Annotated in this window: 54 protein-coding genes, 1 tRNA gene and 2 pseudogenes (2 of these 57 cut by a window edge); 36 read left to right on the top strand and 21 right to left on the bottom strand. The window is 53.9% G+C overall.

Annotation, left to right across the window (positions count from 1 at the left end; genetic code table 11):
* Positions 1-484 carry the 5' portion of a molecular chaperone DnaK gene (dnaK, locus tag ACXLHR_RS14205; protein ID WP_458792045.1) on the bottom strand. Its footprint begins 1,427 nt before the window's first position, so only the first 484 of its 1,911 coding nucleotides appear in the window; its start codon is at positions 482-484; its stop codon lies off the left edge, out of view.
* A 235-nt stretch (positions 485-719) separates the two neighbouring features.
* Positions 720-1,541 (bottom strand): ABC transporter permease, encoded by an 822-nt coding sequence (locus ACXLHR_RS14200; RefSeq protein WP_458792044.1) that lies wholly within the window; start codon positions 1,539-1,541, stop codon positions 720-722.
* Between the two features lie 138 nt (positions 1,542-1,679).
* Here ACXLHR_RS14200 and cysQ point away from each other — a divergent pair, with 138 nt between their 5' ends.
* From cysQ to ACXLHR_RS14155, 9 genes are all read left to right on the top strand, one after another.
* Entirely contained in the window at positions 1,680-2,477 is a 798-nt protein-coding gene (gene cysQ, locus ACXLHR_RS14195; protein ID WP_458792043.1) for a 3'(2'),5'-bisphosphate nucleotidase CysQ, read from the top strand.
* Complete coding sequence (locus ACXLHR_RS14190; RefSeq protein ID WP_458792042.1) at positions 2,477-3,277, top strand: 3-deoxy-manno-octulosonate cytidylyltransferase; 801 nt, start codon at positions 2,477-2,479, stop codon at positions 3,275-3,277. The genes cysQ and ACXLHR_RS14190 overlap by 1 nt, the downstream gene beginning before the upstream one ends.
* On the top strand, positions 3,274-4,470 hold the full coding sequence (locus ACXLHR_RS14185; protein WP_458792041.1) for a glycosyltransferase family 2 protein: 1,197 nt from the start codon (positions 3,274-3,276) through the stop codon (positions 4,468-4,470). Before ACXLHR_RS14190 ends, ACXLHR_RS14185 begins: the two co-directional genes overlap by 4 nt.
* 120 nt (positions 4,471-4,590) lie before the next feature.
* Positions 4,591-5,484: a UTP--glucose-1-phosphate uridylyltransferase GalU gene (gene galU / locus ACXLHR_RS14180; RefSeq protein ID WP_458792040.1), complete on the top strand. Its 894-nt coding sequence runs from the start codon at positions 4,591-4,593 to the stop codon at positions 5,482-5,484.
* A gap of 9 nt (positions 5,485-5,493) precedes the next feature.
* Positions 5,494-5,955 carry a hypothetical protein gene (locus ACXLHR_RS14175; RefSeq protein WP_458792039.1) on the top strand — a complete coding sequence of 154 codons (462 nt, stop codon included), beginning with the start codon at positions 5,494-5,496 and terminating at the stop codon, positions 5,953-5,955.
* Positions 5,924-6,676: a glycosyltransferase gene (locus ACXLHR_RS14170; RefSeq protein WP_458792038.1), complete on the top strand. Its 753-nt coding sequence runs from the start codon at positions 5,924-5,926 to the stop codon at positions 6,674-6,676. The genes ACXLHR_RS14175 and ACXLHR_RS14170 overlap by 32 nt, the downstream gene beginning before the upstream one ends.
* Positions 6,677-6,724: 48 nt before the next feature.
* Positions 6,725-7,735 (top strand): glycosyltransferase family 2 protein, encoded by a 1,011-nt coding sequence (locus ACXLHR_RS14165; RefSeq protein ID WP_458792037.1) that lies wholly within the window; start codon positions 6,725-6,727, stop codon positions 7,733-7,735.
* A complete protein-coding gene (locus tag ACXLHR_RS14160) occupies positions 7,732-9,429 on the top strand; it encodes a DUF5927 domain-containing protein (protein ID WP_458792036.1) in 1,698 nt (565 codons plus the stop codon). The genes ACXLHR_RS14165 and ACXLHR_RS14160 overlap by 4 nt, the downstream gene beginning before the upstream one ends.
* Positions 9,430-9,431: 2 nt before the next feature.
* A complete protein-coding gene (locus ACXLHR_RS14155; protein ID WP_458792035.1) occupies positions 9,432-10,871 on the top strand; it encodes a nodulation protein NodH in 1,440 nt (479 codons plus the stop codon).
* On the opposite strand, the gene ACXLHR_RS14150 is transcribed toward ACXLHR_RS14155, so the two are convergent.
* From ACXLHR_RS14150 to ACXLHR_RS14115, 8 genes and pseudogenes are all read right to left on the bottom strand, one after another.
* Complete coding sequence (locus ACXLHR_RS14150) at positions 10,868-11,332, bottom strand: PTS sugar transporter subunit IIA (protein ID WP_458792034.1); 465 nt, start codon at positions 11,330-11,332, stop codon at positions 10,868-10,870. The two genes, ACXLHR_RS14155 and ACXLHR_RS14150, sit on opposite strands and share 4 nt — an antisense overlap.
* Before the next feature lie 30 nt (positions 11,333-11,362).
* Positions 11,363-11,938, bottom strand: coding sequence for a ribosome hibernation-promoting factor, HPF/YfiA family (hpf, locus tag ACXLHR_RS14145; RefSeq protein WP_458792033.1), 576 nt, complete (start codon positions 11,936-11,938; stop codon positions 11,363-11,365).
* A gap of 233 nt (positions 11,939-12,171) precedes the next feature.
* The gene (gene lptB, locus ACXLHR_RS14140) at positions 12,172-12,924 is read right to left on the bottom strand and encodes an LPS export ABC transporter ATP-binding protein (RefSeq protein WP_458792032.1); all 753 of its coding nucleotides are present in this window, start codon (positions 12,922-12,924) and stop codon (positions 12,172-12,174) included.
* Complete coding sequence (gene lptA, locus ACXLHR_RS14135; protein ID WP_458792031.1) at positions 12,924-13,403, bottom strand: lipopolysaccharide transport periplasmic protein LptA; 480 nt, start codon at positions 13,401-13,403, stop codon at positions 12,924-12,926. Before lptA ends, lptB begins: the two co-directional genes overlap by 1 nt.
* Complete coding sequence (gene lptC / locus ACXLHR_RS14130) at positions 13,400-14,023, bottom strand: LPS export ABC transporter periplasmic protein LptC (RefSeq protein WP_458792030.1); 624 nt, start codon at positions 14,021-14,023, stop codon at positions 13,400-13,402. Before lptC ends, lptA begins: the two co-directional genes overlap by 4 nt.
* 4 nt (positions 14,024-14,027) lie before the next feature.
* Positions 14,028-14,987 (bottom strand): KpsF/GutQ family sugar-phosphate isomerase, encoded by a 960-nt coding sequence (locus ACXLHR_RS14125; protein WP_458792029.1) that lies wholly within the window; start codon positions 14,985-14,987, stop codon positions 14,028-14,030.
* Complete coding sequence (locus ACXLHR_RS14120) at positions 14,984-15,598, bottom strand: ribonuclease D (RefSeq protein ID WP_458792028.1); 615 nt, start codon at positions 15,596-15,598, stop codon at positions 14,984-14,986. Before ACXLHR_RS14120 ends, ACXLHR_RS14125 begins: the two co-directional genes overlap by 4 nt.
* A 262-nt stretch (positions 15,599-15,860) precedes the next feature.
* Positions 15,861-16,898: pseudogene (locus ACXLHR_RS14115) on the bottom strand (IS3 family transposase).
* 511 nt (positions 16,899-17,409) lie between these two features.
* On the opposite strand from ACXLHR_RS14115, the pseudogene ACXLHR_RS14110 reads away from it, so the two are divergent.
* Positions 17,410-17,923: pseudogene (locus ACXLHR_RS14110) on the top strand (IS6 family transposase); the annotation flags it as partial.
* A gap of 74 nt (positions 17,924-17,997) precedes the next feature.
* On the opposite strand, the gene ACXLHR_RS14105 reads toward ACXLHR_RS14110, so the two are convergent.
* Positions 17,998-19,340 (bottom strand): IS3 family transposase gene (locus tag ACXLHR_RS14105; RefSeq protein WP_458790740.1). Its coding sequence is split into 2 segments (ribosomal slippage): positions 17,998-19,013 and positions 19,013-19,340, totalling 1,344 coding nucleotides; the frame shifts between segments, so codons are not numbered across the junction.
* A 170-nt stretch (positions 19,341-19,510) separates the two neighbouring features.
* Positions 19,511-19,596, bottom strand: a tRNA-Leu gene (locus tag ACXLHR_RS14100).
* Between the two features lie 178 nt (positions 19,597-19,774).
* Here ACXLHR_RS14100 and ACXLHR_RS14095 point away from each other — a divergent pair.
* From ACXLHR_RS14095 to ACXLHR_RS14050, 10 genes are all read left to right on the top strand, one after another.
* The gene (locus tag ACXLHR_RS14095) at positions 19,775-20,749 is read left to right on the top strand and encodes a complex I NDUFA9 subunit family protein (RefSeq protein WP_458792027.1); all 975 of its coding nucleotides are present in this window, start codon (positions 19,775-19,777) and stop codon (positions 20,747-20,749) included.
* Positions 20,750-20,752: 3 nt separating this feature from the next.
* Complete coding sequence (locus ACXLHR_RS14090; protein WP_458792026.1) at positions 20,753-21,553, top strand: undecaprenyl-diphosphate phosphatase; 801 nt, start codon at positions 20,753-20,755, stop codon at positions 21,551-21,553.
* Between the two features lie 157 nt (positions 21,554-21,710).
* On the top strand, positions 21,711-23,138 hold the full coding sequence (locus tag ACXLHR_RS14085; protein ID WP_458792025.1) for an NAD(P)-dependent oxidoreductase: 1,428 nt from the start codon (positions 21,711-21,713) through the stop codon (positions 23,136-23,138).
* Positions 23,139-23,236: 98 nt separating this feature from the next.
* The gene (locus ACXLHR_RS14080) at positions 23,237-23,905 is read left to right on the top strand and encodes a hypothetical protein (protein ID WP_458792024.1); all 669 of its coding nucleotides are present in this window, start codon (positions 23,237-23,239) and stop codon (positions 23,903-23,905) included.
* Positions 23,902-24,606 (top strand): hypothetical protein, encoded by a 705-nt coding sequence (locus ACXLHR_RS14075; protein ID WP_458792023.1) that lies wholly within the window; start codon positions 23,902-23,904, stop codon positions 24,604-24,606. The genes ACXLHR_RS14080 and ACXLHR_RS14075 overlap by 4 nt, the downstream gene beginning before the upstream one ends.
* Positions 24,593-29,116, top strand: a complete 4,524-nt coding sequence (gene gltB / locus ACXLHR_RS14070) for a glutamate synthase large subunit (RefSeq protein WP_458792022.1) — start codon at positions 24,593-24,595, stop codon at positions 29,114-29,116. Before ACXLHR_RS14075 ends, gltB begins: the two co-directional genes overlap by 14 nt.
* A gap of 45 nt (positions 29,117-29,161) precedes the next feature.
* Positions 29,162-29,896: a monofunctional biosynthetic peptidoglycan transglycosylase gene (mtgA, locus tag ACXLHR_RS14065; RefSeq protein ID WP_458792021.1), complete on the top strand. Its 735-nt coding sequence runs from the start codon at positions 29,162-29,164 to the stop codon at positions 29,894-29,896.
* A gap of 72 nt (positions 29,897-29,968) precedes the next feature.
* Positions 29,969-30,634: an FtsZ-binding protein FzlA gene (gene fzlA, locus ACXLHR_RS14060; RefSeq protein WP_458792020.1), complete on the top strand. Its 666-nt coding sequence runs from the start codon at positions 29,969-29,971 to the stop codon at positions 30,632-30,634.
* 6 nt (positions 30,635-30,640) lie between these two features.
* On the top strand, positions 30,641-31,672 hold the full coding sequence (gene queG, locus ACXLHR_RS14055; protein WP_458792019.1) for a tRNA epoxyqueuosine(34) reductase QueG: 1,032 nt from the start codon (positions 30,641-30,643) through the stop codon (positions 31,670-31,672).
* Positions 31,672-32,595, top strand: coding sequence for a DMT family transporter (locus ACXLHR_RS14050; protein WP_458792018.1), 924 nt, complete (start codon positions 31,672-31,674; stop codon positions 32,593-32,595). Before queG ends, ACXLHR_RS14050 begins: the two co-directional genes overlap by 1 nt.
* 52 nt (positions 32,596-32,647) lie before the next feature.
* On the opposite strand, the gene ACXLHR_RS14045 is transcribed toward ACXLHR_RS14050, so the two are convergent.
* Together ACXLHR_RS14045 and ACXLHR_RS14040 are read right to left on the bottom strand one after the other, a co-directional pair.
* Positions 32,648-32,950: a hypothetical protein gene (locus tag ACXLHR_RS14045; RefSeq protein ID WP_458792017.1), complete on the bottom strand. Its 303-nt coding sequence runs from the start codon at positions 32,948-32,950 to the stop codon at positions 32,648-32,650.
* Between the two features lie 65 nt (positions 32,951-33,015).
* Positions 33,016-33,885 (bottom strand): branched-chain amino acid aminotransferase, encoded by an 870-nt coding sequence (locus ACXLHR_RS14040; RefSeq protein ID WP_458792016.1) that lies wholly within the window; start codon positions 33,883-33,885, stop codon positions 33,016-33,018.
* A gap of 167 nt (positions 33,886-34,052) precedes the next feature.
* Between ACXLHR_RS14040 and ACXLHR_RS14035 the strand changes: the two genes are divergently transcribed.
* The 6 genes from ACXLHR_RS14035 to dxs are packed head-to-tail and all read left to right on the top strand — an operon-like array spanning position 34,053 to position 39,187.
* Positions 34,053-34,538, top strand: a complete 486-nt coding sequence (locus ACXLHR_RS14035) for a MarR family winged helix-turn-helix transcriptional regulator (protein ID WP_458792015.1) — start codon at positions 34,053-34,055, stop codon at positions 34,536-34,538.
* Entirely contained in the window at positions 34,535-35,239 is a 705-nt protein-coding gene (locus ACXLHR_RS14030; protein ID WP_458792014.1) for a response regulator, read from the top strand. Before ACXLHR_RS14035 ends, ACXLHR_RS14030 begins: the two co-directional genes overlap by 4 nt.
* A 9-nt stretch (positions 35,240-35,248) precedes the next feature.
* A complete protein-coding gene (locus ACXLHR_RS14025; protein WP_458792013.1) occupies positions 35,249-36,172 on the top strand; it encodes a histone deacetylase family protein in 924 nt (307 codons plus the stop codon).
* The gene (locus tag ACXLHR_RS14020; RefSeq protein WP_458792012.1) at positions 36,169-36,405 is read left to right on the top strand and encodes an exodeoxyribonuclease VII small subunit; all 237 of its coding nucleotides are present in this window, start codon (positions 36,169-36,171) and stop codon (positions 36,403-36,405) included. The genes ACXLHR_RS14025 and ACXLHR_RS14020 overlap by 4 nt, the downstream gene beginning before the upstream one ends.
* Positions 36,368-37,267 carry a polyprenyl synthetase family protein gene (locus tag ACXLHR_RS14015; protein ID WP_458792558.1) on the top strand — a complete coding sequence of 300 codons (900 nt, stop codon included), beginning with the start codon at positions 36,368-36,370 and terminating at the stop codon, positions 37,265-37,267. Before ACXLHR_RS14020 ends, ACXLHR_RS14015 begins: the two co-directional genes overlap by 38 nt.
* Before the next feature lie 9 nt (positions 37,268-37,276).
* Entirely contained in the window at positions 37,277-39,187 is a 1,911-nt protein-coding gene (gene dxs, locus ACXLHR_RS14010; protein ID WP_458792011.1) for a 1-deoxy-D-xylulose-5-phosphate synthase, read from the top strand.
* Here the strand turns inward: dxs and ACXLHR_RS14005 are convergent.
* The 6 genes from ACXLHR_RS14005 to ACXLHR_RS13980 all read right to left on the bottom strand — a co-directional run bounded on the left by ACXLHR_RS14005 (position 39,184) and on the right by ACXLHR_RS13980 (position 45,590).
* On the bottom strand, positions 39,184-39,954 hold the full coding sequence (locus ACXLHR_RS14005; RefSeq protein ID WP_458792010.1) for an ion transporter: 771 nt from the start codon (positions 39,952-39,954) through the stop codon (positions 39,184-39,186). The genes dxs and ACXLHR_RS14005 overlap by 4 nt on opposite strands.
* Before the next feature lie 71 nt (positions 39,955-40,025).
* On the bottom strand, positions 40,026-40,886 hold the full coding sequence (locus ACXLHR_RS14000) for an SDR family oxidoreductase (protein ID WP_458792009.1): 861 nt from the start codon (positions 40,884-40,886) through the stop codon (positions 40,026-40,028).
* Between the two features lie 8 nt (positions 40,887-40,894).
* Positions 40,895-41,677, bottom strand: coding sequence for a carnitinyl-CoA dehydratase (locus tag ACXLHR_RS13995; protein ID WP_458792008.1), 783 nt, complete (start codon positions 41,675-41,677; stop codon positions 40,895-40,897).
* Positions 41,674-43,689, bottom strand: a complete 2,016-nt coding sequence (locus ACXLHR_RS13990; protein ID WP_458792007.1) for an acetate--CoA ligase family protein — start codon at positions 43,687-43,689, stop codon at positions 41,674-41,676. Before ACXLHR_RS13990 ends, ACXLHR_RS13995 begins: the two co-directional genes overlap by 4 nt.
* On the bottom strand, positions 43,686-44,846 hold the full coding sequence (locus ACXLHR_RS13985; protein ID WP_458792006.1) for an acyl-CoA dehydrogenase family protein: 1,161 nt from the start codon (positions 44,844-44,846) through the stop codon (positions 43,686-43,688). The genes ACXLHR_RS13990 and ACXLHR_RS13985 overlap by 4 nt, the downstream gene beginning before the upstream one ends.
* Positions 44,847-44,849: 3 nt before the next feature.
* On the bottom strand, positions 44,850-45,590 hold the full coding sequence (locus ACXLHR_RS13980) for a class II aldolase and adducin N-terminal domain-containing protein (RefSeq protein ID WP_458792005.1): 741 nt from the start codon (positions 45,588-45,590) through the stop codon (positions 44,850-44,852).
* Here ACXLHR_RS13980 and ACXLHR_RS13975 point away from each other — a divergent pair.
* The 3 genes from ACXLHR_RS13975 (at position 45,583) to preA (ending at position 48,614) form a co-directional block, all read left to right on the top strand.
* Entirely contained in the window at positions 45,583-45,822 is a 240-nt protein-coding gene (locus ACXLHR_RS13975) for a hypothetical protein (RefSeq protein WP_458792004.1), read from the top strand. The two genes, ACXLHR_RS13980 and ACXLHR_RS13975, sit on opposite strands and share 8 nt — an antisense overlap.
* A 199-nt stretch (positions 45,823-46,021) precedes the next feature.
* Positions 46,022-47,308 carry an NAD(P)-dependent oxidoreductase gene (locus tag ACXLHR_RS13970; RefSeq protein WP_458792003.1) on the top strand — a complete coding sequence of 429 codons (1,287 nt, stop codon included), beginning with the start codon at positions 46,022-46,024 and terminating at the stop codon, positions 47,306-47,308.
* Position 47,309: 1 nt separating this feature from the next.
* A complete protein-coding gene (preA, locus tag ACXLHR_RS13965) occupies positions 47,310-48,614 on the top strand; it encodes an NAD-dependent dihydropyrimidine dehydrogenase subunit PreA (RefSeq protein ID WP_458792002.1) in 1,305 nt (434 codons plus the stop codon).
* Here the strand turns inward: preA and ACXLHR_RS13960 are convergent, their stop codons facing one another.
* Positions 48,615-49,214, bottom strand: coding sequence for a TetR family transcriptional regulator C-terminal domain-containing protein (locus ACXLHR_RS13960; protein ID WP_458792001.1), 600 nt, complete (start codon positions 49,212-49,214; stop codon positions 48,615-48,617).
* 216 nt (positions 49,215-49,430) lie between these two features.
* On the opposite strand from ACXLHR_RS13960, the gene ACXLHR_RS13955 reads away from it, so the two are divergent.
* From ACXLHR_RS13955 to ACXLHR_RS13925, 7 genes are all read left to right on the top strand, one after another.
* Complete coding sequence (locus ACXLHR_RS13955; RefSeq protein ID WP_458792000.1) at positions 49,431-50,681, top strand: Zn-dependent hydrolase; 1,251 nt, start codon at positions 49,431-49,433, stop codon at positions 50,679-50,681.
* A gap of 107 nt (positions 50,682-50,788) precedes the next feature.
* Positions 50,789-52,243, top strand: coding sequence for a dihydropyrimidinase (gene hydA, locus ACXLHR_RS13950; protein WP_458791999.1), 1,455 nt, complete (start codon positions 50,789-50,791; stop codon positions 52,241-52,243).
* The gene (locus ACXLHR_RS13945; protein ID WP_458791998.1) at positions 52,209-53,018 is read left to right on the top strand and encodes an ABC transporter ATP-binding protein; all 810 of its coding nucleotides are present in this window, start codon (positions 52,209-52,211) and stop codon (positions 53,016-53,018) included. Before hydA ends, ACXLHR_RS13945 begins: the two co-directional genes overlap by 35 nt.
* On the top strand, positions 53,011-53,880 hold the full coding sequence (locus ACXLHR_RS13940; RefSeq protein WP_458791997.1) for an ABC transporter permease: 870 nt from the start codon (positions 53,011-53,013) through the stop codon (positions 53,878-53,880). Before ACXLHR_RS13945 ends, ACXLHR_RS13940 begins: the two co-directional genes overlap by 8 nt.
* Positions 53,877-54,722, top strand: a complete 846-nt coding sequence (locus tag ACXLHR_RS13935) for an ABC transporter permease (RefSeq protein ID WP_458791996.1) — start codon at positions 53,877-53,879, stop codon at positions 54,720-54,722. Before ACXLHR_RS13940 ends, ACXLHR_RS13935 begins: the two co-directional genes overlap by 4 nt.
* A gap of 50 nt (positions 54,723-54,772) precedes the next feature.
* Positions 54,773-55,759, top strand: a complete 987-nt coding sequence (locus ACXLHR_RS13930; protein ID WP_458791995.1) for an ABC transporter substrate-binding protein — start codon at positions 54,773-54,775, stop codon at positions 55,757-55,759.
* A gap of 168 nt (positions 55,760-55,927) precedes the next feature.
* A protein-coding gene (locus ACXLHR_RS13925; RefSeq protein WP_458791994.1) for a hydantoinase/oxoprolinase N-terminal domain-containing protein crosses the window boundary here: on the top strand, positions 55,928-57,117 show its 5' portion. The gene runs 817 nt beyond the window's last position; the window shows 1,190 of its 2,007 coding nt (coding positions 1-1,190); it begins with the start codon at positions 55,928-55,930; its stop codon lies beyond the right edge, outside the window.

The raw sequence follows: 57,117 nt of genomic DNA, 5'->3' as shown, positions 1-57,117 counted from the left end.
GGCCAGCGATTTTGCCGGCGTCTTTTGTTGCCTGACGCTGGGCGTCGTTGAAGTATGCAGGCACGGTGATAACCGCCTGTGTTACTTCTTCGCCGAGGTAGGATTCTGCAGTTTCTTTCATCTTGCCGAGGATCACGGCAGAGATTTGCGACGGCGAGTATTTTTCGCCACGGGATTCGACCCATGCGTCGCCATTGCCACCGTCAACGATGTTGAACGGCATGTTTTTCTTTTCCTTCGCGAGGAATTTATCGTCAAAACGACGGCCGATCAGGCGCTTTACTGCGAAGATTGTATTTTCCGGGTTTGTGACCGCTTGCCGTTTAGCAGGCTGGCCAACAAGACGCTCGTCTTCTGTGAAGGCAACGATGGACGGCGTTGTACGCGCGCCTTCGCTGTTCTCGATCACGCGTGGCTTAGAGCCGTCCATGATAGAGATACAAGAGTTAGTGGTCCCGAGGTCGATACCAATAATTTTAGACATATTTCAAATCCCTTACGCTAGGCGAGTTGAGCGGCGCGAACCCGTTTCGGCACCCGCGCCTGTTGCTAGTTGGAACGACAGGTTTTCGCCTGATCGTTCGATCGTTGCGTATATAGGGGTGCAGTTTCGGTGCTGCAAGCGGGGTAAGGGGGTCGTTTGAGCAAAAATGCGACTCTTTGTGACTTAAAAGCAAAAAACAGACGAAATCGGCCCATTCAACAGCGGAAAGACGAGATTAGTTGCCTGCGGACCAACTGATTGATGCACTTTTGCGCGTATAGAACTCACCCATCATGCCCACAAGCAAGAGCCCGATAGCGACATAAAAAGGATAGCTGGATGAACTGAAGTGCGGATTGTAATGCAAAAAGATATATCCGCGTGCTTGGTCGATTGTGTGAAAAAGCGGATTCCACTCGAACATGACCAGCATCGATGACGGAAGCGAATTAGCGACGAACATTTTGCCAGAGGCAATCATGCTAACCCGGCTATAGATGCTGACCCCAAGCTTCACGGCCTCTGGTGCCCAAGGTTTAAGCGCGAGGAACACCATGCCGATGCCGACGCCAGTCAGCCATGCGCCTAAAATCATAGCCATTGCGCCGATAGGTCTATCGATCACAACCGGCACAAAGACCACATGGTAGATAAACAGAACAAAGAATAACGAAAGCAGCTGCAGGTATAACGACGATACGGCCGCCGCGCAGATCGATATAAATGTATTCATCGGCGCGTGCTGCATCATTGCAGATGCCGGTCCTTCAGAGGCGACAACCGCAGCGACGGTTTTTGTGTGGCACATGAACAGGAAGATGCCTGACATGATATACAGCAAGAAGTCGCCCCGAATGGCATTACCCTTCATTCCCAATAGCTGGAACATAGCGAAAAACGTGATCACTAGCACGACCGTTTGCATCATGTTCATTAGCAATCCGACGATCGCATTGCGGTGCGATTTACGCACGTCGCGCACAATAGAGTGATAAATCAGCTCTAGCATTCCGAAAACGGTGCGAGTCGTGGTCTTTCGCGATTGCGGTTGGAACATGTGTTACCTGCGTAATTGTCGGGGTATCCCCCACTCACGAATTTCTTGCCGTTCGTGTTGCCTGCTATCATAAAGAGACAGACCTGTTTTTTCAATCATTAGAACAGGGTGCATAACAAAACGTGAAGGATGTCGGTAATGGATTTTGAGAAGTTGACCCAAGTGATGCGCCGTTTGGCGTTGGAAGCTGGCGACAAAATCATGGAGATCTATGCTGATCCTGATTTTGAGGTCCGCTCGAAATCTGACGAAAGCCCCGTGACCGAGGCCGATGAAGCGGCTGATGCGATTATTAGCGCAGGTCTGCGCGCCGCGTTTCCTGATGTAGCTTTGGTCACAGAAGAGCAGGCGGATAGTCACGGTCAGAAAGTGAGCACGTTTTTGATTGTTGATCCGTTGGATGGCACCAAAGAATTCATTAAGCGTCGCGGCGATTTCACTGTGAATATTGCCTATGTTGTTGATGGTGTTCCCGTGCGTGGCATCGTTTATGCCCCTGCCAAGGACCGTCTGTTTTATACCGATGCGGCGGGTATATCTGTTGAGGAAAGCGGTGATTTTGCCAAGGATGCTGTTGGTCCTTTGGTGCAGATGAACGTGTCGACACCTGACAATGATGCGCTGTTGGTCGTCGCGTCAAAATCGCACCGCGATCAGGCGACGGATGATTACATCAACAAGTACAGTGTAAAGGACAGCAAGAGCGCCGGATCGTCGTTGAAGTTCTGTTTGGTTGCTACGGGCGAGGCGGATATTTACCCGCGTGTTGGCCGCACGATGGAGTGGGACACCGCGGCGGGTCATGCGGTTTTGACCGGTGCTGGTGGTGCTGTGGTGCGGTTTGATGATCATACAACTTTGCAATACGGCAAGGCCGATTTCGCCAATCCGTTCTTTATAGCCTATGCGCCAGGCGTTGAGTTGAAGTTGCCATAATGTCAGTTCTGATTGTCATTCCTGCGCGATTTGCGTCGACCCGTTATCCGGGGAAACCTTTGGTGGAATTGCGTGGCGCAGGCGGCGAGGCAAAAAGCCTGATTCGTCGTAGCTGGGACGCGGCCATGTCCGTAAAAGGTGTGGACCGCGTTGTTGTTGCCACCGATGACGACCGGATTCGAGACCATGCCGAACGCTTTGGCGCCGAGGTCGTGATGACGTCCGAGGATTGTCAGAATGGCACCGAGCGGTGCGCCGAGGCGTTTGATAATTTGGGTGGCGGGTTTGATGTTGTGGTCAATCTGCAAGGCGATGCGCCGCTGACGCCCGCGTGGTTCGTCGAGGATTTGGTTGCTGGTCTATTAGCCAACCCTGTTGCCGAAGTGGCGACACCTGTTCTACGCACCGAAGGCGCCGCATTGAACGGATTTTTGGAGGATCGTCGTGCGGGCCGTGTCGGCGGCACAACTGCTGTGTTTGGCGCGAATTATAACGCGTTGTATTTCAGCAAAGAGGTTATTCCGTACACGGGAAAAACCTATGGCGATCAAGATGATACGCCTGTGTTCCACCATGTCGGCGTTTACGCGTATCGCCCTGCGGCGCTGGCCGCTTATCCGCGCTGGACGATGGGCCCATTAGAGCAGCTGGAGGGCCTTGAGCAGTTGCGGTTTTTGGAACGTGGTGCGCATGTTTTATGTGTCGAGGTCGACGCCAAAGGCCGCCAATTTTGGGAATTGAATAACCCCGAAGACGTGCCGCGCATCGAGGCGATGATGGCGCAAATGGGCGTCGCGTGACGCCTGTAAGTGTTGTCATTGTCAGCCATGGCCGCCCTGAATTATTGCGGCTGTGTCTGACGGCCGTTGCGCAGCTAGAGTATCCGAATTTCGAGATGATTGTTGTTGCGGATGCCGCTGGCATTGATGCGGTGCGTTCGCATCCAATGGTCAAGCTAATACCGTTTGATACGCCCAATATCGCGGCGGCACGCAATGCGGGCATTGCTGTGGCTGCGGGTGACGTGATCGCGTTTATTGATGATGATGCGGTGCCCGAGCCCACGTGGTTGACCCATCTGGTCGCGCCGTTTCGCGATGATCTAATTGCTGCGGCGGGCGGCTATGTGATTGGCCGCAATGGCATCAGCTTTCAGTGGAAAGGCCGCGTTGTTGATTTCAATGCACAGACCGAGGAATTGCCGCTGACAGGTGATCAGCCGCAGGCTTTTGATGGAACGCGCGCGCGTGCGATCAAAACCGAAGGCACCAACATGGCGGTTCGGCGTGACGTATTGATGGCGCTTGGCGGATTTGATTCTGCGTTTCAATTTTATCTGGACGAGACCGATTTGAATATGAGGTTGGCGCAGGTGGGGCATAAAACGGCAATCGTGCCTTTGGCGCTGGTGCATCATGGCTATGCCGAAAGCACGCGGCGCACATCGGATCGTGTTCCGCGCGATTTGCATCAGATTGGTGCGAGCTTGGCAGTGTTTCTGCGCAAGCATGGTGGTGATTTAGAGCGGGGCAAATTTGAACGCGAGGCGCAGCGCGTGCGATTGCAACGTCATGTGGATGCGGGGCGATTGACTGCGGCAAAGTTGGCGCGGATTTTGGTGACGTTTGACGCGGGATGGGATGAGGGCTTGGCGCGCCCGTTTGGTGCTGACGCTGTGCTGGGACCGCCATCCGAGTTTCAAAAGTTTGCCGGATCAATGACAGCAGAGCGTGTTGTGATCGCGGGACGGTTCTGGCAGCGGCGTCGTAAGTTTGCGCAGGCGAGAGCGGCTGTTGCACAAGGGCGGCGCGTTACAGTTATTTTGCTGTCGCTGACCGCAAGGTTTCACCGCGTATCGTTTGTGCAGGATGGTTTTTGGCTGCAAACGGGCGGGCAATTCGGTAAATCTGATCGGCGTGACCCCGCTTGGCGATTTTGGCGCGCTAGACGCCGCGTAGCGCGTGAGATAGATCGTGTTTCAAGTATCAGATGACCCGCATTTATTGGCTATGGTTGCAATACAACTATAGTCTAACGAATTGAGACATCTTCTATTTGTTACGCGCTAACTGCATGTTAGGGCTCGTTTGAGTTGTATTACCGGATTGTTATTATGAAAAGAAAAGTCACAAAAGCTATTTTCCCCGTTGCGGGCATGGGAACGCGGTTTTTACCAGCGACCAAGTCGGTGCCAAAGGAAATTATGACGTTGGTTGATCGCCCGTTGATTCAATATGCTATTGATGAAGCTCGTGCGGCCGGCATCAAGGAATTCATCTTTGTGACGTCGCGAGGCAAATCTGCGCTCGAGGATTATTTTGACGATGCACCTGATTTGGAAGCATCGCTGCGCAAGTCGGGCAAAACCGAGCTGTTGGAAATTCTGAAGTCGACAAGCATGGACAGTGGCGCGATTGCCTATATGCGTCAGCATCGTCCGCTTGGTTTGGGCCATGCTGTTTGGTGTGCGCGTCGTTTGGTTGGCAATGAGCCTTTTGCCGTGATCCTGCCTGACGATGTGATCGCCGCTGAAAAACCGTGCTTGCAGCAGATGATTGAGGCTTATGCCGAAACGGGTGGCAGCATGGTTGCGACGATGGAAGTCGCGCCAGAAAAGACGTCGGCGTATGGCGTTTTGGATATTTCGGGCCAGAATGGTCCTGTGGTGAATGTGCGCGGTATGGTTGAAAAGCCACCGCTAGGTGAAGCGCCGTCAAATCTTGCGGTGATTGGCCGTTATATTTTGTCACCAAAGATCATGCAAAACCTGAACCAGATCGACAAAGGTGCGGGTGGTGAATTGCAGTTGACTGATGCGATTGCAAAAGAGTTGACCGAAGGACGCGATGTTTTCGGGTATCGCTTTGAGGGCAAGCGCTTTGATTGCGGGTCTAAAGCAGGGTATTTGCAGGCAATGGTATCTTTTGCATTGGCTCGTGAGGATTTGCGTGACGAGTTTTCTGCTTATCTGAAAGAGATCGTCGGAAACGACTTACCGGCTGGATAGAACCAGATCGTGGTAGGTCATACTGCACCAACCGCGTATCTGCTGGATATTACCAGACTAATTAACCGTGCCGGGCTTCACGCAACGGGTGTGGACCGTGTCGAACGTGCCTATCTGTCACATTTCGCAGCGCTTGACGTGCCTTTTTACGCGATCGCCCGCACGGCGCTGGGTTATGTTCTGATAGATGGTAATGGTGCGCGCCGCGTGATTGAAGCAATTGCGACAGGCGACTGGGGTCGCGTTGATTTGGTCAGCCGTTTGAACCCGCGTTTGGATGCAGCGCGCAAGCGTGGTCAGTCATTCATCCGACGTGTGGCTGTTGCGAGGGCGCGCCGCAGTCAGTTGGCGCAGTTGATCAGGATGCATATTCCCGTTGGATTTACCTATCTGAATGTGGGTCACAGCAATCTGAATGATCGCATGATGGGCGGGTTAGATGGCGCCAGAAAAAGCCGTATTGATTCATGATACGATCCCGCTGGATCACCCTGATACGCAGCGTAAAGGTGCGGTGGCGGAATTTGAGCAAAAATTGTCGCTTGTCTCGCGGTGTGCCGATGTCGTGATTTGTACGTCTGCGCAGTGTCAGGCAGATGTCACCCGCCACATGATTGCAATGGGGCCGGTACCAAAGATCGTGATGGCGCATCTGGGTGTTGAAATCCCTGTATTAGACACTGATTTCACAATGCCCCAAGGCCCGTATTTTGTCACGGTTGGCACGATTGAGGCACGTAAAAATCATGCGCTATTGCTGGATATTTGGGATGACTGGGGCGCTGACGCGCCGCCATTGTTTATTTGCGGCAAACGCGGTTGGCGAAATGACGCGATTTTTACACGTTTGGATGCGGGTGTTAACGGTGTTGTTGAAGAAAATAACCTGACAGACGGTCAGATTGCGACACTCCTGTCGGGGGCGACCGCGATGTTGTTCCCATCCTGCGCGGAAGGTTTTGGTTTGCCGCCCGCCGAAGCCCTTGCACTCGAATGTCGTGTTGTTTGTGCCGATTTAGCAGTTTATGGAGAAGTTCTAGGCGAAAGTGCCGTTTACGTAAGCCTTTCGGATCGCTATCTATGGCAAAAGACGATTAAAAAACTGGCAGCTTCAGATCGCTCAGACTTTCAAAGGAAGTTTGTAGCGCCTACTTGGGCTGACCATTTCAAGATTGTTTTAACAATGGTTTGATACCAATTTAGAAACAATATGTATTTGACCATGTGAAAAGGGACCTCCTTGGGTGTTTGGCAGTCATACCGGCTAAGAGTTCAGCGCAAGCGCTGGCTGATACGTGCGTTTCGAAAACGCCACGAGCTTAAGGACGTTGCTAAACGCACCTCTGCGATCAAGCAGAGCGATATCTTGCTGTTTTCAACCTTCCGAAACGAAGGACCGCGGCTTCCTTATTTTTTAAAGTATTACCGTGATCTGGGCGTAAACCATTTTCTTATGGTCGATAACGACAGTGATGATGGTGGGGCCGAATTGCTGCGCGACCAACCTGATGTGTCGCTGTGGAAGGCCGAGAGCAGCTATAGACGCGCTCGTTTTGGCGTTGATTGGCTCAACCATTTGCAACGAAAGTATGCGCATGGGCACTGGACGCTCGTGGTCGATCCTGATGAATTGCTGGTTTATCCGTTCTGCGATACGCGACCGTTGCGCGCGCTGACCGACTGGCTGGATGCATCGTCAATCAAATCCTTTGGCGCGATGCTGGTCGATATGTATCCAAAAGGGCCGATTGATAATATTCCCTATAAACCCGGTGATGACCCGCTAGAGACGGCGCATTGGTTTGATAGTGGGAATTATGTGATTAACCGGAACCGGAATTTCGGAAATTTGTGGATTCAAGGAGGCCCTCGCGCGCGCACATTCTTTGCCGACGCGCCAGAGCGGGCGCCAGCGTTGAATAAAATCCCATTGGTCAAATGGGACCGGAATTACGCCTATGTCAGCTCAACGCATATGTTGCTGCCGCGCGGCCTAAACCTTGTTTATGACGAGTGGGGCGGCGAGAAAGCCTCGGGTGCGTTGCTCCATACCAAGTTCCTATCGACCTTTACCGACAAGGCCCGAGAAGAAATTGTGCGCGGTCAACACTATGCCAATAGCCATGAGTATAAGGCTTATGCGGCAGGATCAGAGCAAAACCCTGATCTTTGGTGCAAGTGGAGTGAAAAATATATCAACTGGCGGCAATTAGAGATTCTAGGCATCATGTCTAAGGGAAACTGGGCATGACCGTTGGTGTCGTTATTCTGGTTCATAACGCCTTTGATCGCGCTGAACAGGTGATCCGTCATTGGGTCAAGGGCGGCTGCCCTGTTGCGGTGCATGTTGATAAAAATGTCGAGAAAACCGTCCATGACGCCTTTGTTGGGAAGCTTGCAGATTTGAAGCAAGTCAAGTTTTCCAAGCGCCATTCGTGCGAGTGGGGGACATGGGGTATTGTCGCCGGGACGAAATCGGCGGCGACGCTTTTGCTGACCAGTTACCCCGATGTACGCCATGTTTACCTTGCATCCGGGTCGTGTATGCCTTTGCGGCCCGTGCGCGAGTTGGCCCAATATCTGGATAGCCGCCCGCGTACTGATTTCATCGAAAGTGCTACAACATCGGAGGTGCCTTGGACGGTAGGCGGATTGGACGCCGAGCGGTTTACCCTGCGGTTTCCGTTTTCTTGGAAAACCAACCGCCGCATGTTTGATGGCTATGTGAAATTGCAACGTGCATTGCGGTTTCGGCGTCGGGTCCCCGCTGGCTTGGAGCCGCATATGGGATCGCAGTGGTGGTGCCTGACCCGCCAAACCTTAACAGCAATCTTACAAGATCCAGAACGCGAAACCTATGATCGCTATTTCAAAAAAGTCTGGATCCCTGACGAGAGCTATTTCCAGACACTTGCGCGGCTGTATTCCGTCAATATTGAAAGCCGCTCGCTCACCCTCTCCAAATTTGATTTTCAGGGCAAACCGCATATTTTTTATGACGATCACTTGCAGCTTTTGCGCCGCTCTGACTGTTTTGTCGCGCGAAAAATCTGGCCGAATGCGACACGGCTATATGACACGTTTCTGGCCGAAGATGGCAATGCGATGAAGGGGGCCGAACCCAACCCCAGCAAGATTGATCGCATATTTTCAAAAGCGGTCGACCGGCGCACGAAGGGCCGTCCCGGCCTTTATATGCAAAGCCGTTACCCCAATCGCGACTGGGAAAATGGTGTAACCTCTGCGCCCTATTCGGTTTTTCAAGGGTTTAGCGAACTGTTCGATAATTTTGAACATTGGTTGGCAAAAGTTACAGGCACACGCGTACACGGTCATTTGTATGGCAAAGATCGCGTCGAGTTTGACGGCCGGCAAGAATCGTTTAGCGGCGCATTAATCGATAACCCGACCCTGCGCGATCATAACAGCCAGATGTTTTTGACTAATCTGATCTGGAACACACGGGGCGAGCGACAGTGTTTTCAATTCGGCCCCCGGGATTCGCAATCTATCAGCTGGATGTTGGCGACTGATCCGAATGCGAATGTCTCGGTGATTTCTGGCGCTTGGGCGATTAAGCTGTTTCAGTCGAACTGGAATTTCGCTGATATCCGCCATGAAGCAGCGCGCTTGCAGCACATTGAAAACGAACATTTGAACGTGCTGCGATCACCTTGGGCCAAAGCGCGCGTGCGGATCTGGACGATGTCGGAATTTGTGCAGGCGCCGATGGAACCGTTGCAGTTGATTGTGGATGGAATGACCGCTAAAACCATGCTCCGGTTGAACGAAGCACCGCGTATGGTTGACTTAAAGGGCTTTCCTCAATTCCTACAGAACCTTAAAAATCAGGGTATGCACCCTTATTTGATGGGGGATTTCCCAGTGGATCACGGTCAGGCCAGTCAGCCGCCCAAGCCACGCAAACCTTATTTGGTTCGGTAAATATGAGCACATTTGATTATTTTGTTGTGTTTGCAGAGATGCGCACAGGGTCCAATTTTCTAGAAGCCAATATCAATTCTTTTGATGGATTAACCTGTTTGGGCGAGGCATTTAACCCGCATTTTATCGGATATCCGCAAGCCGGAAATGTGTTGGGTGTAACGCAAGATGAACGCGATAAGGACCCGAACGTTTTAATTGAAAAAGTGAAGGCCGCTGACGGTTTAAACGGTTTTCGGTTCTTTAATGATCACGACCAGCGCGTGCTTGATATTTGCATGTCTGATCGGCGTTGCGCCAAGATTATCCTGACACGCAATCCCGTTGAAAGTTTTGTCAGCTGGAAGATTGCCGCCGCCACAGGTCAGTGGAAATTAACGAATGTGAGCCACGCTAAGACTGAGAAAGTCGCGTTTATACCTCAAGAGTTCGAGGCCCACCTAGAGGCGCTTCAGACGTTCCAAGTAAAGCTACTTAATACGTTGCAACGTATGGGTCAGGCCGCGTTTTATGTGGCCTACGAAGACCTGCAAGATGTTGATGTGATGAACGGTCTGGCCGAATATTTGGGGTGTTATAACCGCATTGCCGGCCTCGATAAGACGCTGAAAAAGCAAAATCCGATGCCGATGTCCGAGAAGGTTGTCGATTTTCCTGCGATGGAAACGTCGCTGGCGCGGCTGGATCGGTTTAACCTGTCACGCACCCCTAATTTTGAACCGCGCCGTGGCCCGATGATTCCGACGTATGTGGCTGCGTCTAAAACTGGCCTGCTATATTTGCCAATTAAATCAGGCCCCGAAGAAGCCGTCCGAGATTGGCTGGGCCGGTTAGACGGCGGCACCGCGGATGATTTACAGACCGATTTCACCCAAAAAGCAATCCGCCAATGGAAACGCACCCATGTTGGCCACCGCAGTTTTTCGGTCGTTCGGCATCCGCTAGCGCGCGCTCATTATGCATTTTGCCACCATATTTTGCAGACAGGCATGGGCTCTTTTCGCGAAATTCGTGCGACCTTGCGAAAGGTGCATAACCTGCCGATCCCCGCGAAAGAAGCTGCGCCAGAGACTGATCCATCCTACACAATGGCCGCACATCGTACTGCGTTTCTGGCGTGGTTGTCGTTCTTGAAAAGCAATCTGAATGCTCAAACCGCGATCCGCGTTGATGGCGCTTGGGCCAGTCAGTTGACGTGGCTGCAAGGCGTTTCCAACTTCGGCTTGCCCGATCTAATTCTGCGCGAGGACCGGATGCGTGGCGACTTTGCGGTTCTAGCAAGTCAGTTGGGCCTAGAGAGCATGCCAGAACCGATGACCGTCACTGATCCCTATGCTGCGCGCCTTAGCGCCATTTATGATGCGGAGGTCGAGGCCGCAGGCCGTGACGCATGCCAGCGCGACTATCTCGCGTTTGGCTTTGGCGATTGGCGTCCGCGTTAAGCGGCTTGGTTTGCCTGCGCCTCTGTCAGAATAGCGTGTAACGTGTTCGAATCGCTATTTGCGCGTAGTTTTGCGCATACATTTGGGTCTCTCATGGTGCGCGACACAAGGGCCAGTGCCTTTAGATGTTCCACACCGTGGGTCGCGGGCGCCAGCAGCGCAAAAACCAGATCAACAGGCTGACGATCAACCGAATCAAAGTTTAACGGCTTTTCGAGCCGCAGAAAAATGCCACGGACTTCTGTCACGGACTCGAGCCGCGCATGTGGCAATGCAATGCCGTGGCCAACGCCTGTCGGACCTAGCCCTTCGCGTTCTACTAAAGCTTCAATCACTTGCGTCGGATGAAGCTTATAGCACCCCTCGGCGAGTTCGCCCAATTCGTGAAAAAGCCGTTTCTTGCTGGTGCAAGAGTTGATGGTTTTTACCGCGTTCGGATTCAAAATATCGCCAAGGAGCATTCTTACACTTTCCGGCCGAAGCCAGTCAGATCATCCCATTGTGCGCGGATCGACCCAACCAATATTTCCATCGTCACGCCGAAACACGACGTTTACGCCATTGTGCTTCTCATTGCGGAAAACGAGCATCTGTTTATCGGCGAGCTCCATTTGCATCACCGCTTCACCAACTGACAAAGATTGGATTTTCATTTCCATCTCAGCCACAATCATGCCGCTTACCGCGTCACCTTGCGCGTCATCCATTTCATCTCTCGAAGCGAGGATATACGAGCCGGCGTCTGAAAGTTCAACAGGTTGTGACCGTTCTTTATGGTGGTCTTTCAACCGGCGCTTGTAGCGGCGCAACTGCTTGTCCATTTTTTCGGCACAGCCGTCAAAAGCGGCGTAAATCTCGGTCGCATGGTTCTTTGCCTGCGCCGTCAGACCGGTTGATAGGGTGACAATAGCTTCGCAGACAAACTCATGACCAGACTTGGAAAACACGATATTGGCACCCGTTGGGCGGCCTGCATACTTATCAAGGATCGCGCCAAGGTCCGTCTCAACATGCGTTTGTAGGGCTTGTCCGATATCAATCTGTTTACCGCTAATTTGATAATGCATCGTTTCTCCAGTTCTTTGTTTTTGGCGCCTGACAAATGATAGGTATTCAGCCTTCCAAGGGGCCGCGGCGCTTTTGTGAAAGGTGATGAAGTTGAGGATCCATTAAGTCTATCCCTTTGACCAAGTTAGATAACCCGACGATGGGTGAAATGAAAACCTTGCCTAACATCCCCTTCATTTGGCGCTACCTTGAGGGTGTTTGTCAATGACTCAGTTGTTAACAAGACCTTAACTCACGTGACCCGAAAACTGTTCCCAAGATAAACGCGCCGCACATTTTCGTCGCGGATAACTTCATCTGTGGTGCCGCTCATCAACACTTTGCCGTCGTGCAGGATATAGGCACGGTCGACGATCTGTAGGGTTTCCTGCACGTTGTGATCGGTGATCAACACGCCAATTCCCCGATTTTTCAGGTCGGCCACGAGATGTCTGATTTCGCCCACTGCAATCGGGTCGACGCCGGCAAATGGTTCATCAAGTAGCACGTATTTTGGCCCCGCAGCGAGGCACCGCGCGATTTCGACCCGCCTGCGTTCGCCCCCTGATAGCGCAAGCGCAGAAGCGCGCCGCAGGTGTTCGATCGAGAATTCCGACAGTAGTTCTTCTAACCGTTTGCGCCGCTTGCGTTTATCGGACAAGGCGATTTCCAAAATCGACATGATGTTGTCTTCGACAGTCATGCCCCTAAAGATCGACATTTCTTGCGGTAGGTAACCGATGCCAAGCCGCGCGCGGCGATACATCGGCAAGGTGGTTACGTCGCGTCCGTCAATGATGACTTTGCCGCCCTCGGGCGTCACAAGACCTGCGATTGAATAAAAGCAGGTGGTTTTGCCAGAACCGTTTGGCCCCAGTAGTGCCACAACTTCACCGCGTCCCAAATCGAGACTAACATCGCGAATAACGAGCTTTTTACGATAACTTTTACGCAGGTTGACGATGCGCAGCCCAACGTCGCCATCTTGAACGGTAAGATCGGCCATTAGTTGCCGCCTTGCTGGAAAACCGTGCGCACGCGCCCCGACATTTGTGCGTTTCCAGAGACAAGGTCGATCGTCATTTTGTCGGCTGAAATGGCGCTTGCCCCTTGGGTCAATAGTACGTCACCTGACAAGATTAGCTGTCCAGTGGTCAGGTTATAGTCGGCTGTGCTGGCTTCGGCGGCTTCGGTATCGGTGACAAACGTGACGCCCCCCGCCGCCTCTAGCTGCGAGATTTCTCCCGATGCGTCTGCGTAGATTACGCGCACTGTGCCTGCGGACAATCGCAATTCGCCTTGTCCGATGACCACGTTACCTGTGAACACTGCGACGCCTGTGTCTTGATCAACGGACAGACTATCGGCCGTAACTTCCACGCCTGCGGTTGGGTCCGCGCTAATGCCGCCCAGGTTGATGTTCGTCTGCGCAAATGCGGGTGCGGCAAGGGTGAATGCCATCAAGATGCCGATAAAGAGTTTCATTCAATCGCTTCCTCTGCGCTACCGCTGTTGGGCGTGTATACCAGCTTGACCCCTTGTGTGAAAAGCATCTGCTGTCCTGTATCGTCTTTTGAGGTTTGAAACGTGACCTGACCCGCCGTGATCCGACCAAATGGCGCACGAATCTCTAACGCTCCATCAGATTGAATAATGCCGCTGTCCAAATCGGCTGTCAGTCCGTTGGTTTCCATCAAATAGCCGCTTGATGTCTCCAAGCGCGCGAGCCCCAGTAATTTGACCGTCTTGCTGGCGCCGTCAATTTCACCCTCGATCGCTGTTATTTTGATCTCGCTGCCATCGGCTGCGTTAACGTCTAAAGATAGCGCTGTGATATTGATTGTATCAGGTTTGCCAACAGCAGGTTGCGCACTTTGCGCCCCGATTGCAATCACCGACCCGTTCTGGGTGACGCCCGAAAATTGCGGGCCGGATATACGTTGTTCGCGGGCTAATTCTTGAATTTCGGCAAAAGGAATGTTGGTGGAATCTGTACTGGAACGGGCAAACAGGAACAGCGTTGATAGCAGTCCAAGGGCAACCAATGGCAAGATGATCTTTGACCAGCTTACCAGTTGCGAGTGAAAGTTATCCGCGCCCAACACGGCGTTAGACCACGCCAGCGCGCAGGCAGTCGTGAATGTGCAAAATACCTTGCGGACGCATATCAGCATCCATCACAAACAGGCAGGTGATCTTGCCCTCCATCACCCCGATTGCCTCGGCAGCAAGGGTATTGGGCGCGACGCTGCGCGGGTCTTTGGTCATCACTTCGCCTGCCGTCATGTCCAAAAGCCCCGTCATATGGCGGCGCAAATCGCCGTCGGTGATAATGCCTTTCAGGTAGCCGTCTGCATCCGTCACACCAACCACACCGAACCCTTTTTGGCTGATCGTCAGCAGGGTGTCGCTCATCGGGGTCGTAATGTTGACCAGAGGCATGCTGTCGCCCGCATGCATCAGGTCGCGGACCCGCGCCAGTTTTGCGCCAAGTTTGCCACCGGGATGGAAGTCGCGAAAATTCTCGGGAGTGAATTGGCGATACTCCATCAGCGCGATTGCCATAGCGTCGCCCAGCGCCAATGTCATGGTGGTTGATATGGTCGGCACAATGCCCGTACCACAAGCCTCTCCCAGTTGCGGCAACAAGATTGCGACATCCGATTGCGTAAGCAGGGTGCTTTCTGCACGGCTCGCAACCCCGATCATCGGGATATCAAAACGGCGGGTATAGGCGACCAGATCGGCCAATTCAGGGGTCTCGCCCGAGTTTGACAGCACGATCACGACGTCCCCACCAGTCATCATGCCCAGATCGCCGTGGCTGGCCTCGGCAGGGTGAACAAAATGCGCAGGCGTGCCCGTACTGGCAAAAGTCGCAGCCATTTTGCGCGCGATATGGCCTGATTTCCCCATGCCTGACACGATCACACGTCCCTTAGCCGCAAGCAAAAGCTTAACCGCCGCGCCAAAACTGTCATCCAATGATGCACTAAGGGTTTGCAGGGCCACAGCCTCGGCATCAATGACGCGTTTGGCGGTGGCGCGGAATTTATCAAAATCTGTCATGTGTGTGCAAATATATCCGTGCCTGACCATCCGGCCAGATCAAGTTGGGCCCGCATGGGCAGAAAATCAAAACAACCTTGTGCCATTTGCGAACGCCCCTCGCGGGCAAGCATGACATCAAGTGCAACGCGTAACTTGTGCAAATGAAGCACATCGGATGCCGCGTAATCCAATTGCGCAGGCGTGAGCTTGGCTGCACCCCAATCGCTTTGCTGTTGGTATTTGGAAATATCAACGCCGATCATTTCGTGCAAAAGCACGCGTAATCCGTGCCGGTCTGTATAGGTGCGCACCAACTTTGATGCGATCTTGGTGCAGTAAACAGGTGCCGCCAGCGCCCCAAATGTGTTCAGCATCGCTGCAATATCGAACCGTCCAAAATGGAACAGTTTTAGCACATCAGGATCAGTCAGCATTTTGCACAGGTTCGGCGCCAAACTTTGCCCCACCGCAACCTGCAAAAGGTGGCAGTTTCCATCACCACCCGACATCTGGATCAGGCACAATCTATCGCGCAGTGGGTTTAGCCCCATTGTTTCACAATCAATCGCCACAACCGACCCAAGGTCCAGTCCGTCAGGCAGATCATTTTGATAAAGAAAGTTCGCCATGCTGTGCCTTATATCTGCTGCTATCTACGCAGATAAGCCGTGGCGCGCGAAATCGCAACTGACCTGCGGTAGCCCATCCACTGGCTCCATCAACATTATAGGTCCGCGAGGCAATGTAATCTACATCCGACGAGGCCAGAATTACCGCCATGTCTGTCAGGTGCCGACAACCCCTGTGATCAATACAAACTTTCCAATTGTCGACCATATGCAAAATCCACCCCTGGACCTCTCACGTTTTTGTGTTGCTCCAAGTGCTCGGTTAAGTTACCATCCTTTCGAAAGCGACGGGCCTTTTCCAGCACAATGCTGAATGGCGTCGGCGCGGGTTGTCGAACCCGCTTATGTATTCGAAGATGGCCGTGTCGGCATGCCTACGGGTGTCCCATGTGTCTCGCCAGATCAGTTCCGCTTTGATGGTTTTGAAGAACGTTTCGACGGCGGCATTGTCGTAACCATTATATTTGCCACTCATCGATACTTTGAAGCCATGCTGGCGCAGGATCTTCGGGTAATCATGCGAACAATATTGGCTAGCCGCGATCTGTATGATGACTGCAGCCTTTGGGTGGTGCCCGGAACGCAATGGCCATTTTTAACGCTCGGATTGCCAGATCTCGTTTCATTCGATTACTCACAGCCCGGCCGGCCACACGCCGAGAATGTAAATCCAAGATCACAGCCAGATAAAGCCACCCCTCACGCGTCCAGATGTAGGTAATGTCACCTGCCCACTTCTGATTTGGACCATCTGCTGCAAAGTTCCGATCCAGCAGGTTGGGCGCAATGTGACCTTGTGATTACTGTCTGTCGTGACATGTCAGGTCGCTGCCTGCGACTGATGGGCCGACTACGGGACGCACGCAAACCACGTGGGCTGACATTGATGACCCGGCACATACGGCCAATGGGAAACGTAGATCGGTTCTCTTCCCCTCTCATCGAAACTGCGTTTCGACTGTCGGGCAGTGGATGAATCTAAACCTCACGGCTTTTGGCTCGCAAAGATCCCCCTATGGGATTGCTCCGCATTCCCCAGCCGGTCAGTGCACCGTGGTCTTTTTTAGAATCTCCCGTTCCTCCTTGAGAATGCGGTTCTCACGCCGAAGCCGGTCATTCACTTGGGCGAGGCCTAAATCCTCTCTTAAGGTCACGTCCGTATCTCGGTGCGCCGTGATCCATTTATTCAATGTCGACATCCCGACACCAAAATCATCTGCCACTTGCTTACGCGTCAGCCCACTGGTTAGCGCGATCCACACTGCATCCTGCAGAATTCCTTCGCCCGTTTCAGCCCCATAGCCAATCTCCTTTGTTGCAGTAAATGCTATCAAAAGAGCGGCATCAAACCGCGACAGATCCACCGCATGCAAACATAAGAACGAAGAAACTCAAGATAACGAGATGTCGTGACCTAACTTGCGCTCTCGTTGTTGATTAACCGCGGGTGTTCACTTTCATTTTCACTCGGGATAGCAAGAGCGGAGACGTTTGCGGAAGAGTGTGGAATCCTACGCTAACGCTTAGGAGCCGTTCATTCCGCGCGCGGCGGTGCGGGTTTGTGACCATCTCTGAGGCAGGCGATTACCGACCGCTGTTTTAGCGGCTCATGGCTTTTGGGATAGCTTTGGACCAACCATTGAGAGAGAACACGTAGCGGACGGAATAACCACAATTTGACGGCTTCCAAATCTTAGGCCCACAGCGGCAAGGATATAGGTTCTGTCGCAAATTTTTCGCGGTTGGTTGGACTGGATCGCGCGTGGTAGGTGCGGGTTTTTGAGTTTGAAAGCGAGCGCCCAACCGTAACGATTGATTTCAAAGGAAGCCATTTCACAAAGAGCGTAATCCTTGAAGCTGTGTTTTTCTATGTCCGTTACGGGGTCTCGTATCGGGACCTTGAGGAGATCATAGCCGAATGCGGCGTTGAAATTGAACATGCCACGCTGATACCGCTGAGTGGTGAAATTCTCGCCACTGATCGCTGCAAATGCGCAGGCCAGAAATAAGCCGACAGCCGCCTTTTGACGGATGGCCGAGACTTACATTAAGGTTCGCGGCAAGTGGACTTATCTGTGCCTTGCTGTAGATCGCGACGGACAAACCCTTGAGTTCATGCAGTCAACGCGCCGCGCTACCGCTGCCGCGCGAAGGTTCTTTAAGCGTGCCGCTGGTATCAACGGAGTCCCAGACCGAGTTGCCATCGACAAGTGCGGCGCCAATTTAGCTGGCGTGCAAAGGCTAGACGTCATCCTCAAGTTCACCGGAACTGGCCGGATCATCGGAATCGTTCAATCCAAACACCTCAACAGCAACGTTGAGCAGTGTCCGTCGTCAGGGTTTTTGGCACCAAAGGCGGCCTAGACTAAGAGAGAGTTCGGCTCATCTGGTTGGTTGCATTATGCGGCGTGTTGTCTGTGATGCAAGCGTCGCGTTTCGAGCGTCTTACGTTTGATCCTTTCCCGTTGCTGTAGAATGGCTTTGTCGCGTCCGAAGTATACGTCGGCGGGTGTAACGTTGTTCAGGCTCTCGTGGTAACGCTGGTGATTGTAGTGGTCTACGAAGGCTTCGATCTGAGCCTCAAGATCGCCGGGTAGGAAGTAGTTTTCCAGCAGGATGCGGTTCTTCAAGGTCTGATGCCACCGCTCGATCTTGCCCTGCGTTTGAGGATGATAGGGCGCGCCACGGCTGTGCTTCATATCCTTGTCTTTCAACCATTCCGCCAGCTCCCCCGAGACGTAGCTGGAGCCGTTATCACTCAGCAGGCGAGGTTTGTGGACGACATGAACTTGGTCACATCCCGACGCTGCCAAAGCCAAGTCCAATGTGTCCGTCACGTCTTGGGTTCTCATGTTGGTGCAAAGTTTCCACGAGATTATATATCGGCTGTAGTCATCGAGGATCGTGCTGAGATAAAACCAGCCCCATCCGATGATCTTCAGATATGTGAAGTCCGTCTGCCACAACTGATTGATGCCCGTGGTTTTGTCTTTGAACTCGCTCGCCGCCTTTATAACGATAAACGCTGGGCTGGTGATCAGATCGTGCGCCTTCAAAATCCGATACGTCGAAGCCTCTGATACGAAATAGCTTTCTCGATCCGTGAACGTCACGGCCAGTTCACGTGGCGACAACTCGGTTTCTTTCAGCGCCAACTTCACGACCTTGCGCCGCACCTCGTCAGGAATGCGGTTCCAGACGTGTTTGGGCTTCGGCGATTGATCCTGCAGTCCAACTTCGCCACGCCGCAAATATCGATCATACCAACGGTAGAATGTGGTGCGGGGAATGCCCAGCTTTGCCAACGTGAGCCGTGCTGACAGGTGGCTTTCCTCGACCAGCCGGATGATCTCCAGTTTCTCAGATGCAGGATATCTCATTCGTGGTTGCCCCCATCGCCCAGCATGCTTTTTTTAAGCAAACGGAGTTCCAGTGTTTGTTCCGCCACAACTTCCTTGAGATCACGGGCCTCACGGCGCAGATCCTTCACCTCGTCAGTGTTCGCCGCACGTGCCGTATCGCCCGCAAGGCGCCGCTTTCCGGCTTCCATGAAGTCCTTGGACCATTTGTAGTAAATGCCCTGAGAGATACCCTCACGGCGGCACAGCTCTGCAATGCTGTCTTCACCACGCAGACCATCCAGAACGATCCTGATCTTCTCTTCGGATGAGTAATGCTTGCGCGTGGCGCGTTTGATGTCTTTGACGATCTTCTCGCCAGGGCTCGTCGTTGTTTGTCTCATCTTCCACTCCTCAGTGGTGACGATGAGCCAGAAACACTCTCTTATCAAATAACGCTATTTGGTCCCATAGGCGCTGACGTCAGACAATGACAATATGGGGACTGAAAGGGGGATTGAAAATAATTCTAGGCACTCAAGTGCTTGATTTTGTGTAACTATATTGGGTTATTTGGTGCCCAGAAGAGGACTCGAACCTCCACGTCCATACAGACACCAGCACCTGAAGCTGGCGCGTCTACCATTCCGCCATCTGGGCACAGATTACGTGAAGTGGCGTTTAAGCCTGCATTGGTGCACTGTCAACGAGATTCGGTGGGGATTTTATGAGTCATTGCTGTGGGGCGTTCATGTCCCTTAAATGAAAGGGATGTTGTGACTTGTCTGATGTGGTCGAGAGGGGTAGACCCGAAGCCAACAAACTCATGAGGCCACACATGTCTAAGCTTGTCACAATTTTCGGCGGATCCGGTTTTGTCGGGCGCTATATTGCCCGTCGTATGGCAAAAGAGGGTTGGCGGGTGCGTGTCGCGGTGCGCAATGTAAACGAGGCAATGTTCGTGCGCCCTTACGGTGCCGTCGGACAAGTTGAACCCGTTTTTTGCAATATCCGGGATGATGCGTCCGTGGCTGCGGTTTTGAGCGGGGCTGATGCGGTTGTGAACTGTGTTGGTTTGTTGTCAGAAAAGGGCAAGAATACATTTGCTGCCGTGCAGGTTGACGGAGCTGAGCGTATTGCACGCCTGTCTGCCGCTGCTGGTGTCGGTCGCATGGTGCAAATTTCCGCGATTACCGGCGATGCGGATAGTAACTATGCCAAGACGAAGGCGGCAGGTGAGGCTGGAGTTTTGGCCCATATGCCTGATGCGGTTATTTTGCGTCCATCGGTTATTTTTGGCACAGAAGATGAGTTTTTTAACCGCTTTGCGGGCATGAGCCGAATGGGTCCGATCTTGCCGGTTATTGGCGCAGATACAAAGTTTCAACCGGTCTATGTTGACGACGTTGCTGCGGCGGCGGTTATGGCTGTGACGGGGAATGCGCATGGCGTTTACGAGCTGGGCGGGCCTGATGTGCGTACGTTCCGCGCGTTGATGACCGACATGTTGGCGATTGTGCGGCGGCGGCGTCTGGTTCTAAACATCCCGTTTGGCCTTGCCAAGGTGATGGCCTTCGGGTTCAGGATTGCGCAGACATTGTCACTGGGCATTATCAAGGCACCAATCACTGGTGATCAGATCATGGGTTTGGCTGTCGATAATGTCGTTTCCGATGGCGCGCGGGGCTTTGCTGATTTGGGTATTCGCCCGACTGCAATGGGTGCTGTTTTGCCTGATTACCTGTATCGCTACCGTCCAACAGGGCAGTATGACGCGATCAAGGAATCTGCGAAGAATTTGCGGGACGTATAAATTATGGACACGACAATTGTTGCAATCCTTCTGGGTATTCTAGAAGGGCTGACGGAGTTTATTCCGGTGTCGTCCACGGGACATTTGTTGCTGGTCGGCCATTTTATGGGGTTCGATTCGGCGGGGAATACGTTTGAGGTCGTGATCCAGATTGGCGCTGTTCTGGCGCTAGTATTCCTTTATTTTCAAAGGCTATGGGGCGCTGTTGCGACTGCGCCGACTGACCCTGCATCGCGTAAGTTCATTGTTTCGATTGTTATTGCTGCGATTCCTGCGGTTTTGCTGGGCGTGTTGATGCATGATTTGATCAAGACCGTTCTGTTTGAGACCCCGATGTTGATTGCTGTGATGCTGGTCCTTGGGGGCGTGGTTTTGGTACTGGTCGACCGATTGCACCTGAAGGAAACCTATACCGATCCGATGCGGTTGCCGTTAAAAACAGCGCTGGGTATCGGATTATTTCAGTGTCTTTCGCTTATTCCAGGCACGTCGCGGTCGGGGTCTACGATTGTTGGGGCGTTGTTGTTGGGCGTAAGCAAGCGTGCGGCGGCGGAGTTTTCGTTTTTCCTGTCAATCCCGATGATGTTCGGGGTGTTTGGTTACGACCTGATGAAAAACAGGGATGTGCTTGATTTCACGGCTGTATGGGAAATTGCCTTAGGCTTGGCGGCGGCGTTTATTACGGCATTGATCGTGGTGCGGTGGGTGCTGAATTATCTTAGCAGCCATGGCTATGCATTATTCGGATGGTGGCGAATCATTGTGGGTGGTGTGTCGATCGCCTTGCTTTCAATGGGTGTTTGATGATTTAGGTAACTACTGCTTACCTAAAGTTAGAAAAATTCCATAAAAACTCCGCAGTCGCGCGATAAAATCAGATAATAGGTCAGTGTTGCTGACTTTTCATTTCTTTTGAGTCTCTATACAAGCTGCCCAAAGAGATAATGAAGAGGGCGGGTCGATGGCTGGTCAGAAGATGCTGAAGTTTATCAATGTAGAACGTGATATGCCTGAGAAGCGTATCCCGAACTTACGCAATAAAGACTTCCAAGAAATTTACGCACAGTATGCGACCGACAAAGCTGCCGAGCAGGCGAGCCGGTGTAGCCAGTGTGGTGTGCCGTATTGCCAGTCTCATTGTCCGTTGCAAAACAACATTCCTGACTGGTTGCGCATGACTGCCGAGGGGCGTTTACAAGAAGCGTATGAGTTATCGCAGGCGACCAACACGTTCCCAGAAATTTGTGGGCGCATTTGTCCACAAGATCGGCTGTGTGAAGGTAACTGTGTGATCGAGCAATCGGGTCATGGCACGGTCACGATCGGCGCGGTTGAGAAGTATATTACCGATACGGCGTTTGCCGAAGGGTGGGTCAAGCCGATCCGTCCGCATGCCGAACGCACCGAAAGCGTTGGTATCATTGGTGCGGGACCGGGTGGCCTTGCTGCTGCGGATATTCTGCGCCGTCAGGGTGTGCAGGTCACCGTTTATGATCGTTACGATCGCGGGGGCGGGTTGATGACATATGGCATCCCCAGCTTTAAGCTAGAGAAACATATTGTGATGCAGCGCATGGATCAACTGGCCGATGGTGGTGTTGAGTTTGTGATGAATTGCAATGTCGGCGAAGACCTGACGTTTGACGCTATTCGCGGCAAGCATGATGCGGTTTTGATCGCCACCGGCGTTTATAAAACACGCGATTTGCCAGATGCCGATGCTGATGGCATTGTGCATGCGATTGATTATCTGACCGCGAGCAACCGCGTTTCGTTTGGCGATGTTGTCGAAGAATTCGAGAGCGGAGAGTTGAACGCGGCTGGTAAGAAAGTTGTGGTTATTGGCGGCGGTGACACTGCGATGGACTGTGTGCGCACGGCTGTTCGTCAGGGCGCGGAAAGCGTGAAGTGTCTGTATCGTCGTGATCGCACAAACATGCCTGGATCGCAGCGCGAGACACAAAATGCCGAAGAAGAAGGTATTGAATTTGTTTGGCTTGCCGCGCCTGCTGGTTTTGAGGGTAACGCTGTTACGGGTGTGAATGTGCAGACCATGCGTTTGGGCGCGCCAGATGTGACCGGTCGTCAGATGCCGCAGCTGATCGAGGGTGCCGACTATGTTGAACCTGCTGATCTGGTGATCAAGGCGCTGGGTTTCGAGCCGGAAGATTTGCCTACTTTATGGGGTGTTGAGGGTTTGGAAGTAACCCGTTGGGGCACTGTAAAGGCTGATTTCACCACGGGGCAAACGAGCCTTGAAGGTGTATTTGCCGCAGGTGATATCGTGCGTGGCGCGTCATTGGTGGTTTGGGCAATCAAGGATGGTCGCGATGCGGCCGATGCGATCCTCGGATTTCTTAACCAACCTGTTATGGTTGCCGCAGAGTGATCTTTTCTGCGTCTTCTTTACGTCTTGCATCGGTCTTGCACGCGCGTCCATGCTGAAACCTTAACAGGTAATAATTGCTGACCTAGGGAGAGTTACGAATGTTTAAGTTTCTGACCACCGCCGCATTGCTGATGTTCCCGTTTGCGGGGCATGCCCAATCGTTTGGCGTGCCTGAAGGGTGTGAGGGTGTTTTGACGGTGCAGCAACGGGGCTGTCTTCTCGTGAATGTTTGGCAATGCGAAGCCGACCCGGAGGGCGACAAGTGGATCGCGCTGATTGGTGAGGGTGGGCCGTTTTCGGTTCAGCATATTGATGACGAATTCCAGTGGATTGAAGCGTTCAAGTCTTCGGGAAATGAGAGTTTGGAACTGCCCGCGCCCGACCCTGCGTCGATGACCGAATTGCTGGAGAATGGTATCGATACGTTTGAATTTGTGATCCAGAAAGAAGGTGGTGCAGAGCGTAATGTCGGCTTTGATGCGTTGACCGGTGTTGAGGTGGTCATTGACGGCGAGCCGCTTTTACAGACCGAATTTGAAGGGAAGACCCTGACAATGGATGGTGTTCTGATTGATGAAGGTGCGGGGCGCCAATATGTGAGCACCAAGCATCGCCTGTTCTTTTTTGGTCAGGCTTCGGATACCGAGGCGCCTGATCAAGTGACAGATATGTCGCCCGTCGAATTCATATACCCTGATGAACCAGGATTCTTTTCGTCAAAGCCGAAGTTCGAGTGTGGTGTTGTAGAATCGGGATTCGTCCAATGAAATGGGGCGTATTCATCGTGGCGGCTTTGCTGCCCGTTTCCGTTTCAGCACAGGAGTTTAGCCTGCCAGCGGGGTGCACCGCGTATTTGACGGTGCATGATCGTAGCTGCAATGTGGATCATCATTTCACCTGTGAGGCTGATGCTGCTGGCACCCAGCGCCGCGTGTCACTGTCGGAAGTGGCTATGACCTATATGGGGCAGATTGATCCGGAGACCCAGTGGTTAGAAGGTTATCATGCACTGAATGGCCATACCGAAAAGCTAGAGTCTAAACCGCACGATAGAGCCTCTTTATCGGAGCTAATTTCGACTGGCGCTGACGATTATGATTTCAAAACGCTATCGGCGGAGATTGGCGAAACCCGTTATGTCGGCCGCGATACGTTGACAGGAAAGACCGTCGAGATTGACGGCGTCACCTTGGAAGAGACCACATATGATCTGACCGCTTATGCGGCTGACGGGTCGTTTTTATGGCGCTCGAAGGGGCGTGAATTTATCAACCGCGAGTGGCGCATGTTTTTGTCGGGTGTAGGAACATTTACCACGCCGACCGAAGAATTTGCGCAGGACAGTACGCCAATGGAATTTATCTTTCCGGGTGAAGCTGGATTTTTATCTACAAAACCAAAATACGGCTGTGGCGTGGTGATGTCCGCTGGCCCCGCATTGCAGGAGTTTTCGAATGACAATATATGATCAGGCTTGGGTGGCCGCTGAAGAAGCGAAGCGCAAATGGATGACCGAGAACGGTCTTTATGCCGATGAAGACGAGCATAGCTCGTGTGGTGTTGGCCTTGTGGTTTCCATTGATGGCAAGGCGTCACGCGGTGTTGTTGAGAATGGCATCAATGCGTTGAAGGCGATTTGGCACCGTGGTGCGGTGGATGCTGATGGCAAGACGGGTGATGGCGCCGGTATTCATGTGCAGATTCCCGTGCCGTTTTTCTATGACCAAATTCGCCGCACTGGCCATGAGCCGCAGGATAAGTTGATCGCTGTGGGTCAGGTGTTTTTGCCGCGCACTGATTTTGGTGCCCAAGAGCGTTGCCGCACGATTGTTGAGGCCGAAGTGTTGCGCATGGGTCATTATATTTATGGCTGGCGCCATGTGCCCGTGAACAATTCGGTTCTGGGTGAAAAGGCGAATGCGACCCGTCCCGAGATCGAGCAAATTTTGATCCGCAACGAGAAGGGCATCGACGAAGAGCAGTTCGAGCGCGAGCTGTATATTATCCGTCGCCGGATCGAGAAGGCTGCGGCGATGGTAAACGGATTTTATTTCTGTTCGCTGTCCTGCCGTTCGATCATTTATAAAGGTATGATGCTGGCCGAGCAGGTTGCCGAGTTCTATCCTGATTTGATGGATGTGCGGTTCGAGAGCGCCTTTGCGATTTATCATCAGCGATATTCGACCAATACGTTCCCGCAGTGGCACTTGGCCCAGCCGTTCCGGATGTTGGCGCATAATGGCGAGATCAATACATTAAAGGGTAATGTGAACTGGATGCGCAGTCACGAGATCCGTATGGCGTCGAGTGCATTTGGTGACATGGCTGAAGATATCAAGCCGATTATTCCGTCCGGATCATCAGATTCGTCTGCGTTAGACTCTGTTTTTGAAGTCTTGGTGCGCGCGGGTCGGAATGCGCCAATGGCGAAAACGATGCTGATTCCGGAGGCGTGGTCGCAGCAAGCGGTCGAGATGAAGCAGACTTGGCAGGACATGTACGGGTATTGCAATGCGGTCATGGAGCCATGGGATGGTCCTGCTGCATTGGCGATGACGGATGGTCGTTGGGTCTGTGGTGGTTTGGATCGTAATGGTTTGCGCCCGCTGCGATATGTTGTGACGGGTGATGGCTTGCTGATTGCGGGCTCGGAAGTTGGCATGGTCCCGATTGATGAAGCGACTGTTGTTGAAAAAGGTGCGCTTGGTCCCGGGCAAATGATTGCGGTCGATATGACCGAGGGTCGTTTGTATCGCGATGAGGAGTTGAAGGATAAACTGGCTGCTGCCCAGCCGTTTGGCCCATGGGTCGAGAAGGTTGTACGCCTGTCCGATATGTTGCGCGAACTTCCTGAGAAGCCACTGTTCACCGGCGCGGAGTTACGTAAGCGTCAGGTTGCTGCGGGTTATTCGATTGAGGAACTGGAGCAGGTGCTGGCCCCTATGGCCGAGGACGGCAAAGAGATGATTGCGTCGATGGGTGATGACACGCCGAGCGCTGTTTTGTCCAAGCAGTATCGTCCGTTGTCGCATTTCTTCCGTCAGAATTTCAGCCAAGTCACCAACCCGCCGATCGATAGTTTGCGCGAAAGCCGTGTGATGTCGCTCAAGACCCGTTTTGGGAACTTGAAGAACGTGTTGGATGAGGATGGCTCGCAGACCGAAATTTTGCAGCTTGAAAGCCCGTTTATTGCGAATACCGAATTTGAAGAGATGATGGCGCAGTTCGGTGAGAGTGTTGTTGTGATCGACTGCACCTTTGCCAAAGGTGCGGATGCGTTGCGCCAAGGCTTGGAGCGGATTCGTGCGGAGGCGGCGGATGCTGTATCGTCAGGTGCAGGTCATATCGTTTTGACGGACCAACATCAGTCGGGGGACCGTGTTGGAATGCCGATGATTTTGGCGACGAGTGCTGTGCATTCGGGTTTGACGGCCAAGGGTTTACGCACGTTCTGTTCGATTAACGTCCGGTCTGCGGAATGCGTTGATCCGCATTATTTTGCCGTGCTGATCGGGTGTGGTGCGACGACTGTGAACGCCTATTTGGCGCAAGATAGTTTGGGCGATCGCATTGAGCGCGGTTTGTTGGATGGCCCGTTGATGGTGGCGGTTGAGAAATATCGGTCTGCCGTGAATGCAGGCCTTTTGAAGATCATGTCGAAGATGGGGATTTCGGTTCTGTCATCTTATCGTGGCGGTCTGAACTTTGAAGCGGTTGGTTTGAGCCGTGCGATGGTTGCTGAGTATTTCCCGGGGATGCAGAGCCGCATTTCAGGGATTGGGACCAACGGTATTCAGACCAAAACCGAGGAAGTGCATGCGCGTGGATGGACGGGTGGAACGGATGTTTTGCCAGTTGGCGGGTTCTATAAATCGCGTCGGTCCGGTGAGAAGCATGCTTGGGAAGCGCAGACAATGCATATGTTGCAGGCCGCGTGTAACAACGCATCTTATAGCATGTGGCAGCAGTATTCGAAGTCTATGCAGGCAAATCCACCAATTCACTTGCGTGATTTGTTGGCGATTAAGCCGATGGGTGTTGCGGTACCGATTGAAGAAGTAGAGTCTATTACGGCTATTCGTAAGCGTTTTGTGACTCCGGGGATGTCGCTTGGGGCGTTGAGCCCTGAGGCGCACCGCACACTGTCGATCGCGATGAACCGTATTGGTGCCAAATCTGATAGCGGTGAAGGCGGCGAGAGCCCTGACGATTTCACGCCAGATGCGAATGGTGATAATGCCAGCGCGAAGATCAAGCAGGTTGCGTCGGGTCGGTTTGGTGTGACAGCCGAGTATTTGCTGGCTTGTGAAGAGTTGGAGATCAAGGTTGCCCAAGGTGCAAAACCTGGTGAAGGTGGTCAGTTGCCCGGCATGAAGGTCACTGATTTGATCGCGAAGTTGCGCCATTCGACCAAGGGTGTGACGTTGATTTCACCGCCGCCGCACCACGATATCTATTCGATCGAGGATTTGGCGCAGCTGATCTATGACCTTAAGCAGATCAATCCTAAGTGTAAGGTGACTGTGAAGTTGGTGGCGTCGTCTGGTGTGGGGACGATTGCGGCCGGTGTTGCCAAGGCAAAGGCCGATATTATCCTGATTTCGGGTCACAATGGTGGCACGGGTGCAAGCCCCGGAACGTCGATTAAATACGCTGGTTTGCCTTGGGAAATGGGGCTGACCGAGGCGCATCAGGTACTGGCGATGAACAACCTGCGTGAGCGGGTGACCTTGCGCACTGATGGCGGTTTGCGCACCGGACGTGACATTGTCATGGCAGCAATGCTGGGTGCCGAGGAATACGGGATTGGCACGGCTGCGTTGATTGCGATGGGCTGTATTATGGTGCGTCAGTGCCAGTCGAATACTTGTCCTGTTGGTGTTTGTACGCAGGATGAGGCGTTGCGGGGCAAGTTTACCGGCAATGCCGATAAGGTTGTGAACCTGATCACGTTCTACGCCACTGAAGTGCGTGAGATTTTAGCGTCGATTGGCGCGCGATCTTTGGGTGAAGTGATTGGTCGTGCTGATTTGTTGACGCAGGTGTCGCGTGGCTCTGCGCATCTGGATGATCTGGATTTGAACCCGTTGTTGATCTCGGTAGATGGATCGAACTCGATTGTTTATGATCGCGATAAGCCGCGCACGCCTGTTGTTGATACACTGGATGCGCAGATTGTTCAGGACGCTGCGCGTTTCTTGAATGATGGCGAAAAGATGCAGTTGGATTATGCCGTGCAAAATACGTTGCGCACGATCGGGACGCGGACTTCGGCGCATATTGTGCAGAAATTCGGAATGCGGAATAATTTGCAGCCCGATCATTTGACTGTGAAATTGCGTGGTTCTGCGGGTCAGAGTTTGGGTGCGTTTGCGGCACCCGGTCTGAAGCTGGAAGTGTCGGGCGATGCCAATGATTACGTTGGCAAGGGTCTGTCGGGGGGCACGATTGTTGTGCGTCCGCCGATGAATTCGCCGCTGATAGCGAGTGAGAATACGATCATTGGTAACACGGTTCTCTATGGTGCGACGGCGGGTTATTTGTTTGCTGCTGGCCGTGCCGGCGAACGGTTTGCGGTGCGTAACTCTGGCGCGTCCGTTGTGATTGAGGGCTGCGGCACGAACGGCTGTGAATACACCACGGGTGGCGTTGCCGTTATTCTGGGGTCGATTGGTGCCAACTTCGGTGCCGGGATGACAGGCGGGATGGCGTATATTTACGACCCTAAGGGGGAGGCTTCTAATCTGATCAATATGGAAACATTGGTTATTTGCCCTGTGACAGTGTCACATTGGGAAGAGCAGCTGTTAGGTTTGATCACGCGCCACAAGGCGGAGACGGGAAGCCGTAAAGCGGCGGAAATCTTGCAGCATTGGGATTCTGAAAAGGCCAACTTTTTGCAGGTTTGTCCCAAGGAGATGTTAGTGCAATTGCCACATCCTTTGACCATTGAAGATATCGCGATCCCCGCTGAATAGGGTTGAGCTCTTGACCGGATACATGCCCCCGTGGCTTATGGGGGCATGGCGAAATCGGTGAGATTAAAAAAGAAAACTGCGGAGACCAAAGGCACTTGGACACGTCCGCGTCCGGTGAAGTTTTTGGTGCGTTGGATCGTACGTGGATTGCTAGCGTCCATGTTGATTGCAGCGCTATTGACGTTAATTTTTGCAGTGCTGAATCCGCCCACAACGCCTTATATAGTGTCTGAATCCCGTCGTTTGGGTGGTGTCGAGCGTGATTGGGTGTCGATGAAAGAGATTGCGCCTGTCATGGCGCGATCCGTTGTTGCGGCGGAGGATGCGAATTTTTGTTTGCATTGGGGGCTTGATGTGAAGGCCATTCAGGCGGCCGTTGACGCCGGCAGTGGTCGTGGCGCATCGACGATTTCGCAGCAAGTCATTAAGAATGTGTTTTTGTGGCAGGGGCGCAGTTGGGTGCGTAAAACCACGGAGGCATTTTGGACGCCGTTGTCCGAAGTGATTTGGAGCAAGCGCCGTATTCTCGAGCTATATCTGAATGTTGCGGAATTCGGTCAGGGTGTATTTGGCGTGCAGGCGGCGTCGCGCCATTATTTTGGTGTTGATGCGGCAGATCTATCGGCGTTGCAGGCGGCGAGGTTAGCGGCCATTTTGCCTGATCCGAAGAATCGTGATGCGGCGAATCCGACGTCATTTTTGCGAAAACGCACCTCGTCGATCATAGATGGGGCGGCAACAATTGCATCGGATGGCAGGGCGGACTGCTTTACTGACTGATCGCCCATTGAAACGTAACGCTGGTTGCGGCATTGAAGGGGGGACCCAACCCCATAGGATATGTAGTTTCCGATGAACCGCTTATATCATTTCCCGCTGTCTCCGTTTTGCCGCAAGGTGCGATTGTCGCTTGCTGAGAAAAAGATCGAAATCGAACTGGTTGAAGTGCGATATTGGGAGCAGGATGCTGATTTTCTGCGTCGGAATCCGGCGGGGAAAGTTCCAATTTTGAAGATGGGCAACCGGACGTTTGCGGATAGCACGGCGATTTGTGAGTATTTGGAAGAGATGTTTCCGACGCCACCGTTGTTGCCCGCGAGCGCCGAAAACCGTTACGAGGTTCGCCGTTTGGTCGCGTGGTTTGACGACAAGTTTCATGCCGAAGTGACGACCAAATTGATGGGCGAGCGGGTGTTTCGCAAGATTATGGGCACTGGGTATCCAGATAGTGCGAACGTGAAGGCGGGATCGCGCGCGGTGAAGTATCATCTGGATTACATGACCAGCCTTTTGGATCAGCGCCGTTGGTTGGCGGGTAATGATTTGTCGCTGGCGGATTTCGCTGCTGCGGCGCAATTATCCTGTTTAGACTATATTTCTGACGTGGATTGGAACCGATCAGAGGTCGTAAAAGATTGGTATGCCAAGATTAAATCGCGCCCTGCATTCCGATCGTTGCTTGCCGATCAGGTGCCCGGGTTTTTGCCGCCACGTCATTATGCCGATTTGGATTTTTAGAGTACGATGACCGAGTTGCGCCAACGCTTGGTCGATTATGCCATTGAGGCGGGGTTTGCGAAGGTCGGGTTTTGTAGGCCGGATTCTGTGCCAGAATTGCCGGAGAGACTGGCAGATTTTGTTGATGCTGGGATGCATGGCCAGATGGGTTGGATGGCGGAGCGGATGGCGTGGCGCGGATCTGCCGCTGCGTTGTGGCCTGAGGCGAAAACTGTGATTATGGTTGCCGAGACCTATACGCCCGAGCATGATCCGACGTCGGTTTTCACGAAAACGGATGCGGGCGCGATTTCGGCCTATGCCCAGAATAGAGACTACCACGACATTGTTAAGAAGCGCCTGAAAAATGTCGGGCGGTGGTTGATTGCGCAGGAACCTGATGCGCAAATCAAGGTATTTGTGGATACCGCGCCTGTGATGGAAAAGCCGTTAGCGCAGGCGGCAGGGATTGGGTGGCAGGGCAAGCATACCAACCTTTTGAGTCGCGACTTGGGGTCTTGGTTTTTTCTGGGCGCGATTTTTACCACATTGGAATTCGAGACTAACAAGGCCGAAGTGAGCCATTGCGGATCGTGCACGGCGTGTTTGGATGCGTGCCCTACGGATGCGTTTCCGGCACCGTATCGTTTGGATCCGCGTCGGTGTATTTCGTATTTGACGATTGAGCATAGTGGTCCCGTTGATCTGGAGCTGCGCGGTAAGTTGGGGAACCATATTTACGGATGCGACGACTGTTTGGCGGCCTGTCCGTGGAACAAGTTTGCGGTTGAGGCGCGTGAGTTGCGTTATGCGGCGCGTGCGGATTTGATAGAGCCGCCATTGGCTGATTTGGTCGGGTTGAACGATGCTGCGTTTCGTGAGTTGTTTTCGGGGTCGCCTATCAAGCGGGTGGGTCGCAACAGGTTTGTGCGAAATGTGTTATATGCAATTGGAAATTCCGGCAATAAGGACTTGTTAGAGTCTGCTTTACCGTTGGTGGAAGATGAAGACCCGACGGTGGTGGATGCCGCGCGTTGGGCAGTTGAGAGGTTATCGTGATGCAGCCGATGCGTGGTATTGTTTTCAAAGTTATGTCGGTCTGTGTGTTTGTATGCATGGCCAGTTTGATTAAGGCGACGTCTGGTGACGTGCCTCCGGGGCAGGCAGTGTTCTTTCGCTCTATTTTTGCCCTGCCTGTGATTGTTGTTTGGTTAATTCTGCGTGGTGAGTTGCGGCATGGACTGAAGACTAAAAATCCGATGGGTCATGTTTGGCGTGGGGTTGTCGGGACGGTTGCGATGGGGTTGGGGTTTGCCGGACTTGGTTTGTTACCGCTGCCCGAGGTGACCGCGATTGGATATGCTGCACCGATTTTGGTGGTCGTGTTTGCGGCGATGTTTTTGAATGAAGAGGTGCGCGCGTTTCGATTATCCGCCGTGGCCTTGGGGCTCGTTGGTGTGATGATTGTTTTGTCGCCGCGTTTGTCAGTGGGTGCTGCGATGGGGACGTCGGAGACATTAGGCGCGGTTGTGGTTTTGATGGGGGCTGTTTGTGCGGCCTTAGCGCAGGTGTTTGTGCGCAAGATGGTATTCACGGAAGGCACGGCGGCGATTGTGTTTTGGTTCTCGGTGACGGCCACGTTGATGTCGTTGTTGAGCCTGCCTTGGGGCTGGGAAATTCCAAGCGTTTCGACGTTTATGATGCTCGTCTTGGCGGGATTGCTGGGAGGCGTGGGGCAGATTTTTCTAACGTCGAGCTATCGCTATGCGGATGCGTCTTTGGTCGCACCTTTTGAGTATACGTCGATGATTTTGGCGCTGGGCGTCGGGTATTTCGTGTTTGGTGAAGTGCCCACGGGGACGATGATGTTGGGTGCTTGTGTGGTGATTTTCGCGGGGCTTTTGATTATTTGGCGCGAACGTTCGCTGGGGTTGCAGCGGGCGCAGCAGCGTAAGGCGATGGGGCATGTTGGCGGAAAGTGACGCGCAAATTTCCGCTAAATAATACTTGGGCGCCGTAACGCCCAAGTATTTCTTACTTCGTCGCCGCTGCGGGGTGTGTGTCATTCATGATGACGTCTTCACCGCGCATGCCAATGATCGTGATGATGTCAGATCCTCCGGTAGCGCGAAGTGTGCCCTCTGAAGTTTCTGCCTGTCCGATTGATTTTGCACCGCTGACCGTGAATTTCGGTGTGCTTGGAGTAATGCAACCCGCCAGAACGAGAGCTAGTGCAGCGCTGGTAGCGATTGGCAATACCTTATGACCGCTGTTGTCGACTTGGATTGTGTCGCTGTCTGGGCCAGTTCCAATTGTTTGGGTGTAGGTCTTGTTCATCGCTTATTCCTTTAGTTTGGTAGATTTTTTAACAGTACTCCGTTTCGTACCGGTTCGATTTTGAGTTATTCTCGCACCAGTTTTTCGTAGCTTGCTGAAATATCCAACGCCATTGCCCCGACTTCAAAGTTGTAGTCGCCGATTTGGCCTACGGGGGTGACTTCGGCGGCGGTGCCTGTGAGCCAGCATTGCTCGAAGCCTTCGAGTTCTTCGGGCATGATGTGACGTTCGATCACGTTGATGTTTTTCTCGCGCAGCATGTCGATGACGGTTTGGCGGGTGATGCCGTTGAGGAAGGCGTCGGGGGTTGGGGTGTGCACTTCGCCGTTTTTCACGAAGAACATGTTTGCGCCTGTCGCCTCTGCCACGTAGCCGCGGTAATCGAACATGAGCGCGTCAGAGCAGCCTTTGGCCTCTGCCGCGTGTTTGGACATTGTGGCGATCATGTAGAGACCTGCGGCCTTGGCTTGCGACGGTGCGGTTTCGGGTGACGGGCGTTTCCATTTGGCGATGTCGAGTTTTGCGCCTTTGGTTTTTGCGTCGCCGTAGTAGTTGCCCCATTCCCAGACGGCGATGGCGAGGTGGACGGGGTTACGTTTTGCAGCGACGCCCATGTCCTCGCCAGAGCCGCGCCATGCGACGGGGCGCAGGTAGGCATCGGTCAGGCCGTTTGCGCGCAGGGTTTCCATTTTGGCGGCTTCGATTTCGTCGACGGAAAACGGGATTTCAAAGTCGATGAGATTGGCCGAAGTGTGCAGGCGTTCGGTATGTTGGCGGGATTTGAATATTTTGCCGGAGTAGCAGCGCTCGCCTTCGAAAACAGAAGAGGCGTAGTGCATGGCATGGGTCAGAATGTGGACGTTTGCGTCGCGCCATTCAATAAGTTTGCCGTCCATCCAGATTTTGCCGTCCCGATCATCATATGCGCCTGCCATGTCGTTTCCTCGTTCAGATTTGCATTAGTTGCGTAAATAGGTCCGGAGTGGACACTATGTTACGAAATTTCTAGAAATCGCTAACTCTTGATTGTTGGAATGTCAACAAAGCTGACTTATTGTTGGGTAAGAATTAGGGGAATGTTATGGCGAAGAGCGGACCACCAATGAGCGGACAGGCATTGTTGTTTTTGACAGACGAGCAGGTGCGCGTTGGTATTGAGGCGATGTTTTTTGCTTACCGCGGGTTCACTGCTGATCCTGACCGGATTTTGACGGGCAAGACGTATGGGCGGGCCCATCATCGGGCCATGCATTTCATACAGCGCAGCCCCGGAACAACGGTGAGCAATTTACTGGTCATCCTTGGTGTTACAAAACAATCGCTCAATCGCGTGTTGCGTACGTTGATCGCAGACGGTTTGGTATCGAGCACTGTTGGTCGTATAGATAAACGCGAGCGACATTTGAGTTTGACAGAAGCTGGTGTAGCGTTGGAGCGCGAACTATCGGATGCGCAGCGGGATCGCATGCGTGCAGCATACCGCGCGGCAGGGCCAGAGGCGGTTGCGGGGTTTCGTGAGGTGTTAGAGGCGATGATGGATGAAGATATACGCCAGCACTATGTGGCGATGAAGGGTAAGGCGGAATGATGGCGGATGATGCACACCTGTTGATTGTTGATGATGACGAGCGGATTCGCGGGTTGTTGCAGAAGTTTTTGATGCGGTCGGGTTTTTTGGTGTCGACTGCTCGTGATGCCGCCCATGCGCGTCGTGTTTTGATGGGGTTGGAGTTTGATCTGATCGTGCTGGATGTGATGATGCCGGGCGAGGATGGTCTGACCCTGTGTCGTGATTTACGCCAGACATTGACCACACCGATTATGTTGCTGACGGCCAAGGGTGAGACGGGCGAGCGGATTGCGGGGTTAGAAGCTGGTGCGGACGATTACCTGTCCAAGCCGTTTGAGCCGAAGGAATTGTTGTTGCGTATCAATGCAATTTTGCGCCGTGTGCCTGCCGCCGAGCCTGCGGTTGTTGCGCCTAAGGTGTTGGATTTGGGTGACGTTCGTTACGATATTGAGCGTGGTGAGATGTGGCAGGGGGACAGCCAAGTGCGTTTGACTGCAACCGAAGGGCAGTTGATGAAGATTTTTAGCGCCCAGCCTTCGACGCCGATTAGTCGTGCAACATTGGTTGAGGAATTGAGCCGTTCGGGTAGTCAGACCCAAGAGCGTGCCGTTGATGTTCAGATCACGCGTTTGCGTCGCAAGATTGAGGCCGATCCCAAGCAGCCGAGGTATTTGCAGACGGTGCGCGGTGAAGGGTATATGTTGGCCCCTGACGTTTAAGGAGGTCGCATGACAACTGCATTGATTACCCATGATGCCTGTTACGGGCATGTGATGCCAACTGGTCATCCTGAGCAGGTTGCCAGATTGGATGCGGTTTTGGGCGCGCTGACGGATATGGATCTGTTGCGGGTGAAGGCGCCGCTTGGGGCGGAGGATGACATTTTGTTGGCTCACCCCAAGGCGCACGTGGACGCAATACGTGCGGCGGCGCCTGAGAGTGGCTGGCGGAGTTTGGACGCTGATACCCATATGTCTGTCGGCACGTTGGAGGCCGCGTTTCGGTGTGTTGGCGGTATGACCCGTGCTGTGGATATGGTGATGGCGGGTGACGCGCGTAATGCGTTTGTCGCGATGCGTCCCCCCGGCCATCATGCCGAGCGCGAGGTGCCGATGGGGTTTTGTTTCTTTGGGAATGTGGCCATTGCTGCGAAATATGCGTTGCAGCATCATGGTTTGAAGCGTGTCGCGATTGTGGATTTTGATGTGCATCATGGCAATGGCACGCAGGATCTGGTTGAAGATGATGCGCGGATTCTGTTTTGCTCTACACACCAAAGTCCGCTGTTTCCTGGAACGGGCATGGCGCACGAGGTTGGTGTTGATAATGTGCTGAATTGTCCATTGCCTGAGGGCGCCGGGTCAAAGGCGTTTCGTGATGTGATGGAGCGCGTGGTTTTGCCCCGTGTTGATGCGTTTTCTCCTCAACTTCTGATCATCTCTGCCGGATTTGATGCACATCGGGATGATCCATTGGCGGGGATGAATTTGGATGTTGATGACTTTGCTTGGGTGACGGAGCGGTTGTGTGATCTTGCGGATCGTCATTGCAAGGGGCGGGTGGTATCGAGCCTTGAGGGCGGTTATGATCTGGCAGCTTTAGGGGCCAGTGCGGCCGCACATGTGAATGTTTTGAGGGAGAGATCCGAATGAGTGATGCAGTTGAGGCCATGAGCTTTGAGCAGGCGATTGCCGCGTTGGAAAAAGTCGTGGGCCAGTTGGAGCGCGGCGATGTGGCGCTGGATGAGAGTATTGCGCTGTATGAGCGTGGTGCGGAATTGCGCAAGCGTTGTCAGGATAAGTTGAAGGAAGCCGAGGAGAAGGTCGCCAAACTGACGCTGGATGGCGATGGCAATGCTGTTGGTACGGCCCCGCTTGATGCCTGATTTCGAGAGTGCCTTGCAGGATGCCAATACGCGCGTTCAAGGGTTTTTAAGTGAGGCCCTTGCGTCACCGTTGAACCGTGATTTGGGCGATGCGATGCGGTATGCAGTTGTGGGCGGTAAGGGGCTTCGCGGATTTTTGGTGATCGAGAGTGCGCGGTTGCACGGTGTGCCTATTGCGCATGCTGTGGTGCCTGCGGCGGCGATTGAATGCATGCATACCTATTCGTTGATCCATGATGATCTGCCTTGCATGGATGATGACGATATGCGCCGTGGTCGCCCGACCGTTCATCGTAAGTGGGATGAGGCAACGGCAATTTTGGCGGGTGATGCGCTTCAGTCCAAGGCGTTTGAATTCCTGACCCGCACGGAGTTTGGTGATGCTGTTGAGGCTGCGTTGGTCAGGTCGTTGGCGTGTGCGGCTGGTGCTGGCGGCATGGTTGGCGGACAAGCAGCCGATATTGCGGCCGAGACCTCTGGTGTGCCGTTGGATATTGCGGGCATTAAGGCGCTGCAAAAGGGCAAGACCGGCGAGTTGATAACGTGGTCTTGTATCGCGGGTGCGATTATTGCGGATGCGTCTTTGGATCCGTTGCGCACCTATGGTGATGCGCTGGGCCTCGCGTTTCAGATTGCGGATGATGTGTTGGATGTCGAGGGTGATGCCTCGGAGGTTGGTAAGGCTGTTGGTAAGGATGCCGGCGCTGGAAAGGCCACGTTCGTGTCTTTGTTGGGGCTACAGGGCGCTAAAGACCACGCTGAGCAATTGGTCGCGGAGGCATGTGATGCACTGTCGTGTTATGGTGCCGATGCAGGTACGTTGAAAGAGGCGGCGCGGTTTGTTGTCGCCCGTCGAAAGTAAGAGGCTGATATGACCAATCCAGTGACACCAATTTTGGACCGCGTGCAATCGCCTGCCGATATGAAGTCGTTGACCGATCGCGAGCTGCGCAAGTTGGCGGATGAGGTGCGTGCCGAGACGATTTCGGCGGTGTCTGTGACGGGCGGTCATTTGGGGGCTGGTCTGGGTGTGGTCGAGTTGACCGTTGCCTTGCACGCGGTTTTTGATGCGCCAAAAGACAAGATTATCTGGGACGTGTCGCATCAGTGTTATCCGCATAAGATTTTGACGGGGCGGCGGGATCGTATCCGCACGCTTCGTATGAAAGGTGGCTTGTCTGGTTTCACGAAGCGGTCCGAGAGCCCGTATGATCCGTTTGGTGCGGCGCATTCTAGCACGTCGATTTCGGCGGCGCTTGGCTTTGCCGTTGCGCGGGATTTGGGCGGGAACGTCGGCGATGCGATTGCTGTGATTGGTGACGGGTCGATGTCGGCTGGCATGGCTTATGAGGCGATGAATAACGCGGGTCATTTGGGCAAGCGTTTGATCGTGATTTTGAACGATAATGAGATGTCGATTGCCCAGCCCGTTGGCGCGATGTCGTCATATTTGAGCCGTTTATATGCCGGTGAGCCGTTTCAGGAATTGAAGGCGGCGGCCAAAGGTGCGGTGTCATTATTGCCAGAGCCGTTCCGTGAAGGGGCCCGTCGTGCCAAGGATATGGTCAAACATATGACTGTTGGCGGGACGTTGTTTGAGGAGTTGGGGTTCTCGTATCTGGGGCCGATTGACGGTCATGATATGGAGCAGTTGTTGCAAGTTTTGCGTACTGTGAAGGATCGCGCGACGGGTCCGATTATGATCCATGCCATTACTAAAAAGGGTAAGGGGTATGGCCCCGCCGAGAAGGCGCGCGACAAGGGACATGCGACAGGCAAGTTCAATGTGGTGACGGGTGAGCAGAAGAAATCGCCGTCAAATGCGCCGTCTTATACCAGCGTTTTTGCCGAGGCACTGCTAAAATGTGCCGCGTTAGATCCTACGATTTGTGCTGTGACTGCGGCGATGCCCGACGGCACGGGGTTGAATAAGTTTATGGAGCGTTATGCCAGTCGCTGTTTTGATGTGGGCATTGCCGAGCAGCATGCGGTGACGTTCAGTGCAGGTTTGGCCGCTGGTGGGATGCGTCCGTTTTGTGCGCTGTATTCGACGTTTTTGCAGCGCGGCTATGATCAGGTTGTGCATGATGTCGCAATCCAGCGGTTGCCTGTGCGGTTTGCGATTGATCGCGCCGGGCTAGTCGGGGCGGATGGTGCCACGCATGCGGGTGCATTTGATGTCGCGTTTCTGGCGAATTTGCCTGGTTTTGTGGTGATGGCCGCTGCCGATGAGGCGGAGTTGGTGCGTATGGTGGCGACAGCTGCGGCCTATGATGATGGTCCGATTGCGTTTCGTTTTCCGCGTGGTGAGGGTGTTGGGGTCGAGATGCCTGCCGAGCCAGAGCTGCTGGAAATCGGTAAGGGGCGTATGATCCGCGAAGGCGCGCGGGTGGCGCTACTGTCGTTCGGGACAAGGTTGCAAGAGGTTGAAGTTGCGGCGGAGGCATTGGCCTTGAGGGGCATCAATCCTACGATTGCTGACGCGCGCTTTGCCAAACCGCTGGACCGCGATTTGATTTTGCAGTTGGCGGCTGATCATGAGGCGCTAATTTGCATTGAAGAGGGCGCAGTTGGCGGGTTCGGATCGCATGTAGCGCAGTTATTGGCGGATGAAGGCGTATTTGATCATGGCCTCAAGTTCCGCTCGATGGTGTTGCCTGATACGTTTATCGATCAGTCGGACCCGCGCGATATGTACGCGATGGCGGGCCTGAATGCGGCGGATATCGAGGCCAAGGTTTTGGATGTTTTGGGCGTTACGATGATGAGTAAAAAGGCCTAGAGCCTATCAAGCCGCGCCTCGATTGCATTGAGTTTTGCCAGCACTTCGTCGCGGTGTGCGTCGGTGGCGGCAATGTCATCTTGATGGTGTGCGTCTTGCATTGAGTTCACGATGAGACCGACCAAGAGGTTCACCACCGCGAATGTCGTGACCATGATAAACGGTAAAAAGAACAACCATGCATAAGGGTAGATTTCCATGACGGGTCGCACGATGCCCATTGACCAGCTTTCCAGCGTCATGATTTGGAAGAGTGAATAACCCGAGCGACCAAGTGTGCCGAACCATTCGGGGAAATCGGCGCCGAACAGTTTTGTTGTCATGACGGCACCGATGTAGAAAATGATGCCCATTAGCACAAATACTGATCCCATGCCTGGCAGTGCGGATACGAAGCCTTCGACCACGCGTCGCAGGGATGGTGCGACGGAAATAACGCGTAGGACTCGTAAGATGCGCAGCGCGCGTAAAACCGAGAACCCTTGCGCACCCGGAATGATAGCAATGCCGACAATGACGAAATCGAAGACGTTCCAGCCGCGCCTGAAGAAGTTAAAGCCGTGGGCAAACAGCTTTGCCGCGATCTCTATCATAAAAATTGTCAGAAAGATTTTGTCGAGCGTGACAATCAGTGTGCCTGCGCGGGACATGATCGGGGCAGAGGTTTCGAGGCCAAGTGTAATGGCATTCAGGATGATGATGCCAATGATAAACTGACCGACCTGAGGCCGCGCCAAGACATCTTTGGTGCGCTGGCGAAGTGACATTTGAGAACCTTGTTTGAAGTTAGATCCTCATATGGTGGCAGGCGGCAGGGGCAGCAAGGTCGGATTTGTAATTAGCCGCCGATTTCCTGCGCAAACAACGCTTTTAGACCTGACTTGTAATCGGGATAAAGCAGGTCGACGCCGAGTTCGTTTTTGATTTTGTCGTTACTTACTTTCTTGCTTTCGGCATAGAAACTTTTGGCCATTGGGCTCATGGATGCGTCTTCAAAAAAGATTGGTTCTGGAACAGGTAAACCGAGCAGCTTGGCGGCATAAGCGATCACATCTTGCGGTGGTGCGGGGTCGTTGTCGCAGACGTTGTAGATGTTGCCGGCGTTTGGTTGCTTGATCGAAGCTGCAAGGGTGCGCGCGATGTCGGCGACGTGGGTGCGGCTGAAAACCTGACCTTCTTTGATGATCCGTTGTGCCGTGCCGTTTCGTAATTTGGCGAAGGGACCGCGACCCGGGCCGTAGATGCCGGCGAGGCGGAAAATGTGGAGCGGAAGGTCGGGGATTGATTGCCACGCGGCTTCGGCTAGTACGCGTGCAGCGCCGCGTTTTGTTGCAGGGGAAAGAGGGGCAGTTTCGTCGACCCAGTCGCCGTCATGGTTGCCGTAAACTCCGGTTGTGGAGAGGTAGCCAACCCATTCGAATTGGCCTGCGCGTTTGGCGATTTCAGACTCTAATGCAGCTAAAACAGGATCTCCGCCCTCGTTTGGACCTGCGGATATCAGGATGTGCGTTGCGGCGTTGAGGGCTGGTATCATGTCAGCGCCAGGCCAGATGCGCGGTTCGATGCCGTTGCCCATCATCTGCACGGCTTTGTCTTCGTTTCGTGTGGTGCCGATGATCCGCCAATCGTTTGGGAGCAGGATGCGCGAGAGGGCTTGTGCCGAGTAGCCGTGGCCAAATGAGAGGAGAGTTTTTGTCATGGCGTGGCTTAGCGTCCTTTCCAGACGGGGTCGCGTTTTTCGGCGAATGCGCGTGCGCCTTCGGCTTGGTCTTCGGATGAGTAAAGCACGTCGACCGAGGCGAGTTGCCGTTTTGTGATCCGGTTCATGCTGTCTTGGAATTTGCTGTCTTCGGCGTCGCGCACGATTTCTTTGATTGCTGCAGAAACGAGTGGTGGTCCTGATGCAATGAGGTTGGCCATTTCCAGTGCTGCGGCTTGCAGTTTGTCGGCGGGATGAACGTGGTTAATGAGTCCCCAGTTCAGTGCTTCGGTGGTGTCGAACCAGCGGCCCGTGAGCAGGAGTTCCATCGCGATGTGGTAAGGGATGCGTTTGGGAAGTTTGATCGAGGCTGCGTCGGCGACGGTGCCTGAGCGGATTTCGGGCAGTGCAAATGTGGCGTGGTCGGCGGCGAGGATGATGTCGGCGGAGAGTGCAAGTTCGAGGCCGCCGCCGCATGCGATGCCGTTTACTGCCGCAATGACCGGTTTGTTCATGTCGCGCAGTTCTTGTAGGCCGCCGAACCCGCCGACGCCGTAATCGCCGTCAACCGCATCGCCATCATTCGCTGCTTTCAGGTCCCAGCCCGGGCAAAAGAATTTGTCGCCTGATCCTGTGATGATTGCCACGCGTAGGTCGGGGTCGTCGCGGAAGTCTGCGAAAACCTCGCCCATGATTTTGCTGGTTTCAAGATCGATGGCGTTGGCTTTGGGCCGGTCGAGGGTGATGTGCAGGATGGCCCCGTCACGTTTGGTTTTGATGGGGTTGGTCATTTTGCGATCCTAATCAGGGCGTCTACGGCGATGGCTGCATCTGGTATGCAAATCAGCGGGTTGATTTCAACTTCTTCAATGATGTCGATATTTGCAAGGGCATAGTCTTGGATTGCAAGTATTGCGGATATGATTGCGTTGATGTTTGCAGCGGGTTTGCCGCGATAGCCTGTGATGAGTTTGTGGCATTTTAGCTTTGTTAGGCTCTGTTCTATCGCTGCTTTGCTGCTGGGGAGGAGGAGCGACACGGTGTCTTGTAGGAGTTCGGTTAAGATGCCGCCCGCGCCGATTGTGAGGACAAGGCCATGTGCGGGGTCTTTGATGATGCCGATAAGAAGTTCGGCGACGGTATCGGTGACCATTTCCTCGATCAGGAAGTTGTCGGTGTTCATGAGGGCGGCCGCATCGATGACGGAATGGGGGGTCGGGAGGTTGAGGGCGACTGCGCCTGCTTCGGTTTTATGGGCGAAACCGGTGCCTTTGAGGACGACGGGGAAGCGCAAGTGAGACATGTCGGTGTTTGTGATGTCGTTGGTCGCGATGTTCGCCGGGGTGCGCAACCCGTGTTTACTGAGTGCCAGTTTTGCATGGGTTTCGCTGAGGAGGTGGCTGCCTGTGTTTTGGGTTGCTTGGACGAGGTCGAGGTGCAAGTCGATTGGCGTTTGGGCCTGCGCGTGGGACGCGGCGTGGAGTGCTTCGCGTAATCCGTTGAGGGGGATCACGCCGCCAGCGATCAGGCGGTGCGCGATGGATTCGGGCATGAGTTCGGGCAGGGTTGCGACCATGGCGATGTTGCCGCCGGTTTGGGCGCGTGTGTTGATCGCGGCTTGCACGGTGCATTCCCAGTCTGAGGCGTCGCACCGGTCGTCGCGAGGGAAATCGACGATCAGCATAGTGAGGGCCAAAACAGGGTCTATCATGGCAGAAAATGCAGATGTCATCGCGCCTGTGTCGCGCCAAATGTAGGTGTGGTAGTCGAGTGGATTGGCAAGGGTGACCTTGGGACCAAGCGCCTTGGATAAGGCTGCGTGTTGGGTTTTGTTCAGCGCTGGGAAGGTAAGATCGAGATCGTGTGCGAGGTCGGCAGCGAGGGATGCTTCGCCGCCAGAGCAGCTAATTGTGGCGATGTTGGTGTTTGGTAGTGAGCCTGCGACGTGCAGAATTTTGAGAGTTTCGATGAGGGTTGGTAGATCGTCGACGCGTGCGATGCCGAGGCGTTTTAGCAGTGCGTTTGCGCCCGCGTCGCTGCCTGCGAGGGAGGCGGTATGGGATATGGTTGCCGCTTGGGCTTGGGTGGATTTGCCGACTTTGAGTGCGACGAGTGGGATGTTTTTGATGTGGGCTGCGCGGGCGAGGTTTTGCCATGCGGCTGTGTCGCCGAACCCTTCGATGTGCAGGCCGATTGCGGTGACGCGCGGGTCGTCGAGTAGGCCAAGAGCGATTTCGGCTTGGGTGGTTTGGGCTTGGTTGCCGCAGGTGATGACGTAGCTGATTGGCAACGCGCGTGATTGCATGGTGAGGTTGATTGCGATGTTTGAGGATTGAGTGAGGATTGCGACGCCGCTGGTGACAGGGGTGCAGCCGTGTTGGTCGGGCCAGAGTAGTGCGCCGTCGAGGTTGTTAATTATGCCATAGCAGTTCGGGCCAAGGATCGGCATTTTGCCTGCGGCGCTGAGGAGTTGGGTGTTGAGGGTGTGGCCGTCGTCGACCTCAGCGAAGCCCGATGCAAAGCACACGGCACCACCTGCACCCATGTCTGCGAGGGTTTGAACGGTGTCGATTGTGGCGGTCCGATTAATGCCGATGAAGCTGGCGTCGGGGGCTGAAGGGAGGTCATTTATGCTGGAGTAGACCCTGATTTTATTGATTTCGCCGCCTTTAGGATGCACGGGCCAGATGTGGCCGCTGTAGCCTGATTTGATGAGTTGTGAGGTGACGGCGCGACACCATGCGCCGCCGCCGATGATGGCGATGGATGTGGGGCGGAGCAGGCGCGAGAGGTCGCGTGTCATGCGCCGAGGGGACGCAGGAGATCGCGGGAGATGATGTGGCGTTGAATTTCTGAGGTGCCGTCCCAGATCCGCTCAACCCGTGCATCGCGCCAAAAACGTTCGAGTGGGTAATCGTCCATCAGACCCATGCCGCCGTGGATCTGGATCGCGGCGTCGGTGACGCGGCCCAGCATTTCGGAGGCGTAGAGTTTGGCGCTGGCGATTTCACGGTTGGCGGGGATGCCTTGGTCGAGCCTGTCGGCGGCGGCGAGGGTCAGCAGGTCGGCGGCGTCGATTTCGGTAATCATGTCGGCAAGTTGGAAGCTCACGCCTTGAAATTTTCCGATGGGTTGGCCGAATTGTTCGCGTTCCGCGGCGTAGCTGAGGGCGTAATCGAAAACGCGGCGCGCGCGGCCGACGGACATTGTCGCGACTGTGATCCGTGTGGCGTAGAGCCATTCGTTCATAACGGCAAAGCCGCCGTCTACTTCGCCCAAGACCTGTGCGTCGGGGAGGCGGCAGTCGTCAAATTCGAGGATCATGTTTTTGTAGCCACGGTGCGAGACGGATTTGTAGCCGTCGCGGATTGTGAAGCCGGGGGTGCCGCGATCAACGAGGAAGGTTGTGATCCGTTTTTTCGGGCCGCGTGGAGTTTGGTCTTCGCCGGTTGCGATAAAAACGATGATGAAGTCGGCGTGCTCGGCGCCCGATATAAAGTGTTTTGTCCCGTTCACGACCCAGTCGCCACCGTCACGCACCGCGCTGCATTTCATGCCGCGCACATCGGATCCTGCGCCCGGTTCAGTCATGGCGAGGGCGTCCATTTTTTCGCCGCGCACGGCGGGCATGAGGTAGCGGTCAATTTGATCGTCTTTGCAGGCCATCAGGATGTTTTGTGGTCGCCCGAAAAAGTGATTGAGTGCCATGGAGCCGCGACCGAGTTCACGCTCTACCAAGGCGAATTCGCGGTGATTTAGGCCTGCACAGCCGACGCTTTCCGGAAAATTGCAGGCGTAGAAACCGAGATCAAGGGTCTTTTGTTTGATGTCTTGCGCGATCTCTTGCGGGACCTCGCCGGTGCGTTCAACCAGTTCCTCGTGTGGGATTATCTCTTTTTCAACGAAGGACCGCACGGTGTCGGCGATCATGATGTTTTCGTCTGTAAGTCCGTAAATCATTGTTTAATCCGCATAGTCAGAGTTTTCCTGGTCGAGGATAGCTTTGAGTTCATTGAGGTGGCGTGTGTCTTGTTCGGGGTAGTCGGCGAGCTCGGACGCTGTTTTGCGTGCGATGTCGTGGGGGATCATGCGCAGCGGTTGGCCGGTTTGAAGGGCGCGGATGTAAACTTCGCAGGCGCATTCGAAATAATAGAGTCTATTAAAGGTGTCTGCGATGGTGTCACCGATGATCATGATGCCGTGGTTTCCCATGATCATAACCTTTTTGAGGGGATCGGTGAGCAGAGTGGCGCAGCGCGCACCTTCGTCCTCGAACGCCAAGCCACCATAGTTTTCATCGACCACTTGCCGCTCGTAGAAGGTGCAAGCGTTCTGGTCGAGAGGGGGCAGGGTGCTGTCGGCGAGAGTTGCTAGAACTGTCGCGTGGATCGAGTGGACGTGCATGGCGCAGCGCGCGTGTGGAACACCGCGATGGATGCCGCCGTGCAACCCCCAAGCGGTGGGGTCGGGGGCATCTGGACCTTGTAGGGTTTCGGGGTCGTTGGCGTCGACCACGATCATGTCGCTGGCCTTGATCCTGCTGAAATGCATCTGGTTGGGGTTCATCAGGAATTTGGTGCCGTCGTCGTTGATTGCGAAGCTGAAGTGGTTGGCGACTCCTTCGTGCATATTCAATCGCGCAGTCCAGCGGAAGGCGGCGGCGAGATCAACGCGATCTTGATAGTGGTCCATTGTATTGCGCATTTTGGTTCCCTTAATTGCGGTCACGCTGGCAGGTCATGCGGTGACAGGTCAAGCCCGAAAGCAGCTAGAAATTGGTGGCGTAATTGTCTGGTGGGAATTGGAAAGATTGCCGTGGATCGTCATGTTCCTGCTTACGATGACTTTGATGCGATGTTGGGGTTCTGGTCAGGAGTGGGTGTTCGAGCCTGTGCATTTGAGGGTGCGTTTGATTGGTTTCCGCGAGGAGATTTGATGTTGATTTGGCCCCGCTGATACATGTCGCGGATGCGTCCATCGTGGGTCGAGGCGAGTTCGTCGCGCCATTTTCATTTTTAAAACTGTTAGTTTTTATGGCGATAATCGTATTTGTCGTGTTTCCAAAAATTTACCATTTGATAAAAAATGAAGTTGTGTCAGGCTGCGTATATTAATTTGCACTAAGGGAGTGCCCGATGCCTGATACAACAACAGCCGGAATTGCAGCAGGGCGTTTGCCCGACGATATATTGAATACGGGGTTTGCAGATTTGCATGCGCCCTTGGGTGAACATGAGGCGCGCGTGGCGGCGGACCGGTGCTATTTTTGTCATGATGCGCCTTGTGTGACCGCCTGCCCGACCGCGATTGATATACCATTGTTCATTCGTCAAATTGCGACGGGGACGTCGCAGGCCGCAGGCTATACGATTTTTGAGCAGAACATTATGGGTGGGATGTGTGCCCGTGTGTGTCCTACAGAAGAGCTATGTGAACAGGCCTGTGTGCGTGAGGCGGCAGAGGGCAAGCCGGTTGAGATTGGCCGTTTGCAGCGACATGCGACTGATGAGGTGATGGCACGCGACGTACACCCGTTTCAGCGTGCTGCGCCTACTGGCAAGCGTGTTGCGGTTGTGGGGGCGGGTCCTGCGGGGCTGGCGGCGGCGCATCGTTTGGCGATGCTCGGCCACGAGGTCGTTGCGTTTGATGCGCGCGCCAAGGCTGGCGGGCTGAATGAATTTGGCATTGCTGCGTATAAGTCGACGGATGATTTTGCAGCCCGCGAGGTTGAATGGCTGTTGGGGATCGGCGGAATTTCGGTCGAGACTGGCACCCGATTAGGTGTCGATGTGACGCTTGATGCTTTGGCTGATAAATTCGATGCGGTTTTCTTGGGCGTTGGTCTAGGGGCCGTGAATAGTTTGGGGCTTGGGTCTGCGCATGATGCGGTCGGATTCATCTCTGAGCTGCGTCAGGTGAGTGAGTTGTCGAGCCTGCCAATTGGTCGCGATGTTGTTGTGATCGGTGGCGGGATGACGGCGGTGGATGCGGCTGTGCAGTCGAAATTGCTTGGCGCGCGCAATGTCACGATTGCCTATCGTCGTGGTCGTGAAAACATGAGTGCCAGCACGTATGAGCAGGATTTGGCAGCGTCCAAGGGAGTCACGTTGATGTTCAATGTGCAGCCAGTGTCCGTGGCTGATGGCGCGATTGAGCTGGCCTATACTGATGGATCTGCTGAGGTTGTGAAGTTGCCCGCAGATCAGGTATTTTCAGCGATCGGTCAGGCGTTAGAGACTGATTTTGGACTTGCCCTTGAGGGTAAGAAACTGGCGGTTGATGGCGTTGGTCGCACAAGTCGTAAGGGCGTTTGGGCTGGTGGGGATTGTGCCAGTGGCGGCGACGATTTGACGGTGACGGCTGTGGCTGAGGGCCGCGATGCGGCGATGGATATTCATGCAACTTTGATGGGGGGCAATTGATATGGCCGATCTGACATCTGATTTTTTAGGCATCAAAAGCCCGAACCCATTCTGGCTGGCGTCTGCGCCACCGACTGACAAGGAATACAATGTGCGCCGCGCGTTTGAGGCGGGTTGGGGTGGTGTTGTTTGGAAGACGTTGGGCATGGAAGGTCCGCCCGTCGTGAATGTGAATGGTCCGCGTTATGGTGCGATTTATGGTGCCGACCGTCGGATATTGGGGCTGAACAACATTGAGTTGATTACAGACCGGCCGCTTGAGGTGAACCTGGAAGAGATAACCCGTGTGAAGGCGGATTATCCTGATCGCGCGATTATTGTTTCGATTATGGTTCCTTGTGAGGAGCAAGCGTGGAAAGATATTTTGCCAAAAGTTGCGGCAACTGGCGCTGACGGTATTGAGCTGAATTTCGGTTGTCCGCATGGCATGTCGGAGCGCGGTATGGGTGCGGCTGTTGGGCAGGTGCCTGAATATATCGAGATGGTGACGCGTTGGTGTAAGCAGTATTATGACAAGCCCGTGATTGTGAAGTTGACGCCGAATATTACCGATGTGCGTCAACCTGCGGCGGCGGCGATGCGTGGTGGTGCGGATGCGGTGAGCCTGATTAACACGATCAATTCGATCACTTCGGTCAATTTAGACACTATGTCGCCGGAGCCTTCGATTGATGGCAAGGGGTCGCATGGTGGCTATTGTGGTCCTGCGGTGAAGCCGATTGCCATGTCGATGGTGTCGGAGATTGCTCGCGATCCTGAGACACATGGTTTGCCGATTTCGGGAATTGGTGGCGTGACCACTTGGCGCGATGCGGCGGAGTTCATGGCGTTAGGTTGTGGCAATGTGCAGGTGTGTACGGCGGCGATGACGTATGGATTCAAAATTGTTCAAGAGATGATTTCGGGTCTGTCGCAGTGGATGGATGAGAAGGGGTATGAGAGCCTTGACGATTTTGTCGGTATGGCGGTGCCAAATGTGACCGATTGGAAGTACCTGAACCTGAATTACATCGCTAAGGCCGAGATTTCGCAAGACGATTGTATCAAATGTGGGCGGTGTTACGCAGCCTGCGAGGATACTTCGCATCAGGCGATTTCCATGTCTGCGGACCGCGTGTTTGAGGTTGTGGATGCCGAGTGTGTTGCATGTAATTTATGCGTCGAGGTTTGCCCTGTGCAGGACTGTATCACGATGGTGCCAATGGCGGTGGGTGATGTCGATCCGCGGACCGGCAAGGTTGTATCCGGCGATTACGCTAACTGGACGATGCACCCGAACAATCCGGGCGCTGTAGCTGCCGAATAATCACGGTTTGAGCGTGCAACGAAGCATGTGCTTAAGGAAGGTAGCGGCCCCTGGAAAGGGGTCGTCTTCTCCGAGGACAGCGCGCACTTGCACGTCAAAATCGGCGTAGTGTTGGGTTTGTGCCCAAATCAAAAATAGCAGGTGATAAGGGTCTACATTGGCGATTTTGCCTGCTTTTGACCATGCGCGAATGACTGTCGATTTCTCGTCAACGAGCGCCTTAAGCGCGGGCAGTGCGTCAGCCAATCGTGGCGCCCCTTGCAGGACTTCATTCGCAAAAAGCCGGCTTTCGCGGGGGAAATCGCGAGACATGTCAAGTTTGCGCATGGCATAGGCGATGATTTCACGGGTGGGGTCGCCGTTCACATCTATTTTCCGAAGCGGGTCGAGCCATGTGTCGAGAAGGCTGGAGAGAAGTTGTTGGTGAATAGCCTCTTTTGACGGGAAATAGTAAAGCAGGTTTGGCTTGGACAGACCCGCAGTGTCAGAGATCTGATCTAGTGTCGCACCTCGGAAACCGAACTGCGAGAACACCTCTAGTCCTGCGGTCAGGATAGCGGCGCGGTTCTTTTTCTGGATGCGTGTCTCTGGTTTGCTCATATCGCCGTAATCTTTCGCATAAAAAAGCGTCGATGCCACGGAAAACCGCTTTTGGCAGCATCTTTTTGACGAATTGATCAAAAAGGTTGCAGAAAACTTGACAGATGTTGCCCCACTGTTAGCGTTGCTTTGACCAGATGGTCAAATCAGGTTGGTGAGCGGGCGGTTTCCTTGGTGACGTCTACTAATCGCCTAATTTCGCAAAAGGAGATGCGCATGGCGGCCCCCGCAGAGAATTTACGGATTAACCCTGATCGGCTGTGGAACAGTCTGATGGAGATGGCCACGATTGGTCCCGGTGTCGCGGGTGGGAATAACCGCCAGACCTTGACCGATGCTGATGGTGAGGGGCGTCATTTGTTTGCGGACTGGTGCAAGGCGGCTGGATGTTCAATGGGTGTCGATCAGATGGGCAATATGTTTGCGCGTCGCGAGGGCGCTGATCCTGATGCACTGCCGGTTTATGTAGGCTCGCATCTGGATACGCAGCCGACGGGTGGCAAATACGACGGTGTGCTGGGTGTGTTGGGTGGTTTGGAAATTTTGCGCTCGATGAATGAGCTGGGCATCAAGACCAAGCATCCGATTGTCGTGACGAATTGGACAAATGAAGAGGGCGCCCGCTATGCCCCTGCGATGCTGGCGTCGGGTGTTTTTGCAGGGATGCATACGCAAGACTGGGCTTATGCCCGTGTGGATGCCGAAGGGAAAAAATTTGGCGATGAGTTGAGCCGTATTGGCTGGCGCGGAGATGAGAAGGTAGGCGCGCGTAAAATGCATGCGTTCTTTGAGTTGCACATCGAGCAAGGCCCGATTTTGGAGGCTGAAGGGCGTGATATTGGCGTTGTGACCCATGGTCAGGGGCTGTGGTGGCTGGAAGTCACGCTGACCGGAAAAGACGCTCATACAGGGTCTACACCGATGAATATGCGCGTGAATGCCGGTCTTGGTATGGCGAGGTTGACAGAGTTGGTGCATCAGATTGCGATGGATCATCAACCGGGGGCTGTGGGTGCGATTGGGCAGTGTAATGTGTATCCGAACAGTCGTAACGTGATTCCGGGGAAATGCGTGTTTACCGTTGATTTCCGGTCGCCTGATTTGGAGAAATTGACGAGCATGCGTGCGCGTTTTGAGGCCGAATCAGTGTCTATTGTTGAGGATTTGGGGCTGGGTATGGTAATTGAACCTGTTGGCCATTTTGATCCCGTGACCTTTGATGAGGGGTGTGTTTCAGCAGTGCGGAGTGCTGCCGAGCGGCTTGGCTATACTCATATGGATTTGATTTCGGGCGCTGGGCATGATGCTTGCTGGATCAATCGTGTTGCCCCTACGGCGATGGTGATGTGCCCTTGTGTTGATGGTTTGAGCCATAACGAGGCCGAGGAAATTTCCAAGGAATGGGCGGCGGCGGGTGCTGATGTTTTGTTCCATGCGGTGATTGAAACGGCGGAGATCGTTGCGTGAGCAGGGAGCCACGCGACTATTATTTCTATTTGTTTACGTCGGAGATGTTTGTGGTCAATGATTGCAGCAACGCGCCGATTTTTATCTCGACTTAGAGGAGACCTAAGATGTCCACTGTGATTAAAAACGGCACGATTGTGACCGCTGATTTGACTTATAAGGCGGATGTCCTGGTTGAGGGGGGCATAATAACGCAGATCGGCACCAACTTACACGGCGATGAGCAACTCGACGCCACGGGTTGCTATGTGATGCCGGGCGGAATTGATCCGCACACCCATCTTGAGATGCCGTTTATGGGCACCTATTCGACCGATGATTTTGAAAGCGGAACGCGCGCGGCCTTGGCTGGTGGCACCACGATGGTTGTCGATTTTGCGCTGCCGAGCCCCGGTCAGGGTCTGCATGATGCATTGCAGATGTGGGATAATAAATCGACCCGCGCCAATTGTGATTACTCGTTTCATATGGCTGTGACGTGGTGGGGCGAGCAGGTTTTCAATGAGATGGAGAGCGTGATCAAGGATCGCGGGATCAATACGTTTAAGCACTTTATGGCTTATAAAGGCGCGTTGATGGTCAATGATGACGAGATGTATGCGTCGTTTGGCCGGCTCGCCGAGCTGGGTGGTATTGCCATGGTTCATGCCGAGAATGGTGATGTGGTCGCGGAGTTGCAGGCCAAGTTGCTAGCGGAGGGAAGCACTGGACCAGAGGCGCATGCCTATTCCCGTCCGCCGCAGGTTGAGGGTGAGGCGACGAACCGCGCGATTATGATTGCGGATATGGCGGGGGTTCCGCTGTATGTTGTGCATACGTCGTGTGAGGAGAGCCACGAGGCTATTCGCCGTGCCCGTATGCAAGGCAAACGCGTTTGGGGTGAGCCGTTGATCCAGCATTTGACGCTGGACGAGAGTGAGTATTTTAATCCCGATTGGGACCATGCAGCACGACGTGTGATGTCGCCGCCGTTTCGCAATAAGCAGCATCAGGATAGCCTGTGGGCGGGATTACAAAGTGGGTCGTTGAGCGTTGTTGCCACGGATCACTGTGCATTTTCGACCGAGCAGAAGCGGTTTGGCGTAGATGATTTTACCAAGATCCCGAATGGTACTGGTGGGTTGGAAGATCGGATGCCGATGTTGTGGACGCATGGGGTTGCGACAGGGCGTTTGACGATGAATGAATTTGTTGCTGTGACCTCGACGAATATCGCCAAGATTTTGAATTGTTACCCGAAGAAGGGGGCGATTTTGGTAGGTGCGGATGCTGATTTGGTTGTTTGGGATCCTGAGAAGGAGAAGACCATTGCAGCGAGTACGCAGCAATCGGCGATTGATTATAATGTGTTTGAGGGCAAGCATGTGAAGGGCCTGCCTCGGTTCACGCTGACACGTGGGCAGGTGGCGATTTATGATGGCGAGGTGCGCACGCAGGAAGGTCATGGGAAGTTTGTGAAGCGCGAGGCGAATACAGCGGTGAATAAGGCGTTGTCGTCTTGGAAAGAGTTGACTGCACCGAGGCCCGTTGAGCGGTCTGGTATTCCTGCGAGTGGGGTTTAACTTGATCATTTCGGCACAAAACCTTGATCTGACATTTCAGGCGAATGATGGTCCCGTTCATGCATTGAAGGACGTGAGTCTTGAGATTGGTAAAGGGGAGTTCGTTTCTTTTATCGGGCCTTCGGGTTGCGGCAAGACCACGTTCTTGCGCTGCATTGCGGGGTTGGAAACGCCCACCGCGGGGCAGATTTCGGTGAATGGCATGACGCCTGAGGAGGCGCGAAAGGCGCGGGCCTATGGCTATGTGTTTCAGGCGGCGGGATTGTATCCTTGGCGGACGATCGGCGGGAACATCAAGCTGCCGTTGGAAATCATGGGGTTTTCCAAGGCGGAGCAGGTCGAGCGTGTCGCGAAGGTGATGGAGCTGGTTGATCTGGCGGGATTTGAGCAGAAGTTTCCGTGGCAATTGTCAGGAGGTATGCAGCAGCGGGCGAGTATTGCGCGGGCTTTGGCGTTTGATGCTGATATTTTGTTGATGGACGAGCCGTTTGGTGCGTTGGACGAGATTGTGCGTGACCATTTGAACGAGCAGTTGCTGGCGCTTTGGGCGCGCACCGAAAAGACGATTGCTTTTGTAACGCATTCGATCCCTGAGGCAGTGTATCTGTCGACCAAGATTGTGGTGATGTCGCCAAGGCCGGGGCGTATCACGGATATTATCGAGAGCACGTTGCCACGCGAGAGACCGCTGGATATTCGCGAGAGTGCCGAGTTTATTGCGATTGCGCATCGTGTGCGTGATGGATTGCGGGCGGGGCATCAGGACGATGTTTAGGCGCGCGATTTTACCTGTTTTGGTGGTGCTTGGGATTATTGTAGCGATTTGGTATGCGGCCTGCGTTCCGATGAATGCCGCGTGGACCGCCCAGCAGTTGAAGCGGTCGGGCGAGACGATGACGGTTTCACAGACTGTTGGCGCTGCTTGGTCGCAGGAACGTCCGCGTCTGCCTGCGCCGCATCAGGTGGCTGGAGAGTTGTGGGATACGGTTGTGATGAAGAAGATCACATCGAAGCGGTCGTTGGTTTATCACGGTTGGGTTACGTTGAGTGCGACCCTTTTGGGGTTTGGCATTGGGACGGGGCTGGGCGTGCTTTTAGCTGTGGGGATCGTGCATAGTCGTGCGATGGATATGAGTGTGATGCCTTGGGCGATTGTCAGTCAGACCATTCCGATTATTGCGATTGCGCCGATGATTATTGTGGTTTTGTATTCGATTGGCGTGCAGGGAATGTTTCCTAAGGCCGTTATTAGCGCCTATTTATCGTTCTTTCCTGTTGTGGTTGGGATGGTGAAGGGGCTGCGTAGCCCTGATGCAATGCAATTAGATTTGTTGCGCACATATCATGCCAGTGATGCCCAAGGATTTTGGAAATTGCGACTGCCTGCGTCGCTGCCGTATTTGTTCGCCTCGCTGAAGATTGGCGTGGCTGCGTCGTTGGTGGGGGCCATTGTTGGCGAGTTGCCGACGGGGGCTGTGCGAGGATTAGGTGCGCGGTTGTTGGCAGGATCGTATTACGGGCAGACTGTGCAGATCTGGTCGGCGTTGTTTGCGGCGGCGATATTAGCGGCGGGCTTGGTCGCGATCATTGGCTTGATTGAGCGGGTGGCGTTACGCCGTATGGGGATGCGCCCATGAGTTATGTGATTTTTGCGCTGTTGTTGTGGGGTGCTGGTTGGGCGTTGAACGTGCGTTTGGCGAATGGGCCACGTGCGCAGACGCGATCGGTGCAGCTGATGGTTCCTGCGATTTTTGGACTAACGATATTGGTGATGTGGGAGTTGATTGTGCGCGGACTTGGCGTGCCTTTGGTGATTTTGCCGCCGCCGAGTATGATTGCGGTCAGGTTTGCGGATAGTCTGCCGATTTTATGGACTGATTTTGTGCAGACTTTTGTGAAGGGTGCGTTGAGCGGCTATGTGATTGGCTGTGTGGCGGCGTTGACGTTGGCGATTGTTGTGGATCGATATGATTTTCTGCGTCGTGGGTTGCTGCCTGTTGGGAACTTTATGGCCGCTTTGCCGATTGTTGGGACCGCACCGATTTTGGTGATGTGGTTCGGGTTTGATTGGCAGTCAAAAGCGGCTGTGGTTGTTGTGATGGTGTTTTTTCCTGTGCTCGTGAACACGGTGGCGGGGCTGCGTGATACCAGCGATATGCAGCGCGATTTGATGCGGACCTATGGTGCAAGTTACGGGCAGGCATTGGTGAAGTTGCGCCTACCTGCGGCGATGCCGTTTATTTTTAATGGGCTTAAGATTGCCACGACATTGGCTCTTGTGGGTGCGATTGTGGCCGAGTTCTTTGGATCACCGACGCGCGGTATGGGGTTTCGGATTTCGACCAGTGTGGGCCAATTGGCGCTAGATATGGTTTGGGCCGAGATCGTTGTGGCCGCGCTCGCGGGGAGTTTTTTCTACGGCGCGATTGCGGTGTTGGAGCGGCGTGTCACGTTTTGGCATCCGTCGCAGCGAAAATAACAGACCCTGAAATTGGGGCAAGAAATGTAACTGACTTGGAGGTCAATGAGATGAAAAAGACAATGATGGCGACGGCGCTTGCTGCTGGTTTTGGTAGCATGGCGATGGCTGGTCCGAATGATGTGAAGCTGCAATTACAGTGGGTCACGCAGGCGCAGTTTGCGGGATATTACGTGGCGCTTGATGAGGGTTTTTACGAGGAAGAGGGTCTGGACGTGACCATCCTGCCCGGTGGTCCCGATATTGCCCCACCACAGGTTTTGGCGGGTGGTGGTGCTGATGTGATGTTGAACTGGATGCCGTCGGCGTTGGCTGCTCGCGAGAAGGGATTGCCGGTTGTGAATATTGCCCAGCCTTACAAAACGTCAGGTCTGATGCTGACGTGTTGGAAAGATACGGGGATCACGTCGGTTGAGGATTTCAAGGGTAAGACGATTGGTGTTTGGTTCTTTGGCAATGAGTATCCGTTCTTGTCGTGGATGTCTCAGGCGGGAATTTCCACTGAGGGTGGCGAGGATGGAGTGACGGTATTGAAGCAAGGCTTTAACGTTGATCCGTTGTTGCAGCGTCAGGCCGATTGCATCTCGACGATGACATATAATGAATACGGTCAGGTTTTGGATGCTGGTATTCCGGAAGACGAATTGATCACGTTCAAGTATGAGGAACAGGGCGTTGCCACGTTGGAAGACGGGATTTACGCATTGGAAGCGAATTTGGAGGATCCCGAATTTGTTGATAAGATGGTTCGTTTTGTCCGTGCCTCGATGAAGGGGTGGAAGTGGGCAGAAGAGAATCCTGAGGCCGCTGCGATGATCGTTTTGGATAACGACGAGACGGGTGCGCAAATCGAGTCGGCGCAGGTCCGGATGATGACTGAGGTTGCCAAGCTTACCTCTGGGTCGAACGGCGCATTGGATGAGGCGGATTATCAGCGCACAGTGGATACACTGTTGGGTGGCGGGTCTGATCCGGTGATTTCGAAAGTCCCCGAGGGTGCATGGACGCATGTGATTACGGATGCAGCGTTAAACTAATTCGTTCGAGATGATGTGAGAGCGCGCTGCGGAAACGTGGCGCGTTTTTGTTTGGATAAAGCCTCGAACTGGAATTTGATTGGACATAGACATTGGGTGTTGTCGCTATTGGTATGGTCAGTAGGTCCGCTAAATGGTTGTTTGCTTTTAAATTAAGCGAGGTTTGTGATGGCTTATCTATTGGGCGTGGATACGGGTGGGACCTATACTGATGCAGTTCTTTTGGACGAGGGGTCTGACCGTATTTTAGCCAGCGCCAAGTCGCTGACCACCCGTCCCGATTTAGCGTTGGGTGTCGGCCGTGCGATTGATGCCGCATTGGCCGAGGCCGGTATTGATCCATGCCATGTTGCGATGGTGTCGTTATCTACGACCTTGGCGACGAATGCGCTGGTGGAGGGTCAAGGCGGCAAGGTGGCCTTGGTGTTCATCGGGTTTGACGAGGGCGAGTTGGGTCGCAGCGGTCTGACAGAAGCTTTGCGGGGCGATCCGGTAATTTTATTGGCGGGCGGGCATAATCATGCAGGCGCAGAGGTGGTGCCGTTTGATTTGTGCGTATTGAAGCAGGAGATTTTGGGTCTTGATAGCGGAATTACAGGCTTTGCTATCGCCGGTCGTTTTGCCACGCGTAATTCGGCGCATGAGGTGGCGGCCAAGGACTTAATCCGCGACCTGACAGGTAAACCTGTGACCTGCTCGCATGAGTTATCGTCTGTGTTGGGAGGCCCGAAGCGTGCGTTGACGGCGGTGTTAAATGCCCGATTGATTGGTATGATCGATGGGTTGATTAGTGCCTGTGAAGGGCATTTGATCAAGGTTGGCATCGATGCCCGTCTCATGGTCGTGCGCGGCGATGGTGCGTTGGTATCTGCTGATATGGCGAGAGAGAAGCCGATCGAAACGATTTTAAGCGGTCCTGCGGCGTCAATTGCTGGCGCGTCATGGTTAACCGGCGAGCAGGATGCCCTGGTGTCCGATATTGGCGGAACCACCACAGATGTGTGTCTACTAAAGGATGGGAAGCCCAAAATTGATCCAGATGGTGCGCGTGTCGGTCCGTATCGCACCATGGTGGAGGCTGTGGCGATGCGGACTACGGGCCTTGGCGGTGATAGCGAAGTGCATGTGGTTGAGGGGCTAGATGGTGGGCTTAGACTAGGGCCGCGTCGCTTGATGCCGATAGCGTTGGCGGCGCATGAGTTTCCCGCGTTGATACACCGCGAATTGGATCGTGCCTTGGCCGTGGATGTGCCTGCGAGTGACGGTGTGCAGTTTGCAGTGCCGCTATGGCGCGAATGGCCAGAGGGGTTGGACGTGCGGGAGGCGGCGGTGGCTGCGCGGTTGAAGGACGGACCTCA

It is taken from the genome of Yoonia sp. MH D7 (assembly GCF_054439475.1).
This window is presented reverse-complemented; position numbering and strand designations above follow the sequence as displayed.

Excerpts from the sequence above, each read along its gene's own strand:
- ACXLHR_RS14035 (WP_458792015.1), top strand. The coding sequence starts at position 34,053 with ATGAGCGGACAGGCATTGTTGTTTTTGACAGACGAGCAGGTGCGCGTT.
- ACXLHR_RS14160 (WP_458792036.1), top strand. The coding sequence starts at position 7,732 with ATGACCGTTGGTGTCGTTATTCTGGTTCATAACGCCTTTGATCGCGCT.
- ACXLHR_RS13990 (WP_458792007.1), bottom strand. The coding sequence starts at position 43,689 with ATGACACGCGACCTCTCGCGCCTGCTCCGCCCCACATCCATCGCCATC.
- ACXLHR_RS13995 (WP_458792008.1), bottom strand. The coding sequence starts at position 41,677 with ATGACCAACCCCATCAAAACCAAACGTGACGGGGCCATCCTGCACATC.
- mtgA (WP_458792021.1), top strand. The coding sequence starts at position 29,162 with ATGGCGAAATCGGTGAGATTAAAAAAGAAAACTGCGGAGACCAAAGGC.
- ACXLHR_RS14050 (WP_458792018.1), top strand. The coding sequence starts at position 31,672 with ATGCAGCCGATGCGTGGTATTGTTTTCAAAGTTATGTCGGTCTGTGTG.
- ACXLHR_RS14025 (WP_458792013.1), top strand. The coding sequence starts at position 35,249 with ATGACAACTGCATTGATTACCCATGATGCCTGTTACGGGCATGTGATG.
- ACXLHR_RS14030 (WP_458792014.1), top strand. The coding sequence starts at position 34,535 with ATGATGGCGGATGATGCACACCTGTTGATTGTTGATGATGACGAGCGG.
- ACXLHR_RS13940 (WP_458791997.1), top strand. The coding sequence starts at position 53,011 with ATGTTTAGGCGCGCGATTTTACCTGTTTTGGTGGTGCTTGGGATTATT.
- ACXLHR_RS14005 (WP_458792010.1), bottom strand. The coding sequence starts at position 39,954 with ATGTCACTTCGCCAGCGCACCAAAGATGTCTTGGCGCGGCCTCAGGTC.
- ACXLHR_RS14085 (WP_458792025.1), top strand. The coding sequence starts at position 21,711 with ATGGCTGGTCAGAAGATGCTGAAGTTTATCAATGTAGAACGTGATATG.
- ACXLHR_RS13970 (WP_458792003.1), top strand. The coding sequence starts at position 46,022 with ATGCCTGATACAACAACAGCCGGAATTGCAGCAGGGCGTTTGCCCGAC.
- ACXLHR_RS14020 (WP_458792012.1), top strand. The coding sequence starts at position 36,169 with ATGAGTGATGCAGTTGAGGCCATGAGCTTTGAGCAGGCGATTGCCGCG.
- hydA (WP_458791999.1), top strand. The coding sequence starts at position 50,789 with ATGTCCACTGTGATTAAAAACGGCACGATTGTGACCGCTGATTTGACT.
- ACXLHR_RS13960 (WP_458792001.1), bottom strand. The coding sequence starts at position 49,214 with ATGAGCAAACCAGAGACACGCATCCAGAAAAAGAACCGCGCCGCTATC.
- ACXLHR_RS14045 (WP_458792017.1), bottom strand. The coding sequence starts at position 32,950 with ATGAACAAGACCTACACCCAAACAATTGGAACTGGCCCAGACAGCGAC.
- ACXLHR_RS14150 (WP_458792034.1), bottom strand. The coding sequence starts at position 11,332 with ATGCTCCTTGGCGATATTTTGAATCCGAACGCGGTAAAAACCATCAAC.
- ACXLHR_RS14080 (WP_458792024.1), top strand. The coding sequence starts at position 23,237 with ATGTTTAAGTTTCTGACCACCGCCGCATTGCTGATGTTCCCGTTTGCG.
- ACXLHR_RS14125 (WP_458792029.1), bottom strand. The coding sequence starts at position 14,987 with ATGACAGATTTTGATAAATTCCGCGCCACCGCCAAACGCGTCATTGAT.
- ACXLHR_RS13980 (WP_458792005.1), bottom strand. The coding sequence starts at position 45,590 with ATGCGCAATACAATGGACCACTATCAAGATCGCGTTGATCTCGCCGCC.
- ACXLHR_RS14015 (WP_458792558.1), top strand. The coding sequence starts at position 36,368 with ATGGCAATGCTGTTGGTACGGCCCCGCTTGATGCCTGATTTCGAGAGT.
- ACXLHR_RS13985 (WP_458792006.1), bottom strand. The coding sequence starts at position 44,846 with ATGATTTACGGACTTACAGACGAAAACATCATGATCGCCGACACCGTG.
- ACXLHR_RS14040 (WP_458792016.1), bottom strand. The coding sequence starts at position 33,885 with ATGGCAGGCGCATATGATGATCGGGACGGCAAAATCTGGATGGACGGC.
- ACXLHR_RS14155 (WP_458792035.1), top strand. The coding sequence starts at position 9,432 with ATGAGCACATTTGATTATTTTGTTGTGTTTGCAGAGATGCGCACAGGG.
- ACXLHR_RS14190 (WP_458792042.1), top strand. The coding sequence starts at position 2,477 with ATGTCAGTTCTGATTGTCATTCCTGCGCGATTTGCGTCGACCCGTTAT.
- preA (WP_458792002.1), top strand. The coding sequence starts at position 47,310 with ATGGCCGATCTGACATCTGATTTTTTAGGCATCAAAAGCCCGAACCCA.
- hpf (WP_458792033.1), bottom strand. The coding sequence starts at position 11,938 with ATGCATTATCAAATTAGCGGTAAACAGATTGATATCGGACAAGCCCTA.
- fzlA (WP_458792020.1), top strand. The coding sequence starts at position 29,969 with ATGAACCGCTTATATCATTTCCCGCTGTCTCCGTTTTGCCGCAAGGTG.
- galU (WP_458792040.1), top strand. The coding sequence starts at position 4,591 with ATGAAAAGAAAAGTCACAAAAGCTATTTTCCCCGTTGCGGGCATGGGA.
- queG (WP_458792019.1), top strand. The coding sequence starts at position 30,641 with ATGACCGAGTTGCGCCAACGCTTGGTCGATTATGCCATTGAGGCGGGG.
- cysQ (WP_458792043.1), top strand. The coding sequence starts at position 1,680 with ATGGATTTTGAGAAGTTGACCCAAGTGATGCGCCGTTTGGCGTTGGAA.
- gltB (WP_458792022.1), top strand. The coding sequence starts at position 24,593 with ATGACAATATATGATCAGGCTTGGGTGGCCGCTGAAGAAGCGAAGCGC.
- ACXLHR_RS13930 (WP_458791995.1), top strand. The coding sequence starts at position 54,773 with ATGAAAAAGACAATGATGGCGACGGCGCTTGCTGCTGGTTTTGGTAGC.
- lptA (WP_458792031.1), bottom strand. The coding sequence starts at position 13,403 with ATGAAACTCTTTATCGGCATCTTGATGGCATTCACCCTTGCCGCACCC.
- ACXLHR_RS13935 (WP_458791996.1), top strand. The coding sequence starts at position 53,877 with ATGAGTTATGTGATTTTTGCGCTGTTGTTGTGGGGTGCTGGTTGGGCG.
- ACXLHR_RS13955 (WP_458792000.1), top strand. The coding sequence starts at position 49,431 with ATGGCGGCCCCCGCAGAGAATTTACGGATTAACCCTGATCGGCTGTGG.
- ACXLHR_RS14090 (WP_458792026.1), top strand. The coding sequence starts at position 20,753 with ATGGACACGACAATTGTTGCAATCCTTCTGGGTATTCTAGAAGGGCTG.
- ACXLHR_RS14200 (WP_458792044.1), bottom strand. The coding sequence starts at position 1,541 with ATGTTCCAACCGCAATCGCGAAAGACCACGACTCGCACCGTTTTCGGA.
- ACXLHR_RS14000 (WP_458792009.1), bottom strand. The coding sequence starts at position 40,886 with ATGACAAAAACTCTCCTCTCATTTGGCCACGGCTACTCGGCACAAGCC.
- ACXLHR_RS14170 (WP_458792038.1), top strand. The coding sequence starts at position 5,924 with ATGGCGCCAGAAAAAGCCGTATTGATTCATGATACGATCCCGCTGGAT.
- ACXLHR_RS14075 (WP_458792023.1), top strand. The coding sequence starts at position 23,902 with ATGAAATGGGGCGTATTCATCGTGGCGGCTTTGCTGCCCGTTTCCGTT.
- ACXLHR_RS14095 (WP_458792027.1), top strand. The coding sequence starts at position 19,775 with ATGTCTAAGCTTGTCACAATTTTCGGCGGATCCGGTTTTGTCGGGCGC.
- dxs (WP_458792011.1), top strand. The coding sequence starts at position 37,277 with ATGACCAATCCAGTGACACCAATTTTGGACCGCGTGCAATCGCCTGCC.
- ACXLHR_RS14120 (WP_458792028.1), bottom strand. The coding sequence starts at position 15,598 with ATGGCGAACTTTCTTTATCAAAATGATCTGCCTGACGGACTGGACCTT.
- lptB (WP_458792032.1), bottom strand. The coding sequence starts at position 12,924 with ATGGCCGATCTTACCGTTCAAGATGGCGACGTTGGGCTGCGCATCGTC.